At 63.0% G+C, this 56,817-nt stretch carries 52 protein-coding genes (2 of these 52 only partly in view); 28 read left to right on the plus strand and 24 right to left on the minus strand.

Annotated elements, in window-relative coordinates:
- The 7 genes from urtA to AAFN84_RS05675 form a co-directional block, all read left to right on the plus strand.
- On the plus strand, positions 1–338 hold the end of the coding sequence (gene urtA, locus AAFN84_RS05645) for an urea ABC transporter substrate-binding protein (RefSeq protein WP_347513514.1). Its footprint begins 955 nt before the window's first position; only the last 338 of its 1,293 coding nucleotides appear in the window; its start codon lies off the left edge, out of view; it ends in the stop codon at positions 336–338.
- Between the two features lie 66 nt (positions 339–404).
- The gene (urtB, locus tag AAFN84_RS05650; protein WP_347513515.1) at positions 405–2,036 is read left to right on the plus strand and encodes an urea ABC transporter permease subunit UrtB; all 1,632 of its coding nucleotides are present in this window, start codon (positions 405–407) and stop codon (positions 2,034–2,036) included.
- Complete coding sequence (gene urtC / locus AAFN84_RS05655) at positions 2,033–3,250, plus strand: urea ABC transporter permease subunit UrtC (RefSeq protein ID WP_347513516.1); 1,218 nt, start codon at positions 2,033–2,035, stop codon at positions 3,248–3,250. The genes urtB and urtC overlap by 4 nt, the downstream gene beginning before the upstream one ends.
- A gap of 4 nt (positions 3,251–3,254) precedes the next feature.
- Positions 3,255–4,001 (plus strand): urea ABC transporter ATP-binding protein UrtD, encoded by a 747-nt coding sequence (urtD, locus tag AAFN84_RS05660; RefSeq protein ID WP_347513517.1) that lies wholly within the window; start codon positions 3,255–3,257, stop codon positions 3,999–4,001.
- Positions 4,002–4,083: 82 nt separating this feature from the next.
- The gene (gene urtE, locus AAFN84_RS05665) at positions 4,084–4,779 is read left to right on the plus strand and encodes an urea ABC transporter ATP-binding subunit UrtE (protein ID WP_347513518.1); all 696 of its coding nucleotides are present in this window, start codon (positions 4,084–4,086) and stop codon (positions 4,777–4,779) included.
- A 109-nt stretch (positions 4,780–4,888) separates the two neighbouring features.
- Positions 4,889–5,191, plus strand: a complete 303-nt coding sequence (locus AAFN84_RS05670; RefSeq protein WP_347513519.1) for a hypothetical protein — start codon at positions 4,889–4,891, stop codon at positions 5,189–5,191.
- Positions 5,192–5,421: 230 nt separating this feature from the next.
- Complete coding sequence (locus tag AAFN84_RS05675) at positions 5,422–6,216, plus strand: L,D-transpeptidase (protein WP_347513520.1); 795 nt, start codon at positions 5,422–5,424, stop codon at positions 6,214–6,216.
- Positions 6,217–6,236: 20 nt separating this feature from the next.
- Here the strand turns inward: AAFN84_RS05675 and AAFN84_RS05680 are convergent, their stop codons facing one another.
- Positions 6,237–7,568 (minus strand): DNA polymerase IV, encoded by a 1,332-nt coding sequence (locus AAFN84_RS05680; RefSeq protein ID WP_347513521.1) that lies wholly within the window; start codon positions 7,566–7,568, stop codon positions 6,237–6,239.
- Positions 7,569–7,629: 61 nt separating this feature from the next.
- On the opposite strand from AAFN84_RS05680, the gene AAFN84_RS05685 reads away from it, so the two are divergent.
- Positions 7,630–8,235: a GNAT family N-acetyltransferase gene (locus AAFN84_RS05685; protein WP_347513522.1), complete on the plus strand. Its 606-nt coding sequence runs from the start codon at positions 7,630–7,632 to the stop codon at positions 8,233–8,235.
- A gap of 18 nt (positions 8,236–8,253) precedes the next feature.
- Here AAFN84_RS05685 and AAFN84_RS05690 read toward each other — a convergent pair whose 3' ends face one another.
- A complete protein-coding gene (locus AAFN84_RS05690) occupies positions 8,254–8,907 on the minus strand; it encodes a hypothetical protein (RefSeq protein ID WP_347513523.1) in 654 nt (217 codons plus the stop codon).
- Positions 8,904–9,212 (minus strand): DUF3572 domain-containing protein, encoded by a 309-nt coding sequence (locus AAFN84_RS05695; RefSeq protein ID WP_347513524.1) that lies wholly within the window; start codon positions 9,210–9,212, stop codon positions 8,904–8,906. Before AAFN84_RS05695 ends, AAFN84_RS05690 begins: the two co-directional genes overlap by 4 nt.
- 176 nt (positions 9,213–9,388) lie before the next feature.
- Here AAFN84_RS05695 and AAFN84_RS05700 point away from each other — a divergent pair, with 176 nt between their 5' ends.
- Complete coding sequence (locus tag AAFN84_RS05700) at positions 9,389–9,745, plus strand: response regulator (RefSeq protein ID WP_347513806.1); 357 nt, start codon at positions 9,389–9,391, stop codon at positions 9,743–9,745.
- 31 nt (positions 9,746–9,776) lie between these two features.
- Entirely contained in the window at positions 9,777–11,150 is a 1,374-nt protein-coding gene (locus AAFN84_RS05705; protein WP_347513525.1) for a PleD family two-component system response regulator, read from the plus strand.
- Positions 11,151–11,204: 54 nt separating this feature from the next.
- Here AAFN84_RS05705 and AAFN84_RS05710 read toward each other — a convergent pair whose 3' ends face one another.
- The 5 genes from AAFN84_RS05710 to AAFN84_RS05730 form a co-directional block, all read right to left on the minus strand.
- Positions 11,205–11,390, minus strand: a complete 186-nt coding sequence (locus AAFN84_RS05710) for a hypothetical protein (RefSeq protein WP_347513526.1) — start codon at positions 11,388–11,390, stop codon at positions 11,205–11,207.
- Positions 11,391–11,491: 101 nt separating this feature from the next.
- Entirely contained in the window at positions 11,492–12,247 is a 756-nt protein-coding gene (gene radC, locus AAFN84_RS05715) for a DNA repair protein RadC (protein WP_347513527.1), read from the minus strand.
- A gap of 46 nt (positions 12,248–12,293) precedes the next feature.
- Entirely contained in the window at positions 12,294–13,121 is an 828-nt protein-coding gene (map, locus tag AAFN84_RS05720; RefSeq protein ID WP_347513528.1) for a type I methionyl aminopeptidase, read from the minus strand.
- 59 nt (positions 13,122–13,180) lie between these two features.
- Entirely contained in the window at positions 13,181–14,233 is a 1,053-nt protein-coding gene (locus AAFN84_RS05725; RefSeq protein ID WP_347513529.1) for a fumarylacetoacetate hydrolase family protein, read from the minus strand.
- Positions 14,234–14,284: 51 nt separating this feature from the next.
- Positions 14,285–15,724 carry an aldehyde dehydrogenase family protein gene (locus AAFN84_RS05730; RefSeq protein ID WP_347513530.1) on the minus strand — a complete coding sequence of 480 codons (1,440 nt, stop codon included), beginning with the start codon at positions 15,722–15,724 and terminating at the stop codon, positions 14,285–14,287.
- Positions 15,725–16,094: 370 nt separating this feature from the next.
- Between AAFN84_RS05730 and AAFN84_RS05735 the strand changes: the two genes are divergently transcribed.
- Positions 16,095–16,472: a hypothetical protein gene (locus AAFN84_RS05735; protein ID WP_347513531.1), complete on the plus strand. Its 378-nt coding sequence runs from the start codon at positions 16,095–16,097 to the stop codon at positions 16,470–16,472.
- 18 nt (positions 16,473–16,490) lie between these two features.
- On the opposite strand, the gene AAFN84_RS05740 is transcribed toward AAFN84_RS05735, so the two are convergent.
- The gene (locus AAFN84_RS05740; protein ID WP_347513532.1) at positions 16,491–21,095 is read right to left on the minus strand and encodes a translocation/assembly module TamB domain-containing protein; all 4,605 of its coding nucleotides are present in this window, start codon (positions 21,093–21,095) and stop codon (positions 16,491–16,493) included.
- The gene (locus tag AAFN84_RS05745; RefSeq protein WP_347513533.1) at positions 21,095–22,990 is read right to left on the minus strand and encodes an autotransporter assembly complex family protein; all 1,896 of its coding nucleotides are present in this window, start codon (positions 22,988–22,990) and stop codon (positions 21,095–21,097) included. Before AAFN84_RS05745 ends, AAFN84_RS05740 begins: the two co-directional genes overlap by 1 nt.
- 274 nt (positions 22,991–23,264) lie before the next feature.
- On the opposite strand from AAFN84_RS05745, the gene AAFN84_RS05750 reads away from it, so the two are divergent.
- On the plus strand, positions 23,265–23,450 hold the full coding sequence (locus tag AAFN84_RS05750) for a DUF3008 family protein (RefSeq protein ID WP_347513534.1): 186 nt from the start codon (positions 23,265–23,267) through the stop codon (positions 23,448–23,450).
- Here AAFN84_RS05750 and AAFN84_RS05755 read toward each other — a convergent pair.
- The 5 genes from AAFN84_RS05755 to AAFN84_RS05775 are packed head-to-tail and all read right to left on the minus strand — an operon-like array spanning position 23,447 to position 27,619.
- Entirely contained in the window at positions 23,447–23,956 is a 510-nt protein-coding gene (locus AAFN84_RS05755) for a GAF domain-containing protein (protein ID WP_347513535.1), read from the minus strand. The two genes, AAFN84_RS05750 and AAFN84_RS05755, sit on opposite strands and share 4 nt — an antisense overlap.
- Before the next feature lie 12 nt (positions 23,957–23,968).
- A complete protein-coding gene (locus AAFN84_RS05760) occupies positions 23,969–24,709 on the minus strand; it encodes an ABC transporter ATP-binding protein (RefSeq protein ID WP_347513536.1) in 741 nt (246 codons plus the stop codon).
- Positions 24,706–25,542: an ABC transporter ATP-binding protein gene (locus tag AAFN84_RS05765; protein ID WP_347513537.1), complete on the minus strand. Its 837-nt coding sequence runs from the start codon at positions 25,540–25,542 to the stop codon at positions 24,706–24,708. The genes AAFN84_RS05760 and AAFN84_RS05765 overlap by 4 nt, the downstream gene beginning before the upstream one ends.
- Positions 25,539–26,441, minus strand: coding sequence for an ABC transporter permease (locus tag AAFN84_RS05770; protein WP_347513538.1), 903 nt, complete (start codon positions 26,439–26,441; stop codon positions 25,539–25,541). Before AAFN84_RS05770 ends, AAFN84_RS05765 begins: the two co-directional genes overlap by 4 nt.
- 11 nt (positions 26,442–26,452) lie before the next feature.
- Complete coding sequence (locus tag AAFN84_RS05775) at positions 26,453–27,619, minus strand: ABC transporter permease (protein WP_347513539.1); 1,167 nt, start codon at positions 27,617–27,619, stop codon at positions 26,453–26,455.
- Positions 27,620–27,661: 42 nt separating this feature from the next.
- On the opposite strand from AAFN84_RS05775, the gene AAFN84_RS05780 reads away from it, so the two are divergent.
- The 3 genes from AAFN84_RS05780 (at position 27,662) to AAFN84_RS05790 (ending at position 31,099) form a co-directional block, all read left to right on the plus strand.
- The gene (locus AAFN84_RS05780; RefSeq protein ID WP_347513540.1) at positions 27,662–28,333 is read left to right on the plus strand and encodes a cupin domain-containing protein; all 672 of its coding nucleotides are present in this window, start codon (positions 27,662–27,664) and stop codon (positions 28,331–28,333) included.
- Complete coding sequence (locus tag AAFN84_RS05785) at positions 28,330–29,922, plus strand: ABC transporter substrate-binding protein (protein ID WP_347513541.1); 1,593 nt, start codon at positions 28,330–28,332, stop codon at positions 29,920–29,922. Before AAFN84_RS05780 ends, AAFN84_RS05785 begins: the two co-directional genes overlap by 4 nt.
- Before the next feature lie 82 nt (positions 29,923–30,004).
- On the plus strand, positions 30,005–31,099 hold the full coding sequence (locus tag AAFN84_RS05790; RefSeq protein WP_347513542.1) for a Xaa-Pro peptidase family protein: 1,095 nt from the start codon (positions 30,005–30,007) through the stop codon (positions 31,097–31,099).
- Between the two features lie 10 nt (positions 31,100–31,109).
- Here the strand turns inward: AAFN84_RS05790 and AAFN84_RS05795 are convergent, their stop codons facing one another.
- On the minus strand, positions 31,110–32,276 hold the full coding sequence (locus AAFN84_RS05795) for a diphosphate--fructose-6-phosphate 1-phosphotransferase (protein ID WP_347513807.1): 1,167 nt from the start codon (positions 32,274–32,276) through the stop codon (positions 31,110–31,112).
- A 177-nt stretch (positions 32,277–32,453) separates the two neighbouring features.
- Here AAFN84_RS05795 and AAFN84_RS05800 point away from each other — a divergent pair, with 177 nt between their 5' ends.
- Positions 32,454–32,762, plus strand: coding sequence for a hypothetical protein (locus tag AAFN84_RS05800; protein WP_347513543.1), 309 nt, complete (start codon positions 32,454–32,456; stop codon positions 32,760–32,762).
- 21 nt (positions 32,763–32,783) lie between these two features.
- Here the strand turns inward: AAFN84_RS05800 and AAFN84_RS05805 are convergent, their stop codons facing one another.
- Positions 32,784–33,968 (minus strand): pyridoxal phosphate-dependent aminotransferase, encoded by a 1,185-nt coding sequence (locus AAFN84_RS05805; protein WP_347513544.1) that lies wholly within the window; start codon positions 33,966–33,968, stop codon positions 32,784–32,786.
- Between the two features lie 284 nt (positions 33,969–34,252).
- Between AAFN84_RS05805 and AAFN84_RS05810 the strand changes: the two genes are divergently transcribed.
- Entirely contained in the window at positions 34,253–34,963 is a 711-nt protein-coding gene (locus AAFN84_RS05810) for a nitroreductase (RefSeq protein ID WP_347513545.1), read from the plus strand.
- Between the two features lie 46 nt (positions 34,964–35,009).
- On the opposite strand, the gene soxG is transcribed toward AAFN84_RS05810, so the two are convergent.
- From soxG to AAFN84_RS05830, 4 genes are read right to left on the minus strand one after another with little or no spacing between them, the layout of a single operon-like run.
- Complete coding sequence (soxG, locus tag AAFN84_RS05815) at positions 35,010–35,597, minus strand: sarcosine oxidase subunit gamma family protein (RefSeq protein WP_347513546.1); 588 nt, start codon at positions 35,595–35,597, stop codon at positions 35,010–35,012.
- A complete protein-coding gene (locus tag AAFN84_RS05820) occupies positions 35,590–38,586 on the minus strand; it encodes a sarcosine oxidase subunit alpha family protein (protein WP_347513547.1) in 2,997 nt (998 codons plus the stop codon). Before AAFN84_RS05820 ends, soxG begins: the two co-directional genes overlap by 8 nt.
- Entirely contained in the window at positions 38,586–38,846 is a 261-nt protein-coding gene (locus tag AAFN84_RS05825) for a sarcosine oxidase subunit delta (RefSeq protein ID WP_347513548.1), read from the minus strand. Before AAFN84_RS05825 ends, AAFN84_RS05820 begins: the two co-directional genes overlap by 1 nt.
- Before the next feature lie 2 nt (positions 38,847–38,848).
- Positions 38,849–40,111 (minus strand): sarcosine oxidase subunit beta family protein, encoded by a 1,263-nt coding sequence (locus AAFN84_RS05830; RefSeq protein ID WP_347513549.1) that lies wholly within the window; start codon positions 40,109–40,111, stop codon positions 38,849–38,851.
- A gap of 165 nt (positions 40,112–40,276) precedes the next feature.
- Between AAFN84_RS05830 and AAFN84_RS05835 the strand changes: the two genes are divergently transcribed.
- The 4 genes from AAFN84_RS05835 (at position 40,277) to AAFN84_RS05850 (ending at position 47,334) form a co-directional block, all read left to right on the plus strand.
- Positions 40,277–42,742: a mechanosensitive ion channel family protein gene (locus AAFN84_RS05835; protein WP_347513550.1), complete on the plus strand. Its 2,466-nt coding sequence runs from the start codon at positions 40,277–40,279 to the stop codon at positions 42,740–42,742.
- A gap of 109 nt (positions 42,743–42,851) precedes the next feature.
- Positions 42,852–45,413 (plus strand): FAD-dependent oxidoreductase, encoded by a 2,562-nt coding sequence (locus tag AAFN84_RS05840; protein WP_347513551.1) that lies wholly within the window; start codon positions 42,852–42,854, stop codon positions 45,411–45,413.
- Positions 45,414–45,505: 92 nt separating this feature from the next.
- Complete coding sequence (locus AAFN84_RS05845) at positions 45,506–46,345, plus strand: DUF1194 domain-containing protein (protein ID WP_347513552.1); 840 nt, start codon at positions 45,506–45,508, stop codon at positions 46,343–46,345.
- Positions 46,346–46,503: 158 nt separating this feature from the next.
- The gene (locus AAFN84_RS05850; protein ID WP_347513553.1) at positions 46,504–47,334 is read left to right on the plus strand and encodes a hypothetical protein; all 831 of its coding nucleotides are present in this window, start codon (positions 46,504–46,506) and stop codon (positions 47,332–47,334) included.
- A gap of 5 nt (positions 47,335–47,339) precedes the next feature.
- Here the strand turns inward: AAFN84_RS05850 and AAFN84_RS05855 are convergent, their stop codons facing one another.
- Positions 47,340–48,278 carry a GlxA family transcriptional regulator gene (locus AAFN84_RS05855; RefSeq protein ID WP_347513808.1) on the minus strand — a complete coding sequence of 313 codons (939 nt, stop codon included), beginning with the start codon at positions 48,276–48,278 and terminating at the stop codon, positions 47,340–47,342.
- Positions 48,279–48,586: 308 nt separating this feature from the next.
- Here AAFN84_RS05855 and AAFN84_RS05860 point away from each other — a divergent pair, with 308 nt between their 5' ends.
- From AAFN84_RS05860 to AAFN84_RS05885, 6 genes are read left to right on the plus strand one after another with little or no spacing between them, the layout of a single operon-like run.
- Complete coding sequence (locus tag AAFN84_RS05860; protein WP_347513554.1) at positions 48,587–50,056, plus strand: DegQ family serine endoprotease; 1,470 nt, start codon at positions 48,587–48,589, stop codon at positions 50,054–50,056.
- 8 nt (positions 50,057–50,064) lie between these two features.
- Positions 50,065–51,378, plus strand: a complete 1,314-nt coding sequence (locus tag AAFN84_RS05865; protein ID WP_347513555.1) for a replication-associated recombination protein A — start codon at positions 50,065–50,067, stop codon at positions 51,376–51,378.
- A gap of 2 nt (positions 51,379–51,380) precedes the next feature.
- Positions 51,381–51,758, plus strand: a complete 378-nt coding sequence (gene crcB / locus AAFN84_RS05870) for a fluoride efflux transporter CrcB (RefSeq protein WP_347513556.1) — start codon at positions 51,381–51,383, stop codon at positions 51,756–51,758.
- Positions 51,759–51,794: 36 nt separating this feature from the next.
- Positions 51,795–52,781: an RluA family pseudouridine synthase gene (locus AAFN84_RS05875; RefSeq protein ID WP_347513557.1), complete on the plus strand. Its 987-nt coding sequence runs from the start codon at positions 51,795–51,797 to the stop codon at positions 52,779–52,781.
- The gene (locus tag AAFN84_RS05880) at positions 52,778–53,698 is read left to right on the plus strand and encodes a DMT family transporter (protein ID WP_347513558.1); all 921 of its coding nucleotides are present in this window, start codon (positions 52,778–52,780) and stop codon (positions 53,696–53,698) included. The genes AAFN84_RS05875 and AAFN84_RS05880 overlap by 4 nt, the downstream gene beginning before the upstream one ends.
- 29 nt (positions 53,699–53,727) lie before the next feature.
- Positions 53,728–54,525 carry an ATP12 family protein gene (locus AAFN84_RS05885; RefSeq protein ID WP_347513559.1) on the plus strand — a complete coding sequence of 266 codons (798 nt, stop codon included), beginning with the start codon at positions 53,728–53,730 and terminating at the stop codon, positions 54,523–54,525.
- A 99-nt stretch (positions 54,526–54,624) separates the two neighbouring features.
- Here the strand turns inward: AAFN84_RS05885 and glnA are convergent, their stop codons facing one another.
- Together glnA and AAFN84_RS05895 are read right to left on the minus strand one after the other, a co-directional pair.
- The gene (gene glnA / locus AAFN84_RS05890) at positions 54,625–56,034 is read right to left on the minus strand and encodes a type I glutamate--ammonia ligase (protein ID WP_347513560.1); all 1,410 of its coding nucleotides are present in this window, start codon (positions 56,032–56,034) and stop codon (positions 54,625–54,627) included.
- 56 nt (positions 56,035–56,090) lie between these two features.
- Positions 56,091–56,429, minus strand: a complete 339-nt coding sequence (locus tag AAFN84_RS05895; RefSeq protein ID WP_347513561.1) for a P-II family nitrogen regulator — start codon at positions 56,427–56,429, stop codon at positions 56,091–56,093.
- Positions 56,430–56,645: 216 nt separating this feature from the next.
- On the opposite strand from AAFN84_RS05895, the gene AAFN84_RS05900 reads away from it, so the two are divergent.
- Positions 56,646–56,817 carry the 5' end (the start) of an NAD(P)H-hydrate dehydratase gene (locus tag AAFN84_RS05900; RefSeq protein ID WP_347513562.1) on the plus strand. Its footprint extends 1,346 nt past the window's final position, so 172 of the gene's 1,518 nt are visible here — the first part of the coding sequence; its start codon is at positions 56,646–56,648; its stop codon lies beyond the right edge, outside the window.

A 56,817-nucleotide genomic window follows, 5' to 3' on the forward strand; every position in this document is an offset into this window, starting at 1 on the left:
CGCACTATATCGGCTTCAACATGTGGGTTGCCGCTGTCGAGAAGGCAGAGAGCACCGAGCCTGACGCCGTCATCGACGCCATTGTCGGTGTCGAAGTGCCCAACCTGACGGGCGGGACTGCCGTGATGCTGCCGAACCACCACGTCACCAAGCCGGTGCTTATCGGTGAAATCCAGGACGACGGACAGTTCGATGTCGTGTGGGAGACCGAGGACCTCGTCGCTGGCGATGCCTGGTCCGATTTCCTGCCGGAGTCGGCAGTGCTCGAAGCCGATTGGACCGATCCGGTCAATTGCGGCAACTACAATACCGACACCAAGTCCTGCGGCGGTTCCTGATACCGCCCACGATCTCGCGAAGGCGGCTCTGCCGCCTTCGCATCCACCAATCCTGACTGGTGAGAAATGCCAATTCTCCTGGATACCTTGTTTCGGTGCCTCGCGCGCTTCTCCGTCTGCCTCGTCGCGATGCTCGTGATGTTCGGGTCGGCGCGGGCGCAGTCCGTCGAGGAGCTGATGCGCCAGCTTCCCGACGGCAGCTATTCGGATCGCGGCGAAGTCGTAACGCAACTTGCGGCGACGGGTGATACGCGCGTCGTGCCGGTCTTGGAGGCTCTCGCCGCCGGCGACCTGAACGTCGTCGAGGAGACGGGCCAGATCGTGCTGATCGCGCCCGCAGGCGACAATGTGTCGATAACGGATGCGCTGACCGGCGCCGAGGCTGGGGAAGTCGGGAGACGCGACGTAGAGCGCATCCGCGTCAACAACAGCCTGCGCCGCGCGGTGCGAACCGCCATCGGCCAGCTTACCCTGATGAGTCCGAATGCTTCCGTGCGCCTCTCCGCCGCGCAATCCATGTTCCAGGCCGCCGATCCGGACAACATCGAGCTTCTCGACGAAGCATTAGCCCAGGAGGACGATGCCAGCGTTCGCCGGGTTATGGAGGAGGCGCGCGCGGTCGCGATCCTTCGCGCCGATTCGTCCGTGGAGGAGACGACCGCGGCTATCGACGTGATTGCAGCACGCGGGGACCGCAATGCCCTCGGCATCCTCAACAGCGTGCTTGCTGATGCATCGGAAGAAGACCGGCCCGCCATCGAAGCCGGCATCGCATCGATCGAGCGCAAGCTTGCGCTCCTCGATGTCGGCCAGAACGTCTGGTACGGCATTTCTCTCGGTTCCGTGCTGCTGCTGGCAGCCATCGGCCTTGCGATCACCTTCGGCGTCATGGGCGTCATCAACATGGCGCATGGCGAAATGGTGATGATCGGGGCCTACACGACCTATGTCGTGCAGAATCTCATACGCACATCGGCGCCCGGCCTCTTCGATTGGTCGCTGGCCATTGCCTTGCCTGCGGCCTTCGTCGTCACGGGCCTGATCGGCATCGCGATCGAACGCGGTGTCATTCGCTGGCTCTACGGCCGGCCGCTGGAGACACTCCTGGCAACCTGGGGTCTCTCGCTGATCATCCAGCAGGCAGTACGCACGACGTTCGGCGCGTCCAATCGCGAGGTCAGCAACCCCTCGTGGATGTCGGGATCATTCGACTTCTATGGCATTGCGATGACCTGGAACCGATTCTGGATTGTGCTGTTCGCGCTTGCGGTGTTCGCGATCCTGCTGATCGTGATGAAGCGTACCGCGCTTGGCCTGCAGATGCGGGCAGTGACGCAGAACCGCCGCATGGCATCATCGATGGGCATTCGCACGCCATGGGTGGATGCGCTGACCTTCGGCCTGGGCTCCGGCATCGCGGGCCTCGCCGGCGTCGCGCTCAGCCAGATCGACAACGTTTCGCCCAATCTCGGACAGGGCTACATCATCGACTCGTTCATGGTCGTGGTGTTCGGGGGCGTCGGCAATTTATGGGGCACGCTTGTCGGTGCGCTGACGCTGGGCGTGGTCAACAAATTCCTCGAGCCCTATGCCGGCGCGGTGCTGGCGAAAATCCTGGTGCTCGTCATCATCATCCTGTTCATCCAGAAGCGCCCGCGCGGTCTGTTCGCGCTCAAGGGCCGGGCAGTCGACGCATGATCAGCAATCGTCTCCTCAGCGCGCTGGGCCCGAAGATCTGGCTGGTCGCCGCGATCATCCTGGCGGCAGCGATCCTCGTTCCAGCATCGAACCTGCTTCTGCCGGTCGGCCACCCGCTGCGCGTGCCGAACTACATGGTGTCGCTGCTCGGCAAGTACCTCACCTACGCAATGCTTGCTCTCGCGCTGGACCTCGTGTGGGGTTATGTCGGCATTCTGTCGCTCGGCCATGGCGCGTTCTTCGCGCTCGGTGGCTATGCGATGGGCATGTACCTGATGCGCCAGATCGGCGACCGGGGCGTCTATGCAAATCCGCTGCTGCCGGACTTCATGGTTTTCCTGAACTGGTCGGAACTGCCCTGGTACTGGTACGGCTTCGATCAGTTCTGGTTCGCGATCCTGATGGTCATGGTCGTGCCCGGCCTGCTCGCCTTCATATTCGGCTGGTTCGCTTTCCGGTCGCGGGTCACGGGCGTCTACCTTTCGATCATCACGCAAGCGATGACCTTTGCCCTCATGCTCGCCTTCTTCCGCAACGACATGGGTTTCGGCGGCAATAACGGACTGACGGATTTCAAGGACATACTCGGCTTTTCGATCCAGGATGCCGGCACGCGCGCGGTGCTCTTCGCCGCGACCGCGATCGCGCTGATGCTTTCGTTTCTCGTGTGCGCCGCGATCACCACCTCGAAGCTCGGCAAGGTGATGGTGGCCGTGCGCGACGCGGAGAGCCGCACCCGTTTCATCGGTTACCGGCCCGAATATGTGAAGCTCTTCGCCTTCGTCGTGTCGGCTGTCATCGCCGGCATTGCCGGTGCCCTCTACGTGCCGCAGGTCGGCATCATCAATCCGGGCGAATTCGACCCCGCGAATTCGATCGAGGTTGTGATCTGGACTGCAATCGGCGGGCGCGGCACGCTGTTCGGCCCGATCATCGGCGCCGTTTTGGTCAACTATGCCAAGAGCTGGTTCACGGCCGCCTATCCCGATCTCTGGCTGTTCGCGCTCGGCGCACTCTTCGTTGCCGTTACCCTGTTCCTGCCGAAAGGCATTGTGGGAACGCTGTCCGACTGGAACGCGCGGCGGCGCGAACACAAGGCCGCACGGGACGAAGCCGGACCGCCGTCATCCGGGGAAGTCGGCAAGGTAGTGCGTGCCAGGACGAGCGAAAATGGCACGCACGACGACGGCGCGGCGCCGCAGCCGGCGGAGTGAGATGATGTCGAAGAGCAATACGATCCTCTATCTCGACGGCGTTTCGGTTTCTTTCGACGGGTTCAGGGCCATCAACAAGCTGTCCCTGGTGCTCGACAAGGGAGAGATGCGCGCCATCATCGGCCCGAACGGCGCCGGCAAGACGACCATGATGGACATCATCACCGGCAAGACGCGGCCCGACGAAGGCGAGGTGTTTTTCGACGGTACGATCGACCTGACGCAGCATGACGAAGCCGACATCGCCATGATGGGCATCGGACGCAAGTTCCAGAAGCCGACAGTGTTTGAAAGCCATTCCGTCGAGGACAACCTCTTGCTGTCGCTGCAGGGGCCGAGATCCATCTTTCCGACGCTGTTTCACCGCCGCTCCAGCGCGGAGATGCGGCGGATCGACGACATCCTCGCGACGATCCGACTTGAGGCACGCCGCGACGACCTGGCAGCCAATCTGTCGCACGGCCAGAAGCAGTGGCTCGAGATCGGCATGCTGCTTGCGCAGGATCCAAAGTTGCTGCTCGTCGACGAACCGGTCGCCGGCATGACCGACGCGGAGACCGAAGAAACGGCACGGCTGCTCAAGGACATCGCCAAGACGCATTCGGTGGTCGTGGTTGAACACGACATGCACTTCGTCCGCGAACTCGGCGTCAAGGTTACGTGCCTGCATGAAGGGTCGGTGCTTTCGGAGGGGTCGCTCGACTTCGTCTCGGCCGACGATCGTGTCGTTGAAGTCTATTTGGGGAGGTGAAGATGATGTGGCGGTTCAGTCTGGACTTTCCCGGGTTCACCATTGTTTCGCGGTGGCGCGTGCCGGGCAGGAGACGGCGGCCATGCTGAATGTCACCGACGCGACGCTGCACTACGGAGCAGCGCAGGCATTGCGCGGCGTGTCGATCTCGGCAGCGCCGGCAAAGATCACCTGCGTGCTGGGCCGAAACGGCGTCGGCAAGACGAGCCTGATGCGTGCGATCGTCGGCCATCACAAATTGACCACAGGAGAGATAGCCTTCGAGGGGAAGGCGCTCGACCGGAGCGCGGCGTATGATCGCGCCCGGTCGGGCATCGCATTCGTGCCGCAGGGGCGGGAAATCTTCCCGCTGCTGTCGGTGCGCGAGAATCTGGAGACCGGCTATGCGCCATTAAAGCGGTCGGAGCGCTTCGTGCCGGACCACGTCTTTGAGCTATTTCCCGTCCTCAAGGAAATGTTGTCGCGGCGGGGCGGAGACCTTTCCGGCGGACAGCAGCAGCAATTGGCGATCGGCCGCGCCCTGACGATGCGGCCGAAGCTGCTGGTGCTCGACGAGCCGACTGAGGGAATCCAGCCATCCATCATCAAGGATATCGGCCGCGCAATCCGTTATCTGCGCGATTCGGCCGGAATCGGCATTCTGCTGGTCGAGCAATATCTCGATTTCTGCCGCGAGCTCGCCGATGAGGTCTACATTATGGATCGTGGCCAGATCGTACATTCCGGGCCCGCAGAGGATCTGGATTCACCGGACGTTCGCAAGTTTCTGACGGTCTGATCGGCATGCGACGCAATTGAATCGAATGCGGGGGCTTGCCTCAACGTAACCTCCATCGCTCGCTGCTAGACCGGCCGGATTGAGGGCGTTTCTGCATTGAAGGTTTGACATGATCGTTGGTGGTTTTCCTCTCGCGGCCGCGCCATCGCGTTCCGCGGGTTCTTCCCTGTCGATGCAGTCGGTACGGACGACGTCGGCACCAGCTTCGGCTGAGGAGCCCGGCATTGCGCCCGCTCATTTTCGAACCATCTCGACAATAGGCTACGGTTCGCTCGCCTCCGCTTACCAGGTGATGAAGGCGCAGGAGACCACGTCCGCGCGTCCCGCTGCCACCCAGCCGGCAGCGATCCTTTCGGGCGCGGGCATCCCAACCGCGATGAGCGCCTATGAGGAAGTGAAGGCACTCGACTGAAGTTGAGGCTGTTGCCACGGCGCAACACAGGCGGTGTCGTCATGTTTCCGCCGCATCAAGCCCGCGTCGTGGCCATGATTGACGCCCAGTGATGGGAACCGCAGCGCGGATCGCGCGTTCGCTTTCGCGTTACAACGACAAGCATTCTCAGGTTCCAACTCATGTGTGTCAAAGCCGATCATCCAGAGACAGCGCCAGGACGTCTTTCGCGCCGTCTTTTCCTTCTCTCCATGCCCGTTTTCGTCGCAGGCTGCACCAGCACCAGCGATGCACTCCAGTCGGCCGTGCCGGCGGGGCCCGACCCCTACTATGTCGCCATGTACGGGGCGAAGCCGGGCGAACAGTTTCCCCTGCCTGCGACAGACATCAGGAAGGTCGACGACCGGTTCTTCCGCCAGCAGGTCGACTACCACCGCAGCGAGCCCCCTGGCACGCTTGTCGTGGATACGCGCAACCGCTTCCTCTATCTCGTCCAGGAGAACGGCAAGGCGATGCGCTACGGCATCGGCGTGGGCAAGGCCGGGCTCGAATTCGAGGGCAGGGCACGTGTCGCGCGCAAGGCCGAATGGCCACGCTGGACGCCCACGCCCAGCATGATCGAGCGCGAGCCGGATCGCTATGCCCAGTATGCCAACGGCATGGAGCCCGGTTTGAACAACCCGCTCGGGCCGCGCGCGCTCTATCTCTTCCAGGGCAACCAGGACACGCTTTATCGCATTCATGGCACGTCCGAGCCGTGGTCGATCGGGCTGGCGGTTTCGTCGGGCTGCATCCGGCTCTTCAACCAGGACATTATCGATCTCTACAATCGCGTGCCGACCGATACGGAAGTGGTGGTCCTGCAGAACGAGCCGCTGATGTATCCCCAGCGTGAAGTGCCGGAATGGGTGGCGCGCCAGATCGGCAGTGGCCAGCAGGCTCAAGGTCAGGCAATGGCCGCACCGGTTCAACAGGCATCGGACGGCTCTCTCCCACCGCTTGCCAACGACATGGTCCAGCCTCGTCGTCCGGCAATGGGGATCTGAGGCAGGCTGACGCGCGGCGGCTAACCCTGGCCGTCGCTCTGCGGCCTTTTGGGTCGCTGCCGGCCGAACGTGTAGCCTGTTTCAACCACGGTAGTGCCGCCAAAACGGTCGCGAAGCCGGTCGATGGCGCCCTCGGCCAATGCCCGCTTCCGGGCCTGGATATCGACGAGGTCGGGTGGATCGGCTCGTTCGTCGTCGCTGAGATCGGATACGCCGATACCGATGAGCCGATAGCGGGTGCCATCTGCCTCCTTGCGCAGCAGTTCCATCCCTGTCGCAAAGATGCGGTCGGCAAGCCTCGTGGCGTCCGAAAGCCGGCGATTGCGGGTCCGGATCCTGAAGTCCGCGCTCTTTAGCTTCAGCACCACGGTATGGCCGGCGATACCCGCCTTCTTCAGCCGCCGCGACACCTTTTCCGCCAGTGCACGGAGGATTGGCACGAGGTCCTCATACGTCGCGAGGTCGGCGTCGAAGGTCGTCTCCGCCGAAACGCTCTTGGCGTCGTGGTCGGGCTGGACGCGGCGGTCGTCCTCGCCTCGCGAGAGCCGGTAGAGGCGGTCGCCCATGGTGCCGTAGCTGCGCATCAGGTCGCCTCGATCCATCGTCTGCAACTGGCCGATGGTTCGTATGCCGTTCGCCTCGAGCGTCGTTGCGAATGCCTTTCCGACGCCCCAGATCATCGAGACCGGCTTGTCGGCCAGGAAGCCGACCGCTTCCGCCTGCCCGATGACCGAGAAGCCGCGGGGTTTGGCGAGGTCGGAGGCGATCTTCGCCAGGAATTTGCAATAGGAGAGCCCGACGGAGGCCGTGATACCGATCTCCTTTTCCACCCGTCGCTCGAATTCGGCGAGAACCAGCGCCGGCGGTTTTCCGTGCAGCCTTTCCGTACCCGACAGGTCGAGAAATGCCTCATCGATCGACAGCGGTTCCACCAGCGGCGTCAATGACTGCATCATTGCGCGAACCTCGCGTCCCACGCTGGCATATTTTTCCATGTCCGGCTTGATCACCACAGCATCGGGACAGGCATCGAGCGCCTTGAACATCGGCATTGCGGAGCGCACACCGCGGATGCGGGCGATATAGCACGCGGTCGACACCACCCCCCGTTTTCCACCGCCGATGATCACCGGACGGTCGCGCAGTTCAGGACGGTCCCGCTTCTCTACCGCGGCGTAGAACGCATCGCAGTCGATGTGCGCAATGTGGAGCGAATAGAGCTCAATATGGCGTACCACGCGCGGACTGCCACATGAATCGCAGCGTGCGCGTGCGCTCTTCTGCGGCGCCAGGCAGTCGCGGCAGAAACCATGATCGGGAGCGTTGACAGCGGTTGCCATTGATGTGAACATACCAGGAACAAATGCAATCTTAATTCATCGAGTGTGTGCCAACAAGCATGGAACGTTCCGCATGGAGCATGATTTGGGCGATACCGCCGACTCAATCGAGGTATTGCCGCTGACGCCGGATCGATGGCCTCTGTTCGAAGATCTCTTCGGCAAGCAGGGCGCTTGCTATGGCTGTTGGTGCACGCATTTCCGGCTTCGGCCAGCGGTGCGGCGCGAAAACGACCGTGAGCGCAACAAGGACGTGATTCGAAATCGCGTAGAAACAGGACCGCCACCCGGCCTGCTTGCCATCTCGGGCGGTCAGGCTATCGGATGGATGCAGCTCGGCCCGCGCGCCGACATACCGGAATGGAACAACGCCGGGAGGGTTTCTGCTCCGCTGTTGCAGGAAGATGCCGGCGATCCGCGCATATGGGCGATATCGTGCTTCTTCATCCGCGCCAGGTCGCGAGGCAAGGGCCTTTCCCATGTGCTGGTTGCCGGCGGCGTCGCTGCCGCGCGCGAGGCAGGCGCCAGATATCTTGAGGCGTGCCCGATGGACCAGTCGAAGGATTCCCGATCGATCGGGTTGTTCGTCGGGTCCACGCGAGTGTTCGAAAAGGCCGGTTTCAAGACGGTCGCGACCCGGAAGATCGGGCGGCCACTTATGCGGCTGGTTCTCGATTGAGGATGGGGGACAGGAAGGTCACAGCCCAAGCGCTGCTGCGATGCGTGGCTGCGCCTCACGCCAGTTGTCGACGACGATCACGCCGGTCGAGGGTGCGGGCAGGAGCGCGCGTAGCGTGTTGTCGGCCATGAGGTGGAACAGATGCGCGTCGGGAACGAATTCCCGTGCGGATGTCAGGTTGTGCGGCATGTCGTCGACAAAGGCGACCGGCCTCTCGGTTTCTCCACGCAGTCGACGGATGGCCGGGCCCTTTGCCATCTCAGTGGTCAGCAGGGGGTAACGCAGCCCCAATTCATCGAGATGTTTTCTACGAATATCGCGGTGGCGATGCGGCATGGCGGTCAGCAGAACCACCTCCGCGTCGCGGGCGATCGTCTCGATCGCTTCCGCCGCGCCATCCGTGATCGTCTGCCAGGTGGACTGGCTGTCGAAGAACTGCGCGAGAAGTTCGCGCACGTGGTCGCGTTCGGCCGCCGCGCCGCTCTCGAGATGGAACACGTTGCCGTGAAGGCGGAAGTCGCCGAGCGTCAGCCGATAGCCCTGCTGCTCAAGGTATCGCGGGAAGGGGCGGATGAATTCGAGGATGACGTCATCGACATCAAGGACCAGCAGGGGCCGGTCGTCATGCGACAGTTCCTCGATCTGGCGCAACGTTTCGGGATCGATGCTCACGTCGACGCCTCGAAATTGTCCTCGCCGAAGGGCAGGGCGCGCAACGCGGCCGAGACGTGCGCAGGCCTGGTGTCGGTGGCTTCGCAGAAGGCCGTCAATGTCGGCTCATGGGCGAGAATGAACTGCAGCACGCCGGCGAGAAAGCCGGGCTCGCCGGCGGCTTCTCGGATGCGGCTGGCCTCGATGCCGCTCATCGCAAGGAAACGTGGCATCAGCACCGGATCGGATGCGACGTAGGTCAGTCCGGTGATGCCGAGGTCTTCGGCTTCGGTGCGGCTCAGCTTGTCTGGATGGTTTGCAGGCATGACGGGTGACGTAGCCCAGTCTGGCAGTGTGAAGCAAGTAATCGGAGAGGGTTTGCCTTTCGTCAATCAAATTGCGTTACCCTGCAGGGAAGACTCACTGAACAGGTGGGTCTGGTATGCGGGAGGCGAAGCCCGCGAGGGGCGGAACCGGACGGGGTGAGATGGCGAAGAAGGTGATGATCGTCGAGGACAATGAGCTCAACATGAAGCTCTTTCGCGACCTGATCGAAGCTTCGGGCTACGAAACCGTGCGCACGCGCAACGGCCTCGAAGCGCTCGACCTTGCGCGCACGCATCGGCCCGACCTGATCCTGATGGACATCCAATTGCCGGAGGTCTCGGGGCTCGAAGTCACGAAATGGCTGAAGGAAGATGATGAGCTTCACACGATCCCCGTGATCGCCGTCACGGCATTCGCCATGAAGGGCGACGAGGAGCGCATTCGCCAGGGCGGCTGCGAGGCCTATATCTCCAAGCCAATCTCGGTCGGCAAGTTCATCGAGACGATCAAGTCCTATCTGGGCGACGCGTGATGTGCGCGCCGACCCTGTATCCAGGTGACTCATGACTGCGCGCATTCTTGTCGTCGACGACGTACCTGCCAATGTGAAGCTTCTGGAAGCCCGGCTGCTTGCCGAGTATTTCGAGGTGATCACCGCGAATTCCGGCGCCGATGCGCTGGAGGCCTGTGAAAACGGCAAGATCGACGTCGTGCTGCTCGACGTCATGATGCCGGAGATGGACGGCTTCGAAGTGTGCAGCCGCCTCAAGGCCGATCCGGCCACGCAGCACATTCCCGTGGTTATGGTCACCGCACTCGACCAGATCAGCGATCGCGTGCGCGGCCTGGAGGCCGGTGCGGACGATTTCCTGACCAAGCCCGTCAACGACCTGCAATTGATGACGCGCGTCAAGAGCCTTGTGCGGCTCAAGATGCTGACCGATGAGCTTCGCCTGCGTGCCTCGACGACCCGCAACATCGGGATCGAAGAGCTTTTGAGCCGTCGCGGCTCGATGCCGGAGGCTGTCCCGCAGGTGTTGTTGGTGGACGATCGCCCGACCTCGGCGGAACGATTTGCGAAGATGGTGCGTGGCCGTTGCGAACTGACGCTCAACCCCGATCCACAGGCAGCGTTCTTCCAGGCTGCGGAAGGCGGGTTTGACTGTGTCATCCTCTCGACCGGGCTCAAGGACTACGATCCGCTGCGCCTTTGCTCGCAACTGCGTACGCTGGATCGCACGCGCTTCGTGCCGATCATGCTGATCGCGGGTGAAGGCGAGGAAGAAAGGCTCGTGCGCGGGCTCGAACTCGGCGTCAACGACTATCTCGTGCGCCCCGTCGACCAGCATGAGCTCGTGGCGCGCCTGGCGACGCAGATCAGGCGAAAGCGCTACAATGACCATTTGCGCGCCAGCCTTGCACAGACCATCGAAATGGCGGTGACGGATGGCCTGACCGGCCTGCACAACCGGCGCTATCTCGATAGCCATCTCGCCACGCTGTTTGAGCGGGCCAGAAGCCGCAACAGGCCGCTGTCGCTGATGATCACCGACATTGACCGGTTCAAGGCGATCAACGACGGTTGGGGACACGACGTCGGCGACGAGGTGCTGCGCGAGTTTGCCAGCCGATTGCGCAAGAACGTGCGCGGCATCGATCTGGCCTGCCGCATGGGCGGTGAAGAGTTCGTCGTCGTCATGCCGGATACCGAGCCCGCGATCGCCGAGAAGGTCGCCGAGCGGATCCGCATGCAGATCGCGCAGACGCCGTTTCCAACCGGCACCGCCGGCGAGGCCATCGAGGTCACGGTTAGCGTCGGCGTTGCCGGCATTGGACCCGGTGTCGATACGGTGGAGACGCTGATGAAGCGGGCCGACATTGCTCTCTACGAAGCCAAGAATGGCGGCCGCAACCGGGTTGTCGCCGCGGCTGCCTGAAACTTGCCGATTCAAGTGTACCCGGTGCCTTGGCTGTCCCGAAATGACAGAAATTTACCCTATTCTGTGAGAATCCGGGTCGATAGTTAAGAAACTGTTGATTTCTTTCCGGTCCTGCGCGAAGGTCACCTTGGGTAACGCGGCGGGCACTTCGGTGAACGCCGTTTTCGGATACCCCATGATGCTCAGGTCCGCCGCATCTCCTGGGTCCGTGGGGTTGGCCGGTTGGCGCTGGCGCATAGTGGCCTCCTCGTACCGCTGTCAGATTGCCGACCGGCCCCCTTTACCCGCTCCCGATGAACATTCCCGTTCCACGGCGCCTCAAGGGGGCCGGCAGCGCGCTAGATCAACCGCATGCCCTTCAGGCTCGAATGGCCATTTCGCCCGACGATGATGTGGTCGTGAACGGTTATGCCCAGCGGCCGCGCCGTTTCGATGATCGTTTTCGTCATGTCGATGTCAGCGCGCGACGGGCTGGGGTCCCCCGAGGGATGGTTGTGCACCAGAATGATCGCCGTAGCCGAGAGTTCAAGACCACGGCGCACGACTTCGCGTGGATAGACCGGCGTGTGGTCGACCGTGCCGGACTGCTGCACTTCGTCGGCAATCAGCACGTTCTTCTTGTCGAGGAACAGGATACGAAACTGCTCGCGGGGCTCGAACGCCATCGCCGCGCGGCAGTAGTCGATGACCTGTTGCCATGAGCCGAGCACAGGGCGCCGGGCGATCTCTCCCTTGGCCATGCGCGCGGCGGCGGCGGCGACGACCTTGATGTCGATGGCAACTGCGTCTCCGATCCCATTGACCTCGCGCAGGAGATGTTCGGGTGCGCCGAGCACTTCCGCGAAGGAACCGAACCGGTTCAGCAGAGCCTTGGCCAATGACTTGGTGTCGGCGCGCGGAATGGAGCGGAAAAGCAGCAGTTCCAGCAGTTCGTAGTCGGCCAGCGCCGCCGCGCCGCCCTCGCGAAACCGTGCGCGCAGTCGGTCTCGATGGCCGTGAAAATGCGGTTTCGCCTTGCCTTTCTTTTCAGCAGTGGGAGGCGCTAGGTGACGTTCGGAGAAGAACCCGCGTTCGTCGCTGTCGTCGCCGTGCATTGCTCGCCCTCGCTGCCATTAACCGCGCAAGGATAGGCGATGCATTTCATACGGCAAGACCAGGCGTGTCCAGGCCGCCCGGCGAGCGGGTGAAGACTTCGCAGCCGTCCGAAGTGACGCCAACCGTGTGCTCGTATTGGGCCGACAGGGAGCGGTCGCGCGTTACAGCGGTCCAGCCATCCGACAGGACTTTCACATGCGGGCGTCCGAGATTGATCATCGGCTCGATCGTGAAGATCATGCCTTCGCGCATTTCCACGCCCTCATTGACGCTGCCGTAGTGAAGGATGTTCGGCGCGTCGTGAAACAGCCTGCCGACGCCGTGGCCGCAGAAGTCGCGGACCACGGAGCAACGCTCGGCTTCCGCGAAGGACTGGATGGCCGCGCCGATCGCGCCCGTGCGTGCACCAGGCCTGACGGCGGCGATGCCGCGCACGAGGCATTCGTGGGTGACTTCCATCAGCCGCTCAGCCGCACGCTTGATCTGCCCCACAGGATACATGCGACTCGAATCGCCATGCCAGCCATCCAGGATATAGGTGACATCGATGTTGACGATGTCGCCTTCGCGCAGGGGCTTGGCGTCGGGAATCCCGTGGCAGACCACGTGGTTGATCGATGTACAGGACGATTTGGTGTAGCCGCGATAATTCAGCGTCGCCGGCAGAGCGCCGTGGTCCATGCCGAATTCGAACACGAAACGGTCGATCGTCTCTGTCGGCACGCCCGGTTCGACGATGCCAGCCAGTGCGTCGAGGCAGCGCGCCGTCAACTGGCATGCCTTGCGCATACCCTCGAACGCTTCGGGTCCGTAGAGCCTGATCTGTCCGGTGTTGCGCAGCGGCGCAGTGTCCGCATCAAGATAGGTGACCATGAGAGCCGCTGACCTTGCTTTCGTTCAAGGCCTTCATTTCGCACCGAAGGCCGTCCGGTTCAAGGGGCGAGGCTGTTCTTCCAGGATTGGGAGAGTGCACTCGTCCTGCTGTCGATCGTCTGCCGCGCCTCAGCCAGGTCGGCGGGATTACGATAGAGCAGCTTCGACAGCGCCGATTCGGCCTCGGATCCGTCCGCGACCGCGTGCTCGAAGGCCTCCGGGCTCTCGCAACTGTCGGGGTTCTCGAGGTGGAACCGCCCCTGCGCCGCCCGCTCCACCAGACGCGCAATGGTCTGTTCCCCGCCGGTAACGCGCATGCGCATGCCGGGCAGGGCCAGGCCTTCCACGCGCGTCGACCATGTCTGGCCAGGCGAAATCGGCAAGGCGCGGGTGACCGTGCCGGTGCTGATGATGTCGCCGGCGTTGATGCCGCGCACCATGGGGCGCGCTTCAAGCCCGGCCAGGAGATGGCGAAGAGCCGACAGGGGACTGCCGAGCACGTTCGCAGCATCGCCTCTGTCCATCTCGGCGCCATCGCACATCAGCACGATCTGGAAGCGGGACAGGTCTGCGATCAACTGGTCGGCTGCAGCGTGATCGATCGGAGTGACCGGGCCGACAATGAGGGCTCCATGCATCGCGGCGGCAGCCACCGTATCCGCCGGCGAAAACCGCCAGTCCGCGTAGACCGACTGGACGATCTCGAAGCCATGCGCGATGCCGTCCAAGCAGCCCAGCAGCGTGCGGTCGTCCATGTCGGAGCGTGGCACGTTGGCAATGCGGAACATGATCTCCGGCTCGAGGCGCGGTTCGACGAACGCCTCAGCATCGAGATCGGTGGGCTGGCCGTCTTCCCCTGCGGATCGCACGGTACGGTCGTAGACCGGGGCCCAGATGGGCGCATGCACGCCGTATTCTTCCCAGATTGTCCGGTTGGTAAAGCCGATCTTCCAGCCGACCGGAACCATGCCACGCGCCATGCGCGCGGTGATAATGCGATCCGAAACGCCGTAGGCTGCTTCGAGGTCGAAGGAAGGGTGGCGATGGCTGATCGGAGCGATCTGCCGTCTGTCGTCATAAGCCTGAAGAATTGTTTCCGCGATGTCGGCCATTTTTCGTCCCCTGCACGGATAGTCCACGCAGGGGACGAAATGTCCAGTCGGTTATGTCGGCCAGCCGGATACGGCCTTGATTTCCAGGAAGTCCTCGATGCCGAATTTGCCGCCCTCGCGACCGAGGCCAGACTGCTTGTAGCCGCCAAACGGGCTGCCGGGTGCGCGGCTGGCGCCGTTGACCTGGACCATGCCGGCCTGCAACTGGCGCGATACGCGCCTTGCACGTTCCGGGTCGCCCGTCTGCACATAGCTGGCGAGGCCGTACGGCGTGTCATTGGCGATGCGGATCGCCTCTTCCTCGGTCTCGAAGGGGATCATCGCGAGCACCGGGCCGAATATCTCCTCTCGCGCGATCGTCATCTCGCTGGTCACGTCGGCGAACACGGTGGGGCGCACATAGTAGCCACGGTTGAACCCCTCGGGACGGCCTGGCCCCCCTGCCAGAAGCCGCGCGCCTTCCTTGATGCCGATCTCGATGAGGCCCTGAACCTTGTCGAACTGAGCCTGCGAGACGAGCGGGCCGATATGGCCACCATCTTCCGCTGGATTTCCTACCTTGGCTGCCTTCGCATGGCGCTCTGCGATCTCTACCGCGCGATCATAGACGGGCCGTTCCACAAGCATCCGTGTCGGCGCGTTGCACGACTGCCCCGTGTTCTCGAAGCAGTGATCGAGCCCGCGCATGACGGCATCCTCGAGATCCGCATCGGCGAAGACGAGGTTCGGCGATTTTCCGCCCAGTTCCAGCGTGACGCGCTTGACGGTATCGGCAGAGCCTTTCGTGACCGCCACGCCGGCCCGCGTGGAGCCGGTGAACGACATCATGTCGATGTCTGGATGGCGCGACATTGCTTCCCCGACGCCCAGCCCGTCGCCATTGACGAGGTTGAAGACGCCCGCCGGAAAGCCTGCCTCGTCCATGAACTCGGCAAAGAGCAGCGACGACATCGGCGCGATCTCGGAAGGCTTGAGCACCACGGTGCAACCCACTCCGACGGCCGGCACCACCTTGAGAGCGACCTGGTTCATCGGCCAGTTCCACGGCGTGATGAGGCCGCAAACGCCGATCGGCTCCCGGATGATGCGTTCCTGCGGGTAGCGCTCGTCGAGAGCGTGATCGAACGCGAACGCCTTCAGCGTCCTGATGAAGTTCTTGATATGGTAGCTTCCGGCTGCTGCCTGTTCCTCGATCGCGAGCTTAAGGGGGGCGCCCATTTCGCTGCTGATCGCCTTGGCCATCTCGTCGGCACGGGCATTGTAGACGTCAAGCAGCTTTTCGAGCAGCCCAACACGTTGATCCAGGGGCGTTGCCGCCCACGGGCCAAAGGCCCTGCGGGCCGCTGCGACCGCCTTGTCGACGTCCGCCGCCGCGCCGAGCGATATGACGGCAAAAGGCTGCTCGTCAGCGGGATTGACCACCTCAAGCTCGCGTGGCGCGGTCGGCGCAACCCACTTGCCGTCGATGTAGAAATCGGTCCTGCGAAGCATGAATGTCTCCTCGAAGCGCATCGTTGTGCTGGGTGTCTTAGCGAAAACGCCGTTCGAACGATACCACTGAGGCGACGTGCGCACGGGAACGGCAGACGCAAAAAGAAAAGGCCCGCTGCGGGAGGAGGTGCAGCGGGCCCGATCTGATATGCGACGAGGGAGGAGGTTCGTCGCATCCGATACTGACAATCTGGGAGGAGGTAGATCGTCAGTAACACTGACCTATCTCGTTGCCGCTGGTTTGTGCAACCATTATTTCTGCATGGCAGTTGTGCAATCTCGGAATACCGGGTCGCAAGGCGCAGAAATCGGGCAGCGCAGACCGGAGCAAAAAACCGGTTGTCGCGTTGTAGATCAAAGGAGACTGATCATGACCGAGACATTATGGCTCTTTGCCGTCATTGGCGGCCCACTCATCATCGGTGCCGCGATCGCGTACGCACTGCTGACGAGACGTACGCGCTCGACGGGCGAGGCTGTCGCCCAGCGCCAGGCAACGCGCCGTCTTTACGAGGAAGAGGAAAAACAGCCCGCTCCGGAACCCATCCGTAGGGCTCTCGAACCCGATACGGCGACGGAACACTCCAAGGAGACGGCCGCAACGCGTTCGCTTCACGCTGAGCAGCGTGCTCAGGCCAACGGCGAAGGCGAGCTTGAGGAAGGGTTGGAAGATACCTTTCCGGCCAGCGACCCTGTGTCGGCAACGTCCAACACGACGACCGGTGGACCGCGGAAGGAGCGGGCCTAAGTCGTGCAGGGTGTCAGCTCAGTAGTCGCGCTCGAAGAACACGCCGACTGAGCTGTCGCCGTCGCTTCCGACCGAGCCACGCGCCTTCAGGTCTTCGGTGATGTCGAGATTGATCGTGCCGCGTGTCGTGCCTTGCGCGCCAGCCTCAACGCCCAGGTAGATGTTGTCCTGGATATAGCGGCCCGCGCGCACGGCAGCGTTGCCTTCGCTGTCGGTGACGATGTCGAGATCGTCGAGCCCGGCGGCATTGCGCAGACTTCCCAGAAGCGACGTGTTGCCTCCGCCGGCGAGTTCGGCGGCGGCAGCAGCAAGCTGGGCGATCTGGAAGGCTGAGAGTTCGCTCATGCTTCGATTGAAGATCAACTGAGCGAGGACCTCGTCTTCGGGCAGTTCCGGCTGCGAAGAGAACGAGATGTCCAGTTCGGAAACGCGCCCGCTCACCGTGATGAACACCGTGACGTCACCGCTGCCGGAGCGAGCAACGAAGTTGAGGAATGGATCGAGGTCTCCCACCAGGGTCACCGTGCCTTCTTCGAAGGTGATGCGCTGGCCGAGGATCGACAGGCGTCCCCGGATCATCTCGAAGCCACCCACGGGCTGGATGTCTGTGACCGGCCCGGTCAGTTGGAGCCGACCGCCGAGTTCGGTGTCGAGCCCGCGTCCGCGCACGAAGATGCGCGCCGGGGCGTTGATGCCTACGTTCAATCTCAGCACGCTGGGGCGTGCGCTCGGCGTCGGGGTGCCGTCGTTTGCGCGAGCGCGGACGAGCGTCTGCCGGACGCCGGGAGGCGGATTTCGGTGAATGACATCGATCGCGGCCGCACTGCCGGAGAAGTTGTCCGGGACCGAGATTTCCGCGCGCTCCACGTTCAATTCGCCAGACAGCAGCGGGTCGCGCAACAGCGCGCCTGAGACGGCAAGATTGCCGCTAACGGTCGCGACCACCATGTCCCCATCGGCATAACGCGCACTGTCGAGACCAACCCGGATGTCGGCGGGAAAGCCTGCGGCAGCATTCGTCGATATGGTGCCGCTGGCGTTGATGGCACCGCCGGTTGCCAGCGCCGCATTGGCCGAACGGATCGTGACCGTTTCCCCATCGATCGAGGCCATCACGTTGATGTCGCGCAGGCGCACATTGCTGTCCGGGTCTACGACCTGCGCGCCGGTGGTCGAGGCCATGCCGCGGATCGCCGGTTGCTGGAGGCTTCCCGAAACCGTGCCGTTGAGTTCCACCGTACCGGAGAGCTGGGTACCACGGTCTGCGAGGAACTGGTTGGCAAGCGTCAATGGCGCAGAGCCGTTGAGATTGATCGAAAGGCCGCCGCCGGAAAGCGGAACAGTGCCGCTTGCATCAAGGCGGAGGCCTTGCGGCCCGGTGACGGACACAGACGAAAGCGTGACGGTCTGGTCGACGAAGCGCCCGATGGCTGTCGCTTCGAGAGACTGAATTCCTGCTGCGGCGAGTGGTGCTGCGCGAAGGCTGGCACCGCGAATGTCGAACGTCGCCTGCGGAGCTGCGATCGTTCCGCTGACACTTGCGGCGCCGGAGATCGTGCCGCCGAGATCCTGCCCCGGAACGGCGGTGTTCAAAGCCGCCAGAGGAAACGCGTCGAGGTCGACATCGAGCGCGATCTGCCCATCGTCGAGAGGTATGGCGCCCTGCGCCGAAGCGCGAAGGCCCTCCGGGCTCGTGACGGACGCGTCGATGTTGAGGCGCTGCCCGCTGGTGCTGCCGGTCGCTTCGACGTTGAGCGCGCTTTGTCCGGCTTGCCGCAGTGCTGCCGCCGTGATGGTCTGGCCGCGAAGGGTGAAGCGTGCGTCAGGCGCATCGCGGGTGCCGCCGATTTCGGCCTGCGCATCGATAGTGCCGCCAAGGTCGAGATCGGGGCGCACCAGATTGGCGATCGACAGCGGAAGCTGCGTTACGTCGACCGTCATCTCGATCGTGTTGGCGATCCGCCCATCGGCGGCAATACGGCCACCGGCCACGTCGACGACCAGTGCATCGATGTCGATCGCATCGCCGTCAACGAGAAGCGATGCCGGCTCGAGAAGGCGTGCCGCGACGACGCCTTGTCCGAATGAAGCCTCTTCGAGACTGACACGGTAGCCGTTGCCTTCCGGTGCGAGCGTTCCGACAGCACGTGCTTCGGCGCCGTTATCGAGCGTGGCGTCGGCTTCGAACTGTGTGGTTCCGCCCGAGCTCTGCGCCTCGGCGCTCAATGTGGCGACGTTCACGCCGCCGGCGACGACGCCCTGCGCGCGAACCGTACCGTCGATGGCGGGCACGTTGAACAGATCGACGACGGTCGCTTCAAGTTCGGCACTTTCGACGGCGGTCTGATCAAGGCGGAACGTCCGCACGGTGGCCTGCGCTTCAACGTTCTGGCGGCCTTCCTGTGTAGAGGAGAGGGTGACTCTCGCGTCTACAGCGCCGCTTGCCTCGACAAGCGCCAAGGCCGCGGCCGTCGAAATGTCCGGTGCGTCGACGAGCAGTTCGCCGTCGACGAGGCCGGTCGGACCGCGGGTGAGGGCGCCCGTCGCGCGTGCGCCGCCCGCGGTGAAATCCAGGTCGGTCAGCCGCTGCGAACCGTCGGCGATGCCGATGCCGGCGGCAAGCTGCACGCGGACGCCTTCGAGGAAGGCATCACCGCCCAGCGTTCCGTCAAGCGCCGAATCCTGCAGCGTGCCTTCGAATGTGACGCGCGCCTCCGACAGTTGCTTTCCCGCGAGACGTCCCTGCGGCACGGACGCCATCGTCGTCAATGTGATGACGCCGTCCGTTCCGGAGGCACGGCCGCTGGCTTCCAGGCGGCCCTCGGCCTGCTGGGTGACAAGTGCCAGGTCAGAAAGAGTCAGCGCATAGTCGAAATCCGCAGCCTCGGAAGCGAAAGTGCCGTCGGCCGTCAATTCGATTCGGTCATTGCCGATGCGCAGATCGTCGGCCACCAGCCCGGTTTCGCCACGCGCCACGCGGCCAGTAATGGTGGTGATACCGCCAAGCAGATTGTCAGCGGCCTCTATGCCGATCCGCAACTCGTCGGCCGTGCTGTCGATGGTGAGATCGAAGGCGCCGCTGACGGGCCTGACTTCGCCTCTGGCACGAAGCTCGATCGCCCCTTGGAGGTCGCGTCCGGCCATGCCAGAAAACGGCGCGATGCTCTCGGCTTCCACCGCGAGGTCGCCATTGAATGCCAGGTCGGCAATGTCTCCCTGCAAGGAAACGGACAGCCCATTGCCCGAGAGGATCGCATTGGCAAGCTCAATCGGCTCTCCGGCGTTCCATGATCCATCGACGTCGAGCGAAATCTCCTCGCCCAGCGCTTCGCCGATGTCCGCCCGTGTCGCGATGATCCCCGACATGAGCCCGTCGACGCCAAAAGTGACGCTACGCTCTGCCGCGATGTCGAGGTTCCGAGCCTGCCCGCCGAGATCAAAAGTTGCGCGGCTTGCGGTGAAGTCAGGCGTCGCCAGCTCCTCGATGGTGATAGCGCCCGACCACTCCTCGTCTGCGCTCTCGCCGAACGACAGTACGAGGTTGGCACCTTGGACGGTCGTCTGGCCACCGGGCACTGGCAGCAGGATCGGGTCGCCGGTCCCGTCATCAACGGAGGCGTCGAGGTTCAGGCGGCGCAGGAAGCCATCGGCGCTTGTCTCCGCGCTCGCAGCGAGTTCGAGAGCCGCGCTCTCCAGGCTGAGCGCGTCGAGACGCATGCCGCCCCCGTCCTTGACGAGGCCGCGCGCGTCCAGCGTTGTCTCAGCGCCGAAGAAGTCGCGAAACTGCGCCGGGATGAGCTGCGCGATAGGCCCCGAAAGCTGGGCTGCGTAGCCAAGTCCTCCGTCCTGCTGGCGAAGCTGCGTGGCGCCGGTCAATATCCGTTCTCCCGCAGCATCCAGCGTGAGCTCGACGTCGAGTGACGACAACGGACCGCTGCCGGCGACGCTGAGGTCGACGGGGGGGCGACCCTCGATGTTCAGCAGATTTGCCACGATGCCGTTTTCCGGCTCCGACAAAGTGAGGTCCAGTTCGAGTTGTTCGCTGGCGTTGGCGTAGGCGGCATCCAGGGAAAACTCGCCGCCGGGCCCATCGAGGCGCGTGATGTCGAGCGCAGTATCGAGCGAGCCGTCGGCCAGATTGATGCGGCCGGTCACGGACAGCTCCGATTCGAGGCCGAATACGTCGCGGCCGAAGCTGATCGACGGTGCCTGCAATTCATCGAGATTAACCGCGATCGGCAATTCGGGTACCGCGAACCCGCTCGATTCGGGGGATGGAAGGCTCTCGTCGGGGATCGGACGCCGCACGACCTCGATGCGGTCGGCAGACAGCGTGTCGATCTGCAGCCGCTGGCTGAATATCAGTGCCGAACGACTCCAGACGATCGATGCGTTCTCGATGCGTAGCCACACACCCTCGTCGTCGGCGACCGTAATGAGTTCCACCTGCGCATTCGACGATAGCGCACCTTGGATGTTCTGGATGCGGATCTGCCGATTTGGCGCAGAAAGGCGGTCCTCGACGAATGAGAGGAACAGGCCGCGCTCTTCTTCCGGTGTCTCATCCTGCGGGAAGGCAGGGAAAGCGAAGAGCAGCAGCAGAAGCGTAGAAAGAATGCGCATCAGAAGGCCTGTCCTATGCCGACATAGATCGCGACACTGGGATCGCCGGAGCGTCGGTCGAGGGGCATCGCAACATCGAGGCGGATCGGTCCGAGGCCGGTGAGATAGCGCAGGCCGGCACCGACGCCGATGCGTATGTCTTCGTCGAAGCCCGGAATGGACTCTTCGCCGACATAGCCGGCATCGACGAAGCCGACGAGCCCGATCGTCTCGGTGACGCGCACGCGCGCTTCGAGCGACGCTTCGATGAGCGACCTGCCGCCGACCACGTTGCCGGCCGCCGTCGGCACGCCGATGTTGCGGTAGGCGTAGCCTCGAACGGAACCGCCGCCGCCGGCAAAGAACAGCATGTCCGGCGGCAGTTCAGAAATCGGCGGGCCGACAAGCGCACCGAGCTTCAGCCGACCTGCCAGCACAAAGGGGCTGTCCTCGCCGAAACCGTAATAGGCGCGCGCCTCTGCCGTTGCACGAGCAGCAAAGTTCTCGTACTGGAATTCATAGAAGGGATCGAGAGACCCCTCCAGGAAGACGCCGCGCGTGGCGTCGGCCGGATCGTCGCGACTGTCATAGGCGAGACGACCTGACAGGCCGAGCGTGGTGAAATCGCGCTCGCCGAACTCGTCGTCCTCAAACCGGGCGTAGCCGCCATTGGCGAAGAGTTTACCGGACAGTTCCTCGGTGAAGAGGTGGCTGTAGCCGGCTGTCGCGGTCACGGCCGTGCGGGTGTAGGCGTCGAGCACCTCGCGGTCGCCGAACAGCGAGGCGGAGAAGTCCGTATCGGGCGTATAGACGCCCGGCTTCACGAAGCTCGCACCAACGCGGTAGGTGAATTCGTCTGGTTTGTAGGTCTCGCCGATGCCGGCGACCTTCGCCTCGACACGCAGGCGTTCGGCACGGCCGAACAGATTGCGGTGGAGCCAGAAGGTCTCAAGGCCAAGGCCATCGACCGTGGAATAGGTTCCGCCGACACCGAAGCGGCGTGCCTCACGCTCCTGCACGATATAGGTGATCGGCAGCATGCCGTTCTCGTCGATCACGTCGGCTTCCTGGAAACGGGCGGCTCGGAACACGTCGAGCCTCGCGATACGCGTGCCGGCACGCGTCAGGTCATCAGGATCATATTCCTGCCCCGGCTGCAGCCCGGTCATCCAGGCCAGCCATTCCGGGTCGATGCGTTCCGTACCTTGCACCACCACCGGCGCATACGTGGCCCTGCGTCCCGGATCAACGGTGACGCGCGCATCGATGACATCGGTGTCGTGCGCGGCTTCGACACGACGTTCGGCGATTTCTGCCTTTGCGTGGCCTTGCTGGCGCCAAGCTTCGACGGAGAGCCGCTCGGCGCGCAATATCGTGCCTGACCGGGCTATCTCGCCGGGCGCATAGCCATCCTCACGCGGATCGTCCACGACATCGTTCGCTTCCTGGGCCGGCGGCGCTTCATTGATGATTTCAGCCTGGCGAAAGGTGAACAGGGGACCGGGCTGAACACTGACGAGGATGCTGGCGGGCTCGGCCAGCGTTGCGTCCGGTGCAAGGTCCGAGGCCTCGCGGCCATCGATGAGGATCGAAATGGTCCCGCCGTAACGGCCTTCCGAATAAAGCGTGGCGAGAAGCCGACGATAGTCGCCGCGTGCCTTAGCGATCAAGCCGGCCGCGCCGGAGGCCGGCTCGTCCCGTTCGCCCCAAAGGTTCGAGGCAGATTGCAGCGTATCCTCAATGTCGGAATCGCCCGTTTCCTGGACGCTGAATTCGATCTCGTATGTCTGGGGATCGCCGATGACGAGGTCTTCTTCGGCAGGTTCCCGTTCGCCGAAAAGATGAATCCCGAATAGTTCGAATGCATGCGCCGGCAATGGTGCGGCGACGAACGCGGCGCAGACCAACGACGACAACAAGCGGCCTGCGTGCCGGAATGGCGATCTGCGCCTGATCAAACGGACACCTTACTTAACACGATGACGGCGCCGGGTACGATGGCTTCTGCCCGACGCCATTTTCGATGTCATAACATTAACATCCGCTTAGTGGGATGACGAACGGGCAATCTATCGGTGGGGGACCGCATTGTCCAACTGGCAGCGGTCACGGAATGTTACCGGGGAAGCGGGAACGCTGCTCCCTGACATCGCGTTTCCAATCACGCAATCGTGCGAGTGGAGTTTGATCATGCCTGCAAAATCGAAAGCACAGCAGAAGGCGGCCGGCGCCGCTCTGTCGGCCAAACGCGGAGACACCAAGAAGGCGGAACTGAAGGGCGCCTCGAAGGGAATGTACGAATCGATGAGCGAGGACCAGTTGGAGGACTTCGCCGAAACAAAGCGCAAGGGCCTACCCGACAAGAAGTCCGACTAATCGTCGCTGACCCTCTCGCGGGCTGCAAGAAACGCGGCGATCGCTGGAATCTGAAGGTGCTCGACCAAAGCGACGCGCTCGGGCGTGAAGTGGTTTTCTGCGTCGAGCATATTGACCGTGCCGAGCACCTTTCCACCGACGAAGACCGGCATGTTGACGCATGATCGACATCCGAGCGATCCGATCAGTTCCCAGTCGGGAAAATGGCCCGCGATCGCTTCCAGCGTGTTTGCGACGAACAGGTTCTTCCCGATCACGACCTGCTCGAACCATGGATCGATGGTAATCGGCTTGGTGCCGGAGACGGGGTAGGCGTCGGGCATGTTCGTGTAGAGGCGGCGCGCAAGCTCAGCCTCCATGTCGACGGTCGTCACCGTAAAAAGCCTCGCGCCGACAATGTGCTGAGCGAGTGTTTGCAGCGCCATCCACGGAGCGTCTTCTCCCGTTTCCTCGCCAAGCGCACGTCTGAATGCGTTCAACGCGGCGCTGACTGATCTCGATTTCATCGGGCTGTTTCCTCAGGTAAGGCGCGACGCGCTCTTTTCGACGAGTTCGCGCGAGTAGGGGTCTTTCATCGACCTGGTCTTCAATGCGGCAATGTCTGCAACCTCGACGATGCGTCCTTGCCGCATCACCGCCAAGCGATCACACAGGAAGGAGACCACGGCGAGGTCGTGCGTGACGAGAACGTAGGTGAGGCCCTGTTCCTTGCGCAAGCGCTTGAGCAGGTTGAGAATTTCTGCCTGCACCGAAACGTCGAGCGCTGATGTTGGTTCATCGAGCAGCAGCAATTTCGGTTTCAGCATCAGCGCCCGCGCAATGGCCACGCGCTGGCGCTGCCCACCGGAGAGCTGATGCGGCAGCCGGAACCTGAATCGCGGGTCGAGCCCGCATGCTTCCATCATTTTGGGCACGCGCCTGTCGGCATCGCCGATGCCATGGATTGCAAGCGGCTCGGAGAGCGTGGCGTCGACCGTCTGCCGGGGATGCAGGGACCCATACGGGTCCTGGAACACCATCTGGCAAAGGGCGGCGAAACGCTTGTCGATGGTTCTGCCTCGAGGGGTACCATACAGGCTGATTTCACCCGTCCATTCCGTCGCGAGCCCGGTGATCGCCCGCAGAACGGTCGACTTTCCCGATCCGGATTCACCGACGAGACCGAAGGATTCGCCTTCGGCAATCTCCAGGTCGATGCCTTCAACGACGCGCGTATCGCCATAGGCGATGTCGAGATCGCGCAACGAGATCGCGCTCATCTGGTCTCCCACTGGCTGCGATCCAGAACCGGCAGTTCCTCGCGCGTCTCGTCCAATCTCGGGACAGATGCGATCAGGCCGCGCGTGTAGGGATGAGAAGCATTGGCCAGTTCGCTCGCCTTGCATTCCTCGACGACCTCGCCCCGATACATCACCAGGATACGATCGCAAAACGCCGAAACGAGGTTGAGATCGTGGCTGATGAAGATCAGCCCCATGCCCTTGCTGGTGATGAGGTCGTCGATGATCTTGAGAATTTCGCCCTGGACAGAGACGTCGAGGGCCGAAGTCGGCTCGTCCGCAATCAGGATGGCGGGCTCCGGGATGAGCATCATGGCGATCATGATGCGCTGGCCCATGCCGCCGGACACTTCGTGCGGATAAAGCCCGAACACCCGTTCGGGATCACGGATCTGCACCGCTTCGAGCATCTCCACCACGCGCCGCCTGATCTGCCTGCGCGGAAGCCGTTCATGAACGGCCAGCGCCTCACCGATCTGGTCGCCGACGGTGATCACCGGATTGAGCGAGAATTTCGGGTCCTGCATCACCATCGAGATGCGGGCGCCGCGCACCTTGCGCATCTCGCGCTCCGAAATGTCCAGCAGATCGCTGTCTTCGAACCGCATCCTGTCGGCCGTGACAATGCCGGGTCGGCGAATGAGGCGCAGGATGGAGCGCCCGGTCATCGACTTGCCGGAGCCGGATTCTCCGACGATGCCCAGTCTCTCGCGGCCAAGCGCGAACGACACGCCCCGCACGACCTCGACGGGACCGGTCGCGGTCGGGAAGCGCACGCGCAGGTTCCGCACGTCGAGCAACGGCGCGCTCATTGCTTGCCTCCACCCTTCGGATCGAGCACGTCGCGCAGGCCGTCGCCGAGGAAGCAGAACCCGAGCGAGACGATGACGATGGCAAAACCCGGCATCGTCGCCACCCACCATTGGTCGAGGATGAAGACACGGCCCCGGCTGATCATCGCACCCCATTCCGGCAAGGGGGGCTGGGCTCCGAGCCCCAGGAAGCCAAGGCCTGCAGCGGTAAGGATGATGCCGGCCATGTCGAGTGTCACCCGTATGATCACCGACGAGGAACACAAAGGCAGAATGTGGCGCAGGATGACGCGTGCGGCGGACGCTCCCTGCAGCCTGATCGCGGCGATGAATTCGGCGTTGCGGAAGGTCAGTGTCTCGGCCCTGGCAATGCGTGCATAGGCTGGCCAGGATGTGATGGCGATCGCGATCACCGCGTTCTCGATGCCCGGTCCGAGCGCCGCGACGAAGGCGAGGGCGAGTATCAGCTTCGGCATGGACAGGAAGATGTCCGTGATGCCCATCAGGATTCGATCGGTCCAGCCGCCAAAATAGCCGGAGATCGCGCCGATGACGAGACCGAGCGGCGCTGCGATCGCTGCCACCAGCAATACGATTACGAGTGTGATGCGTGCGCCATAGACGATGCGCGACCAGATATCGCGCCCGAGTTCGTCGGTCCCGAGCCAGTATTCGGCGCTCGGGGGCAGGAGCCGCTCGGTGAGCTGTCCGCTATAGGGTGAGTGGGTTGCAAACCACGGCGCGAACAGCGCAAGGACGACCAGCGTCAGGATGATCAGCGCGCCGACAACGGCAAGCGGATTGTGCAGCAATGCCAGCATGACGCGATAGGAACGACCCAGCCGTGCCTGCATGCGCGAGGCAGGGGACTCGGTGAGAAGCCAATCCCGGGTGCTCATGCTCATTCCCGTCACCCCGCTCTCGGATCGAGGACGCGGTAGAGCACGTCGGAGATCTTGTTGATGGCGATGAAAACGGATCCGATGACGAGGGTGGCGCCCAGCACGGCGTTCATGTCGGCATTGAGCAGGGCGGAAGTGAGATAATTGCCGATCCCGGGCCACGAAAACACGGTCTCGATCATCACCGATCCTTCAAGCAGGCCGGCATAGGACAGGCCGATCACGGTGATCAACGGGACGCGGATGGGCCGGAAGGCGTGGCGCCAGATAACTTGTCGCTCAGGCACGCCCTTTACACGGGCGGTCACGACATATTCCTGGTTGAGCTGGTCGAGCATGAAGGACCGCGTCATGCGCGCGATATAGGCAAGGCTGAAGAAGCCGAGGATCGAGGCGGGCAGCACCAAATGGCTGACCGCGTTCCAGAACACTGTCCAGTCGCCGGCGATGATGCTGTCGACCAGCATCAGGCCGGTGACGGTCGGGATCAGGCCATCATAATAGATGTCGAGGCGCCCGGGGCCGCCGACCCATTGCAGGCGGGCGTAGAACAGCAGAAGCCCGATAAGGCCGAGCCAGAACGCCGGCACCGAATAGCCGAGCAGTCCGACGACGCGAATGACCTGGTCGGTGATCGATCCCTGCTTTGACGCTGCCCAAACACCCATCGGTACGCCAAGAGCCACGCCGATGATGATGCCCAGCGTCGCCATTTCGAGCGTCGCGGGAAACACCCGCACCAGGTCCTCGATGACGGGCCTGCCGGTGGTGACCGACTGGCCGAAATCGCCGGTGACGACCTCGCCGACATAGGAGAAGAACTGGACGACGAGCGGACGGTCGAGCCCCATCTCGACGCGGACGCGATCATAGACTTCCTGGGGAGCGCGATCGCCCACCACGGCAAGCACCGGATCAATCGGCACCACGCGGCCGATGAAGAAGGTGATGGCGAGCAGTCCGAGGAAGGTAAAGGCGATGGTCGCCACGAAGCCACCGAACGAGGCGGCAAAGCGTCGGCCTGCCTTCGAACGGGTCGCGCTCGGCCCCGCATACGGCTCGGTTGCTGGCTCGATCGACAATGGCCCGGCTTCCCTGATCATCACGTGACGGCGCAGATCCAGCCCGAGGAAAACGCACGCGTCCAGAAATTTCGACTTGGATAATACAAACATTTTTGCTTCTATCAAAAAAATTTTGATGGAGCGCCGGACGCTGTGAATATCCCTCAGGCGGACACCCAGACGTCAAGCCAGCCGCGCATGGGCGCGCTGATCCGCGCGCGTCGGCGGCAGCTCGATATGACGCTGCAGGCATTGGGTGACGCGGCCGGACTGTCTGTCGGCTTCCTCAGCCAGGTCGAGCGTGACCAGGCAACACCGTCGCTCGGGGCTCTCGCGGGGATAGCGCGGGGGCTAGGGGTCGATGTCGACTATTTCATTGCGACGCCCTCGATCGGCAGCGGCGTCACGCGCGCCGACGAACGCGCAACCTTTTCGCTGCCAGGTTCGTCGGTGATGTATGAGCGCCTGCATGCCGAGTTTCCCGGCAGGGGGCTGTCGTCCTTCATCATGATCGTGCCGCCCGGCCACCATTCGGAGATGGTGCACCATGAGGGCGACGAACTCCTCTATGTGCTGGAAGGCGATATCACGCAGACCGTCGACGGCGAGACGATCAGGCTTCGCGCCGGCGACAGCCTTCATTTTCGCGGCTCCAGCCACCATAGCTGGGCGAATGAAAGCAACGGCATCGCCCGCATCCTCTGGACGGGCACGATGTCGCTCCTGCGCCCAAGGCAGGAAGGCGACCGAGAGGCGAGGGCGGAAGACCGAGACGTGGTGACCGAACTCAACCATTCAACCTCAGATGGGAGAATAAGAACATGAAGATATTCAGACAAGCCGTTATGGCAGCAATGATTTCCTCGGCGATACCGCTCACTTCGATGTATGCGGCCACCCCGGCGGACGTGCTCGTCGTGGCGCAGAACATCGACGACATCGTCGCGATCGATCCGGCGCAGGCCTATGAATTCTCGTCCGGCGAACTCGTTACCAACCTCTACGACCGCCTCGTGCAGTACGAGCCGGAGGACCTTGAAACGCTTGCCGGCGGCCTTGCCTCGGAATGGTCCGTCGACGAAGCCGCCAAAACGATCACCTTCACCATGCGCGACGGCGTGACGTTCCACTCCGGCAATCCGGTGCGGCCGCAAGACGTGCTGTTTTCGTTCAAGCGTGTCGTCGTGCTGGAGAAGGCGCCGGCATTCATCCTCACGCAGCTCGGCTGGACGAAAGACAATATCGACGAGATGGTGACGCTCGGCGACAACACGGTCACCATCAAATACGAAGGCGACTTCTCGCCCAACTTCGTCCTCAACGTGCTCGCTTCCCGTCCGGCATCCGTCGTCGACGAGGTGACGGTGATGGAGCACGAGACTGACGGAGACCTTGGAAACGGCTGGCTGAACGCCAATACGGCGGGCAGCGGCCCATTCAAGCTTCGCGTCTACCGGCCGGCCGAGATCGCGACGCTGGACGCCAACCCCGACTATTTCAAGGGAGCGCCGGGGGTCAGCTCCGTCATCATCCGCCACGTCGCCGAAGCGGCAACCCAGCAGCTTCTGCTGGAATCAAGCGATGTCGACATGGCCAAAAACTTGACGCCTGACCAGATCGGCTCGCTAGAGGGCAGCGACGCGGTCAAGATCGAGACCTATCCGCAGGCGGCCGTTCACTGGATCTCGTTCAACCAGAAAGTCGACGCACTGACCAATGAGGCACTGTGGGAAGCCTCGCGGTACCTCGTGGATTACGAGGGAATGACGGAAACCTTCCTCAAGGGTCAGATGCAGGTTCATCAAGCCTTCTGGCCGTCTGGGTTTCCGGGCGCGCTCGAAGAGACGCCCTTCACCTATGACCCCGAAAAGGCAAAACAGATCCTCGCGGATGCCGGCGTAGAACTGCCGATCAGCGTGACGATGGACGTGATCAATTCGACACCTTTCACAGACATCGCGCAGTCGCTGCAGTCGACCTTCGCCGATGCGGGCATCAACTTCGAGATCCTGCCGGGCACCGGCGCGCAGGTGATCACCAAGTATCGGGCCCGTACCCATGAGGCGATGCTGCTCTACTGGGGCCCGGACTTCATGGACCCACACTCCAACGCCAAGGCGTTCGCCTACAATGCCGACAATTCGGACGACAAATATGCGTCGACGACAACGTGGCGCAACGCGTGGGCCGTTCCCGAGGAGATGAACCAGCAGACCCTCGCCGCTTTGGCCGAGCCTGACGCAGACAAGCGCAACGAGATGTATATCGACCTGCAAAAGCAGGTTCAGGAGACGTCGCCCTTCGTGATCATGTTCCAGGCGGTCAAGCAGGTGGGCATGGCGCCGCAGGTCGAGGGCTTCGTCAACGGCGCCACTTCCGACTTCGTCTTCTATCGTCTCGTCGACAAGAACTGACCCAGCGATAGGTGATGCGGGCCGCCTGGGGCCATGGGCGGCCCGCAAACCATTCTTGAATTGATTTGCCGGAGGTATCGTCGTGAGTAGTGTTTTCGCCGAGCGCATGGCACGGTTGCGCGCAGCCATGAAACAGACCGGCACCGGGCTGGTCGCTATTGGGCCTGGCTCTCACATGCAGTGGTTGGCTGGCTTTTATCCGCATCCGGACGAGCGCCCCTGCCTCCTGCTGGTGGGGCCCGAAAAGGCGGGATTCCTCATGCCTGCCTTGAATGCGGAAGCCGCCAGGCTCCACAGCGATCTGCCGATGTTCGAATGGGCGGACGCGACGGGTCCCGACGCTGCGCTCTCCGCCGCGATCGATGCCATCTTCCCGCAGCGCACGGGCCGCATCGTGATCGACGAGACGATGCGTGCCGATTTCGCGTTTCTGCTGGCCGACGCGTTGCCCGTGCTCCCGCGCGCATTCACGCAGGACACGCTGGGATTGCTGCGATCGATCAAGGACGAGGACGAGTATCGCCGCCTCAAGGCCTGCGCGCTGCTGAACGACGCCGCCATGAAGGCGGCACGGGCGGCGCTCAAGCCGGGCATGACGGAAAACGCGGTTGCCGAGGTGGTGCGCGGACATTTTTCGCAGAACGGCGGGCAGCCGCTGTTCTGGATCGTTGGCGCCAGCGAGAATGGAGCGCATCCCCATCATGCCACCGGCGATCGTGTCCTGAAGACAGGCGACGCGGTCGTGCTGGACATTGGCGGCCGTCTCGACGGATATCCCAGCGACATGACGCGCATGGCGATCATCGGTGAGGAACCCGAAGGCTACCGCGAGGTTCATGCGATCGTCGAACGGGCGGTCCAAGCGGCACTTGCCGCCGCAAAACCCGGCGCGAAGGCAAGCGACGTCGACCGGGCTGCACGCGATGTGATCGCCGATGCCGGCTATGGCGACTATTTCGTACACCGGACGGGGCACGGATTGGGTATCGACGCCCACGAACCGCCTTACATCACCGCGACGTCCGATGTGGTCCTGGAGGAGGGCATGGTGTTCTCGATCGAGCCAGGCATCTACCTGCCTGGCCGCTTCGGCATCCGGCTGGAGGACATCGTGATCCTGCGCGCCGACGGGCCTGAGATCTTCTCGGAACTGCCGCGCGACGCTTATGTCGCGTAGAGATTAGCCGTCAAACAAACGGCCGCCCCGGCTCGAACTTCCTCGGCAAAAGCCGATCCAGATAGTCATGGCCTTTATCCGAAAGCCGGTTTTCCTCCGAATCGAGAAAGTCGTCTGGCATGTGACGTGTCTTGCCGGCGACGTTTTCAAGCGGCACCTGGCGCATGACGGTGAGGCCATCTTCTTCTTGCAGGGCCACCGAGCCTCCACCGCGTGACACCACGTCGACGGCGAAGACGCCGGCATCGTAGGCCTCCTTTGCGTCGACGGGGCTGATCATGCCGATATTGCCGCGCGGCAGGTATCCGAATGTGTCGACGCGCGAGCGTATGCCTTTCAGGTCCTCGGAAAGGATGCGTTCGATCGCCTGGCCCAGATCGGTGCCTGACAAGCGGACATTGCCGTGGGCGTCGCGCTCCAGCATGTCGGGATGCACCAGTTCTTCGACCAGCGACTTTCCCGATGGCGCGGACACGCCCTCCGATATCGCGACGATGCAACGGCCGTGGCGGGCCATCGTCCGTTTGACGTCGTCAACGAATCGTTTGCGTTCGAATGCCCGTTCGGGAACGTAGACGAGGTGGGGTCCGGCATCGTCATCGATCCGCCAGGCCGCCGATGCTGCGGTAAGGAAGCCGGCATGTCGGCCCATCACGATGCCCGCATAGATTCCCGGAAGCGCGCGAAAGTCGAGATCGACGGAGAGAAACGCGCCGGCGACGAATTCGGCAGCCGAAATGTAGCCGGGTGTGTGGTCGTTCTCCATGAGGTCGTTGTCGATCGTCTTGGGGGCGTGCACGAAGCTCATGTCGCCGCCGGAAGCGTCGCGCAATATCGCCTGCGTGCCCGAGGTATCGTTGCCGCCGATATAAATGAATGCGTCGGCGCCGGCTTCGCGAAGCCCTTTCAGGATCATTTCGCAATAGGCCGCGTCCGGCTTGTCGCGGGTCGAGCCCAGCGCGGCACTCGGGGTCGCGGCGATGCGGCGGAGTTCTTCTTCCGAGCGCTGGGTCAGATCGACATAGTCTCCGTCGCGGATGCCGCGCACCCCGAAGCGCGCGCCGAGAACGCGGCAGCCGGGATGGCGGCGACGGGCTTCCAGGGCGGCGCCCACAAGCGTCTGGTTGATCACTGCGGTCGGTCCGCCGCCTTGCGCGATGACGAATGTCGGTCCCATGGCGGGCGCGTCTCCCTGATTGTTCATGCTTCTCAAAACGCTAGGGGACCATGCCACGATCAGGGGCGGTTCGAAAGCGGCGATCACGATTGCGCGCGTCGGCGTTCCGGCGACTGGGCGTCGCGGTCAGATGCGATAGATAGTGTCGGGAAGGGATGCCAGCCGAGGAGTATCGAGATGAAGAGAATTGGCTTGATCATTGCAGCGAGCCTGCTTGCCGCGACGGCGGCTCAGGCGCAGAATCGCCCCGACTCGCGCAGTCTGTCCTGTGGGCAGGTTCAGTCGCTGATCGAGGATCGCGGCGCGGTCGTCATGACGACCGGCCAGCACACCTATGATCGCTTCGTACGCAACAGATGGCAGTGCTTCTCGACTGCCGAAGTGGGCGTGCGGACCCATATCGCCTCGCAGGACACAGGTTCATGCCCGGTCTATCGATGCGAGGTCGTGGATCCGGTTGATCGGCGTTACGTCCTGACGCGATAGACATTGCAGGCGGCGTCCTTGTCACGCTGCCTTTCGCTCGTAACTGTCGAGAAACTGCGCCAGTCGTGTCGCTGCCTGGCGCAGAACATCGTCCGGCTGGCACAGGCTGATCCGGATGTGACCCTTGGCGGAATCGCCGAAACTGCCGCCCGGCATAACGGCGATCTTCTCCGAATTGAGCAATTGCCAGGCGAAGACCTCGCAGTCGGGTTCAATCGCTGAGATGTCCAGCATCACATACATGCCACCTTCCGAGCCTCGTACGGTGGCGTGGTTGCTGCCACGTATGGCGTCGAGAAACACCTGGCGGCGGGTGCCGTAGCGCTCGGCGATGTCGGCCACCCCATGACCGTTCTCCAGCGCGTCGATTGCAGCGCGCGAGACAAAATCCGGCAAGCCATAGGTCGAGACGAGATTGAGACTGATCAGCGTACCGATCACGTCCTCCGGCCCGGTAAGCCAACCAATGCGCCAGCCGGTCATGCCATGGCTCTTCGACATCGAGTTGACCACCAACGTACGCTCGGCCATGCCCGGCAAGGAACGTGGCGAAAGATGCTGCCGTCCGCCGGTAATCGTCCAGTAGACCTCGTCGGATATCAGCCACAGGTCGTGCTCGCGGCAGACCCGGGCGATGCCTTCGAGCGTTTCACGCGTATAGACGGCGCCGGTGGGATTGTTCGGCGTATTGATGAGGATCGCACGTGTGTTGGGCCGCACGGCCCGTTCGATATCGGCGTAATCCGGCTGGAAGCCTCGTTCTGCGTGGGCTTCGACGACGGAAAATTCCGCCCCGGCCGCGCGGAAGGTTGGCGGATAGGTCGCGTAGTATGGCGCGATGATGATCGCATGGTCGCCGGGGTCGACCGTTGCCAGCGTGGCGGCGAACAGCGCCGCCTGACCTCCGGGTGCGGCCAGAATCTGGTTCGCACTCGTATCGATGCCGGTGCAAGCGGTCGTGACGTTCGCCATCGCCGCGCGAAGCCGTGGCATGCCGGGCAGGTGGGTGTAGTGGTGATGGCCGGCGCGGACCTCCCGCACGCATGCTTCCACGGTCGCTTCCGGCGTGTGAAAGTCGTGGTCTCCCACAGAGAGCATGATGATCGGTTCGCCCGCCTGACGGCGCAACGACGCTTCGAAATGCACCTCCCAGCCATCCTTGCCGGATGGCGTGATGCCGGAAACGCGCGATGAAAGTCGTGGCATTGGTCTGCTCTTTGCGTTGGTTGCGGTTCGGGCCGCTGCATCCGCTGAACGGGACGGCTTGGGCCACGATGTTTGCCCAGCATGCAGAGTGCGTTTCGCTTGTCCAGCCGTGGGCGGCTGCCTGCTGACAGCGCCTCCCATATCTGCGACGAGCCGTGGAGGCACAGCCAACACTGGCGTTTGGGCCAAAGGATTTGCTTGCCGCGCAACATTGGCCTATGCGATGCGTCGTTTTCATACAGACCGCTACAGGTCGGCCCCCGCGGCATACCGAAAGGCTGGGCATGTTGGCTTCCGACGGCACGATCCCCGAAATTGGCGAAACAGACATCGTCGACGAGGCACTCACCTCGCGGCGCTCGGTGCGTGCGTTCCTGTCGAAGCCGGTGGAAGACGAGATGGTGCGCGACATCCTGACGGTTGCGGCGCGTGCTCCCTCGGGCACCAACATGCAGCCGTGGAAAGTCTACGTCGTCACCGGCGAAAAGAAGCAGGCCGTGTCCGATGCGATCCTGAACTCAGGGATTCGGGCGGAGAAGGCGGTCTGGGACGAATACCGTTACTATCCGGACCAGTTCTTCGAACCCTACCTGACGCGCCGCCGTGCCGTCGGCTTCGCGCTCTACAACCTACTCGACATCGGGCGGCGTGACGTCGAGCGCATGCGTGCGCAGCACGATCGCAACTTCGTCTTCTTCGACGCGCCCGTTGGCATGATCTTCACCATCGATCGCCGGCTCAACGTGGGTTCATGGCTCGACCACGGCATGTTCCTGCAGTCGATCATGATCGCCGCAAGGGGCAGGGGGCTGCACACCTGCCCGCAAGCCGCCTTCGCGCCGTATCACAAGCAGATCCGGCCGCTGCTCGAGATACCGCAGGAAGAGGTCGTCGTGTGCGGCATGGCCCTCGGCTACGAGGACGAGAGCAAGCCGGAGAATCAGCTCCGCAGCGAACGCGCGCCGCTCGAAGAGTTCGTCACTTTCGTCAAATAAAGTACAGCTTGGCGCCGGCGTCGTGCGAGACGCCAGGCATTGGGCGTCAGCGCACCTCGCAGCCGACCTCTTCGGCCCCGTGGCAAAGCGCAGTCCAGAACGAGCGCGCGAACGAGCGGAAGACGTAGAGGTCGAAGCGCTTGGCGCCGGTTCTCTGGATCTGCGCCAGAACATCATGATGGACCGTGGCGCGACCGGATTCGACCGGGAATGCGGCTGTCGAGAAATCGAGCGCGAAGAACTTCGCCAGAACCCACTCGACCTTCTCGCCCTCGATGCCAATTGCAGTGCGGCCATGCGACAGGTCGGTGACGGTGCCCAGGTCGATCGGAAGCGCGGAAAGCAATACCTGCCCGAGGCCCTCGGCCTGGTCGACCAGCAGGAAGCGGCCCGGCGCGACGCCGAAGCCCGACCTCTGGCCGCTCACAGCGCCTGAATTGGGCTCGGCCGAAAGCGCCAGTCCGGTCGCCTCGGTGATCGCTGCAACCAGTGCGTGTTCGCCGCCGCGCCAGGCCGACACCTCGATGATGGAACCCGGGCTCGTTTCAAAAATGGAAACGCCTACGCCTCGCGCGACATTGCCATGCGAGCCGGGACGATAGGCATCCGCCAGTGGTGAAATCGGCTCAGCCATGCATTCGGGTTCCTTCTGGATCGACCATATGGTGGCTGACAATCTCGACCGGGCCGAAGCGGCTGCGCAGCGGATCGGAGACCCAGGCCCGATTGCCGAGGCGCGATTTGCCGCCCTGGACCAGCGCCAGACCAACATATTTTCCCAGCGCAGGCGAGAAGCAGTTTGCCGTGACATGCCCGATCGAGCCATTCGGATCGTCCGGTGTCGGTTCCGTGCCGACGATATGCGCACCATTGGACACGGCACGGCCATCGAGCGACATGATCCCAACGAGCTGCAGCCGGTCCGGCGCGACAAGCCCTTCGCGGTCCATCATCGCCGAGCCGACGAAAGGCTTCTTCTTCGACAGCATCCAGTCGAGATGCAGATCGCGTGCGGTGGTGCGGCCGTCGATCTCGGAGCCGGTGACGTGGCCCTTCTCGATGCGCAGGGTGCCGAGTGCCTCGAGCCCGTAAGGCACGATATCGTGGGCCGCGCCGGCTGCCATCAGCGCGTCCCAGACATGCTGGCCATGACCCGCGCCGCAATACACTTCATAGGCAAGCTCGCCGGAGAACGACAGTCGGCAGATCATCACCGGCAAGCCGCCGATCTCGCCGCGCACGATGCCCATGAACGGCAGCGTGGCGTTGTCCACCGCGGTCCCCTCCACGCAGGCCGCGAGCACGTCGCGTGACTTCGGTCCGGCAACCGCCGCTCCGGCCCATTGATCGGTCACCGACGTGAGATGGACGCGCAGGTCGGGCCATGCGACATCCAGCAGATATTCGAGATGCTGCATCACCTTGCCGGCATTGGCGGTGGTGGTCGTCATGAGGAACTCGTGCTCCCCCAGCCGCCACGTGGTGCCGTCGTCCATGGCAAGGCCATCTTCACGCAACATCAGGCCGTAGCGCGCCTTGCCGACGGGAAGCGTGGAAAACATGCTGGTGTAGACGCGGTCGAGAAACGCCGCCGCATCCGGCCCCTGCACGGCGATCTTGCCGAGGGTGGAGACGTCGACGATCCCGACGCCGCTGCGCACGGCCGCCGCCTCGCGGATATAGGCCTGTTCGAGCGTCTCGCCCGGCTGCGCGTAAATCTGCGGGCGGAACCACAGGCCGGCGGCCAGCATGCGCGCACCGCGCTCGACATGCCAGTCGTGCATCGGCGTCAATCGTTCGGGCCGCAGATCGCCATGCCGCTCGGCTGCAAGAGATCCGAGCGAGACCGGGGTGAATGGCGGGCGGAAACGCGTCGTGCCTGTTTCAGGAATGGACTTGCCCGCCGCCGCCGCCATGATCGCGAGACCGGGCACGTTCGAGCCTTTGCCCTGGTCGGTTGCCATGCCCAGCGTGGTGTAGCGCTTGAGATGCTCGACCGACACGTAGCCTTCACGGTGAGCAAGACGCACGTCTTCGGCGGTCACGTCGTGCTGGAGGTCGACGAATGCCTTGCCCGGTGCGCGGATTTCGAACACGGGCGCGGGCGTCACGTCGAGATCTGCTGACTCGGCTTGCGGCGGTTTGCGGCGCGAGGCTTTCGCACCCGCCGCTGCAGCACCGGCAGCAGCACCCTCGATGATCGCCTCCTGCGTCGTGAAGGCCCCGGTGAATGCGCCTGCGCCGATCCAGCCTTGCATCGGCGAGGGCGGAAGAAACGCCTGGAGCCGTTCGTCCCACCGGGCGTGGCCTCCGGCCTGGCTTGCGAGATGGATCGCGGGCGACCAGCCGCCGGAAACGGCGAGGCAATCGACGTCGATCGTGCGCAACGGCCCCGAAACGTCACCGCTGCTGATCTCATACCGTCTTATGGAAATGCCCGACAGACGCTTGCCGCCGCTTGTGGAGACCACGGCGTGGCCGGGAATGTGCTCGGCGCGCATGTCCTTCACGAGCGCGAGTGCGGCAGACGATACCTCGCGCCGGACGTCGATGATCGCCGCCACGCGCTTTCCCGCCCGATGCAGTGCGGCCGCGGCCCGATAGGCACTGTCGTTGTTGGTGAAGATCGCGATGCGTTCACCCGGCGCAACGCCATATTCGTTGACATAGCGCTCGGCGGCGCCAGCGAGCATCACGCCGGGCCGGTCGTTTCCGGGAAATACGATCGGCCTTTCGAGCGCGCCGGTGGCGAGCACGACCTTCTGCGCGCGGATCACCCAATGCCGATGGCGCGGCTCGCCCGGCGCGCTGGACTGCTTGTGGTCCGACACGCGCTCGAGGGCGGCGAGCGTGTTAGAATCATAGTAGCCCCAGACGCCGGTGCGCGGCAGGATTTGCACTGTCTCCAGGGCGCTCAAGGCATCGACCGATAGCCGCGCCCATTCGGAGGCAGCGATGCCGTCGATGGTCTCGCCGCTCCACAAGGCGCTGCCGCCTGGAACCGGATCCTGTTCGGCGAGGATCACGCGCTTTCCGGCATCGGCGGCGGCCTTTGCGGCCGTCAGCCCCGCCGGACCCGATCCCACGACGAGCACGTCGCAAAACGCATTCATCTTCTCGTAGCGCTCTGGGTCCTTGCCGTGACCGGCGCGGCCAAGGCCCGCAGCGCGCCGGATGAACCATTCGCAGGCCATCCAGAATCGCGTGCCCTTCAGCGGCCCGAAGACCGGGCCCATGAAGGTCTTGTAGTAGAAGCCGGCCGACAAGATCCCGCCGGCGAGACCGTTCAACGCGCCGACGTCGAATTCGAGCGAGGGAAAGCGGTTCTGGCTCTCGGCAACCATCCCGTCGAAGATCTCGACCTGGGTTGCGGGCAGGTTGGGTTCGCGCACATCGCCGCGCAGGATCGTGACGAGCGCCGAGGGCTCATCGACGCCAGCGGAGAAAACGCCGCGCGGGCGATGATACTTGAACGATCGCGCAACGAGCGAGACGCCGTTGGCCAGCAGTGCCGATGCGAGTGTGTCGCCCGGATGGCCCACAAGCGACTTGCCGTCGAAGCTGAAGCGGATTGTGCGAGAACGGTCGATACGACCACCGGACGTCATGCGTTGCTGCGTCATCACATCGCCTCCCGTGCAAAGGCAACGGAGGAGATTTCGTGAGTCAGTGTGTCGCGCGTCACGACCAGATGCGATCGGCAGCCGCCGGCATGCTGCCAGTATTCGCGGTGGTTTCCGGCCGGATTGGCGCGGTCATACACATATGCTTCCCAGGCCGCGCTGTCGGTCGAGGCCGGATCCGGCCGTTTCCGGGTAGCGTCGCCCTGATAGGTGAACTCGGCCTGGTCGCGCGGGCCGCAATAGGGGCAGGCAATCAGCATTTTCAGTGCAGCCTCGGCGTCGCTCCGACGCCCTTTTCGTCAATCAGCATGCCGCGCTTGAACCGGTCGAGCGTGAAGGCGGCGTTGAGGGAGTGCGGTTCGTCGCGGGCGATCGTCCAGGCAAAGCACCAGCCTGACGCCGGTGTCGCCTTGAAGCCGCCGTAGCACCAGCCGCTGTTGAGATACATTCCCGGCAGCGGCCCGGTGGTGATGATGGGCGAGCCATCCATCGACATGTCCATGATGCCGCCCCACGAGCGCAACAGCCTCACGCGCGAAAAGCCGGGGAACATGGCAACGAACTCGCTGGCCACGTCCTCGACGATCGGCAGATTGCCGCGTTGCGCGTAGGAATTGTATCCGTCGATGTCGCCGCCGAACACGAGCCCGCCCTTGTCCGACTGCGAGGCATAGAGATGGCCCGCGCCGAACGTCACGACAGTGTGCAGAACCGGCTTCAGCGATTCCGAAACGAAGGCCTGCAGCACGTGGCTCTCGATCGGCAGGTCGTCGATGCCTGCGAGCTTCATCACGCGCCCGGTCGAGCCCGCGACGGCGACCGCGACCTTCTTCGCCCTGATCTCGCCACGGCTCGTGGTAACGCCGACGATCCTTTCGCCTTCGCGCAGGAAGCCGGTGACTTCGCAATTCTCGACAATGTCGACTCCGCGCCGGTCGGCGGCGCGCGCATAGCCCCAGGCGACAGCGTCGTGCCGGGCGGTGCCGGCACGGGGCTGCATTAGTCCTCCGACGATCGGGAAGCGAGCCGACGGCGAGACGTCGAGGCCGGGCACCAGCCTTGCGACGTTCTTTGCGCCGACGATCAGCTCCGCGTCGATGCCTTCATGGCGCATCGCATTGCCGCGCCGTGCGAAATCGTCGAGTTGCGAAGGCGTATGCGCTAGGTTGAGGATGCCGCGCTGGGAAAACATCACGTTGTAGTTGAGATCGTGGGAGAGATTCTCCCACAGCTTCATGGAATGCTCATAGAAGCGAGAGTTCTGCGGCAGCATGTAGTTCGAGCGCACGATCGTCGTGTTGCGGCCGATATTGCCGGAGCCGAGCCAGCCCTTCTCAAGCACCGCGACATTGCTGATCCCATGCTCGCGGGCGAGGTAGTAGGCCGTTGCAAGACCATGGCCGCCACCACCGACGACGATGACGTCGTATTCGGGCTTGGGGTCCGGCTTGCGCCATGCGGGCTTCCAGTCGCGGTTGCCGGACAATGCGTTCCGGAGGAGCGAAAAAGCGGAATATTCTGCCATGATTCCCAGCCGACTTTGCTGGTTGAGCCTATAGCCCAGCGCGCCCGCGAAACGCAAACGATCCGTCACGATCTGTCGTGGTTTCGTCGCACCACGCTCGACGCTTGCTGGAGCAGACGCGCTCGCCTAACAATGACCGCCCCGGCAACCGGACCATCGCCTCGCATGAAGCTGCAAGCCATCCTGTTCCTGCGCGTCATATTGCTTGTGCTTCTTGCCATGCCGGGCGTGGCGTTTTCGCAGGCCGGGCCAGATCATTCACCGATTTCGAGCGGCTCACCAGTTGGGCCGGAAGCTGTCGCCACGCTGCGCCAGAAGGTTGCGACGCTTGATCAACGCGCGGATCAATTGGACCGTGCGTTGCAGGGCAGTGGCGACGACGATGCCACGCTGGTCGAAATCATGACGTCGCTGGATCAGTTGAGGCACGAGGCGCGCGGGGTCGCCGCAGCATTACGGCCTCGGCTCGCATCCATCAATACGCGGCTCGACGAGATCGGGCCAGCCCGATCAGAGGGCGAACCGGCCGAGCCGATCGCGCTGGTGAGGGAACGTAACGACCTCAACAACGAGAAGGATCAGATCAACACGCTTCTGGGCGAAGCCGAGAACCTGGCATCGCGCGTCGAAGGCATGCTCGACGATGTCGTGCGGCAGCGACGCAGCCTGTTCTCGCAGACGCTGTATGAGCGCTACGACATATCGATGGCGCTGCGTGGCGAGGTGCTGGAAGATCTCGCCGCCGAGGCGCGCAAGCTCGGTATCGCGCTTTCGTCCTGGCTGACCTTCGTGGTCACCTACAAGTGGAGGGCGGTGTTGCTTGCGACGGCGTTCTCGTTGGCGGCGGCCGGCGTCTTGCTGGTCGGCGGCCGGCGGCTGTTCGCCAATCTCGTCTTTGCCGACCCGACACGGGAGAACCCGTCCTATCTCAGCCGGCTTTCCGTTGCCTTCTGGTCGACATTGCTGCCGTCTTTCTCGCTCGCAGTCTTCCTTGCCACGACCTATTTCTCCTACAGCCACTACGGGCTCCTGCGGCAGGACATCGCCGCGATGATGCTGACGCTCTTCAACGTCATCGCCATTGTCTATTTCGTCTATTCGCTGTCGAGTTCCGTGTTCTCGCCCGACCTGCCGAACTGGCGGCTCGTCCCTATTCGCTCAGGCGCCGCGCGGGTGCTGTTCTGGCTGACGATGCTGATGGCGATCGTCAACGGCCTCGACTTCGTCGCCAGCAAGATCAACCAGGTGATGGCTTCGCCGCTGTCGCTCACCGTCGCAAAGAGTCTCTGCGCCACGATCATCGTCGGCCTGCTCGTCGCGGCGATCGGGCTCGTGAAGCCCTATACGGATGAGGACGGCAGGCCGGTTGCCTGGAACCCGTTCCTGCGCGCAGCGCTCTACATTCTCGGTGGTGGCACGGTGGTCGTCGCATTGCTCGGCTATATCGGCCTGGCACGCTTCATCTCGCAGCAGATCGTCGTCACCGGCGCGATCCTCGTGACGATGTATCTGGGATTCCAGTCCGCCAGCGCAGTCTCCGAGATCGGCGCGTTCAAGAGAACCAAGCTCGGGCGCATTCTCGACGAACGGTTCAGTTTCGACGATGCGAGCGAAGACCAGATGGGTCTGGTGTTCAGCATCGGCATCAACCTCATCGTGCTTTGCATCGGCATCCCGCTGATCCTGTTGCAGTGGGGATTCCAATGGGGCGACATCGAGACCTGGATCTATGACGTCGCCACCGAGATCCGAATCGGATCGATCTCGATCTCGCTGGTCGGCATTCTCGTCGGCGTTGCGATCTTCCTGCTCGGCTTTTTCGGAACCCGCGTCTTCCAGCATTGGCTGGACAGCAAGGTCATGGCCCGCGGCCGCGTCGATGCCGGCCTGCGCAACTCCATCGGTACGGCGGTCGGCTACGCCGGCATCGCGCTTGCCGTGCTCGTCGGCATTTCGGCGGCGGGCATCGACCTTTCGAACCTCGCGCTCGTTGCCGGCGCACTCTCGCTCGGCATCGGTTTCGGACTGCAGAACATCGTCAACAACTTCGTTTCAGGTCTGATTTTGCTAGCGGAGCGGCCGTTCAAGGTCGGCGACTGGATCGTGGCGAGCGGCGTCGAGGGGACGGTGAAGAAGATCAGCGTCCGCGCGACGGAGGTGGAAACCTTCCGCCGCCAGACGGTCATCGTGCCCAACTCACTGCTGATCAATGCCTCTGTCGGCAACTGGACCCACCGCAACAAGCTCGGCCGCGTCGACATTGCGGTGGGTGTCGCCTACGACAACGACCCGAGACGGGTTCAGGAGATCCTCAGCGAAATCATCGCCGCGCAACCGGATGTGCTGAAGAATCCCGCGCCATGGGTGGCTTTCACCGGCTTTGGCAATTCGTCGCTCGACTTCGAGGCACGCGCCTTCCTCGCAGACGTGACCAACCAGCTCGGTTTCCAGAACGAGGTCCGTTTCCAGATCTACGAGCGCTTCAAGCTGGAGGGGATCGAGATCCCGTTCCCGCAGCAGGATCTCAACCTCAAATATGTTCCTTCAATCACGCTGGAGCGGGAACCGTCGCCGGAGGCGGCGCACGAAGCCGAGAGCAAGCCGCGACGACGCCGGGCGCCGGAGGCCTGATGCGTTTCAGGAAGTCGCGGCCCTTTTGGTCGATGTCGCAAACAAGCTTCGGTCCCGCCTTTGCCTCGCCCTATAGTCTGCCCGCAACATCATGTCGGAGTCGTGGGCAATGGCAGAATTTCCGGACAAGGCGAAGGTCGTCATCATTGGCCTTGGCGGCATCGTGGGCGCCTCGATCGCCCATCACCTGATCGAGCGCGGCTGGGACGACATCGTCGGCATCGACAAGTCCGGAATCCCGACAGACATCGGCTCGACCGCGCATGCGTCCGACTTCTGCTACACCACCAGCCATGACAACCTCTCGGTATGGACGACGCAGTACTCGATCGATTTCTACGAGAAGATGGGCCACTACGCCCGCATCGGTGGGCTGGAAGTCGCGCGCAAGGGCGACGAGACATGGATGGAGGAGATTCGGCGCAAGCTGACCTCGGCCAAGGCGTTTGGCACCCGCGCTCGCTATGTCGACGCCGCTGAAATCAAGCAGCTCTTCCCGCTGATCGAAGAAGACCAGGTCATGGGCGGAATGTTCGATCCCGATGCCGGCCTTGTCATTCCGCGCTCTCAGACCGTGGCCGGCAAACTCGTCGACCAAGGCGAAAAGACCGGCAAGCTGAGGGCCTTCGCCAACACCCCCGCTCAGTCGCTGATCGTCGAGAACGGCCACATCAAGGGCGTCGTAACGCATCGCGGGACGATCGAAGCCGAACACGTCATCGTCTGCGCCGGCCTCTGGGGGCGCCTGATTGCGGAGATGGTCGGAGAGGACCTGCCGGTGATGCCGGTCGACCATCCGCTGACGTTCTTCGGCCCCTATGACGAGTTCGCAGGGACCGGCAAGGAGATCGGCTACCCGCTTCTGCGCGACCAGGGCAATTCGGCCTACATGCGCGACACCGGCGATCCGAAGACAACCGAGGGCGGGCAGATCGAGTGGGGTTATTACGAGACCGACGAGCCACGGCTCTGCCATCCCCGCGAACTGCTCGAGAAGAATCAGGCGCGGCTGTCGCCTTCGCAGCGCGACCTCGACATGGAACAGATCATCGCTCCGCTCGAACGCGCGATCGAGCTGACGCCAATCCTCGGCGAACTCGGCTACAATGAAAGCCATTCCTTCAACGGCCTTCTGCAGGTGTCCGCGGCTGGCGGCCCGGCCTGCGGCGAAAGCCAGAAGGTGAGGGGGCTGTGGTATTGCGTCGCCATCTGGGTCAAGGACGGGCCGGGCTATGGCAAGCTGATCGCGGACTGGATGACCGACGGGCGCACTGGCATCGATCACGCCGGCATCGACTATGCGCGCTTCTACGCTCACCAACTCGAAGAAGGCTTCATCGAAGGGCGATGCCGCGAAGCAGCGCAGAAGATCTATTTCCCTGCGGTTCATCCACGCGAGCCCTACGCATCCGGGCGCAACGTCAAGCGCTCACCTTTCTATGAACGCGAGAAGGAGCTTGGTGGTCATTTCATGGAACTCGGCGGCTGGGAGCGCGCCCATGGCTATGCCGCCAACGATCATCTGCTGGAAAAATACGGCAATCGCATCCCGATGCGCGAGAACGAATGGGACAATCGCCATTTCTGGCGCGTGTCCAATGCCGAACATCTGGCGATGAGCGAAGATTGCGGCATCGTCAATCTGGGCCATTTCTACATGTTCGACGTCGAAGGTCCCGACCATGTGGCGCTGATGGAGTGGCTGTGTGCCGCGAAGATCGGCGGCGACGCCAATGTCGGCAAGGGCATCTACACGCATTTCCTCGATGACGAGGGCATGGTGCGCGCCGACCTGACGGTCATTCGCATGGCGGACCGCTGCCGCGTAATCGACGGCGCCGATGCCGGCCCTCGCGATTTCCACTACGTGAGGCGAGTGGCCGAGGACAAAGGCTTCGACGTCACCGTCACCGACGTTTCGGAAAGATTCGTCACGATAGGTATCTGGGGGCCGAATGCTCGTCAGACGTTGAAGAAGGTCGTCGCCGACCCCTCCGCGCTCGACCTGGAGAATTTCGCCTTCGCCGCCATCAAGCAGATCGAGATCGCCGGCAAGGCGGTCACTGCCTTTCGCATCTCCTATGTCGGCGAGCAGGGCTGGGAACTGCACATGCGCTACGAGGACGGGCTGGCAGTGTGGGACGCGCTGCGCGACACCGGCGTCATGGCGTTCGGCGTCGAGACCTATGCCAACTCGCGCCGGATGGAAAAGAGCCTGCGGCTCCAGAACGCGGACCTGCTGACCGACTACAACCTGCTCGAGGCCGATCTGGCACGTCCGAAGGTCAAGGAGGCCGATTTCCGAGGCAAGCAGAAACATCTCGAATACCGGGCGCGCGAGCATCAGCCGGCAATGTTGTGCACACTCGTGATGACCGACAATGTCGATGCCAAGGGCGTTGCCCGGTATCCAGTCGGCATGATGCCGGTCCTCGACCCGGAGACTGGCGAGACGCTCGTCGATGCGCTTGGCCGGCGCTCATACACGACATCCGTTGCCTATGGTCCGACACTCGGGCGCAACATCGCGCTCGCCTATCTTCCATGGAGCTACTGCCAGGAAGGACGCAAGTTGTCCGTGGAATATTTCGGAGACGTATTTCCGGTTGAAGTCGCCGCTGTTGGCTACAAGCCGTTGTACGATCCGGAAAGCTTGAAACCGCGCAGTTGAGCTTCAGCGCAGTCGCGGAAATGTGATGGGAAAGGCCCGGTATCGCCGGGCCTTCTTCTTTTCAACGCTTTGTCTTCACGTATCCTGCTTGCATGACACGTCGATGGCAACCTTACCTTGTGTTGCAGGCCTGCCTGATCCTCGCCCTGGCGAGCGGCGCGCCCCGGACGGCCAGCGCCGAAATCGTTGACGTGGAACTGATCCTCGCCGTGGATGTCTCGCTTTCGATGTCGCCGCAGGAACTGGCGACCCAGCGTGACGGCTACGCGGCGGCATTGAAGAGCGAGCCTGTCGTTCAGGCGATCCTTGACGGCGTCCATGGCAAGATCGCCATCGCCTATGTCGAATGGGCCGGCAGCGGGGTCCAGAAGGTCATCGTTCCTTGGACGATCATAGACAGTGCTACGGCGGCGCAGGCGGTCGCCGAGCAACTGACCCTCCATCCACCGAGCAGTGCCCGTCGCACATCGATCGCCGCAGCACTTACTTTCGCCGCAGACATGTTCGCGGAAAGCCCGCATCGCGGCATGAAGAGGGTGGTCGACGTGTCAGGCGACGGTCCCAACAATCAGGGTGGGCTCGTGATCCCGGCGCGAGACGTGCTGGTGGAGCAGGGCATCACCGTCAACGGATTGCCGTTGATGACGCAGGGCGGATATTCCAGCGTCTACGACCTGCCCGACCTCGACCGTTACTACCAGCATTGCGTGATTGGTGGCCCCGGCGCATTCATGATTCCCGTAAACGACTGGTCCCAGTTCCCCGAGGCGGTTCGGCGCAAACTCGTGCTTGAACTCGCCCGCAATCCCCGGCCGCAACACGCAGCGGAGCATGTCGTGCCGATTCAGTTCTCCCCGCCGGCCGCCGATACGGATTGTGAGATCGGCGAAAAGATGTGGCGCAATCGATCCTGGATGTGGGACAACCGCTAGGCTGGCTCGGCGTACTGGATTGGAATCTCGGTGAGGCCAAAAAAGCCTCTGCGTGACGACTGTTCGGACAGTTTTGGCGCAGCGCGGAGGGGGAAGTGCGACCAAAGCCACTGCTCAGGAATCTGCTTTACTATTGCATCCATAACCTGCGCGCGCTTTTGCTCTCGCCGCCGCGACTGTTCGCGTCGATCATCGGCCTCATCAGCCTTGCGCTGGTCGCCCATGATATAGCGAAGCGCGCTGGTTGGATGGTCGCGGCAGCGATCATCATCGTGATTGCCGCATTGTTCCTGATGTTGGTAGCGACCGCCTTTCGGCGTTCGCGGGCAACGATCAAGGATCATGAACTGTTCTACGAGGCCTACGCGCCGCCCACCCAGGCAGACCAGGCACAGATTGAAAAGGCCGCCGCCTTTTTCGGCTCCAACGCGATCAACCCTGCCGATGCAGCGGCCGCCAGTGAAAGCGATCCGTTTTCTACCGTCGTGCTGCGCGATGGAATGGGGCAGGCCGTTGGCTTCGCGGACTACTATTGCTTCGACCGCGATGTGTTTGATCGCTACTGTAACGGTCGCATCAGCGTCACGGACATGTTCGCTGACAACTTCCTGTCTCACCCTGCGGCGAGAACTGCCCCGGTCCTCTACGTATCGACCATTTTTCGGTACGACTTCATCTCCGACCAGTCGTTTCGTGGGCGCTGCGAAACTGCACTGCTCGCCTGGAGCCTGGCGCGCCTGATACGGGAGGTGCAGGAGGTGCCGCCCGAAGGCCTGACGATCTATTCCTATGGAGACAGCCCGGAAGGCAGCGCCACGCTGCGCCACTTCCGCTTCAACGATTCCGGCCGCACCGACCCAAAGGGCAACCCGCTGCTGGTTCTGGAAAATGTGCGACGAGAGCAGTTGGACACGATGTTGGCGAAATATGGCTTTCTGGGCAATCAGTGCAATTTCACCATCAGGAAGCCATATCGACTGCCGGGATAGCGGCGCTATGCCGCCATGGGCTGCTTGCGGTCGACGCGCTCCTGCTGCGGCGACCGCGCGTAAAGCTCGCGATAACATTTGGAGAAATGCGACGCGGACACGAAGCCGCAGGCGACGGCGACCTCGACGACGGGCAATGTCGACTGGATCAACAGGTGTCGGGCGCGATCGAGCCTGATCTCGAGGTAATAGCGTGCCGGCGACCGTCCCATCTCCTGGCGGAAAAGCCGTTCTATCTGGCGACGCGAAAGGCCGACATGATCGGCGATCTCGATCAGCGACAGGGGCTCGGCGAGATGCGCTTCCATCAGTTCGATGATGGTGAGAACCTTTGAGTTCTGGACGCCCAGACGCGCACGCAGTGGCAGGCGCTGGCGATCTGTCGGGCTGCGGACCCGGTCGGTCAGTACCTGCTCGCAGACGCGGTTGACGATGTTGTCGTCGAAGTCGTCGCCGATGAGCTTCAGCATCATGTCGAGAGCCGCAGTGCCGCCGGCACACGTGTAGATGTTCGCGTCGACCTCGAAGAGATCGGCATAGACATTGGCCTTGGGAAAGGCCTCCGCGAAGCCGGGCAGGTTTTCCCAATGAATGGCACAGCGTCGACCCGACAGAAGCCCGGCCTGGGCGAGCACATGCGCGCCGGTGCACAGGCCGCCGATCGCCACGCCGCGGTTGTACTCCTCCCGCAGCCAGGCGAAGACGGTCCTTTGGTTGTACTTCTCGATGTTGAGCCCCGAGCAGACGATCACCATCGACGGGCGATCGGGTCCCGCCATCTTGCGTCGTTCGTCTTCCAATGACGTGTCGACCGCGCATTCCACCCCGTTCGACCCACGCACGGGCCGGCCATCGGCGCTTGCCAGCCGCCAACGATAGGCATCGTAGCCGAGCATGCGATTTGCCGAGCGCAGCGGTTCGAGCGCGGTCGCAAAGGCGATCATCGTAAAGTCGGGAACGAGGAAGAAGACGATCGAGCGTTTGACGGGCTTTTGGGGGGTCACTTGTGCCTCCAGGGTATAAGCGGCCCGCAGACAGGTCATGTCGCGATCAGGAAACGCTCATCAGGAAAACGCATTGATGTCAACGGTATGTGCGAAAGAAATCTGACAAGTCACAGCGCCAAATCGCCGCCGGGCGATCGGCCGCACGTCCGGAGCCGGCACCACATTGCCGGCACGGTGAATGCGGCCATTTGTTTTGCACATTCGCGGTGAAAATGGCATCGCTATCATTCGGAACGGGAATCGTCATGCGCAGCCAAATATTGCAATCCGTCGCGGTCTGCCTGCTTCTTTTTTTCGGGCAAGCAGGTGCGGTTCAAGCTCAGGATGACGGCGGAGGGTTGGCTGAAGCGCTGAGCCAACTCCTGCGCGGTGGAAACGGATCCGGCGAGCCCGCAAGACGTGTTCCTTTCGGACAGGGAGAGATCCAGCTCTCGTTCGCGCCCCTGGTGAAGCAGACCGGTCCGGCCGTGGTCAATGTCTACGCTTCGCAGCAGGTTTCGAGCCGTTCACCGTTTTCGGGCGACCCGTTCTTCGAGCGCTTTTTCGGCCGGCAGCAGATGTCGCCGCGCGTGCGTTCCTCGCTTGGATCGGGCGTCATCGTCGATCCTTCGGGCTACGTGGTCACCAACTACCACGTGATCCGCGATGCCGACGAAGTGCGTGTGGCAACGCAGGACGGTCGCGAATACACGAGCGAAATACTACTCAAGGATGAGTCGCTCGATCTGGCGGTTTTGCGTATCGAAGGTCCCGAGCCCTTCCCGAGCGCCCAGCTCGGAGATTCTGACGCGCTCGAGGTCGGCGATCTCGTGCTCGCGATCGGCAACCCGTTCGGGGTCGGCCAGACGACCACCAGCGGCATCATCTCGGCGCTGGCGCGCACCCATGTCGGCGTCAATGATTTCGGTTTCTTCATCCAGACCGATGCGGCCATCAATCCGGGCAACTCAGGCGGCGCGCTGATCAACATGGTCGGCGAGGTCATCGGCATCAACACCGCCATATTCAGCCAGAGCGGCGGCTCCATCGGCATCGGTTTCGCAATCCCGTCCAACATCGTGCGCGCCGTCGTCGAGGCCGCGAAAAGTGGTCTCGACTTCTTCGAGCGTCCCTTCGTCGGCGCGACATTCGAGAATGTCACGGCGCAGATGGCCGAGGCGCTCGGCATGGACCGTCCCGCAGGTGCCTTGATCCAGTCCGTCGTGCCGGAGGGGCCTGCCGCCAATGCCGGCCTGCGGCCCGGCGATGTCGTGCTCGCAATGAACGGCTCCCTGATCGAACATCCCGATGCGCTCGGCTATCGACTGGCGACCCAGACCATCGGCAGCGTCTCCACGCTGACCGTGCTTAGTCAGGGCCGCGAGCGCGAGATCGAGATAGAACTGGTGCGCGCGCCCGAGGGGGAATCGACGGCAGAGGTCACCATAGACGGACGGAGCCCGTTTGCCGGCGCCAAGGTAGCCGCACTGTCGCCGCGCCTCGCGCAGCAACTCGGCATGCGCGCCGAAACCGGTGGTGTCGCTGTGCTCGATGTGGCGCGCAATTCGCCGGCGGCAGGCTTCGGCTTGCGCCCGAACGACATCGTGCGCGAGGTCAATGGCGAAGAAATCGACACGCCGGAAAAGTTGCGCGACGTAGCGATGTCCAATTCGCGCTGGTGGCGTTTCACCGTCGAGCGCGATGGCCGTCTCATGAACCAGATCCTGCGGTACTGACGGTCGCGATGGCTGATCTGTTCCAGCCCGAGTCATCGCCGGCCGAGCAGCCCGGACGGCCGCTTGCCGACCGTCTGCGCCCGACGACGCTCGGGCAGGTGGTCGGGCAGGAACATTTGACCGGAGACGACGGCGTCCTGACACGCATGATCCGTTCCGGCTCGCTTGGTTCGATGATCTTCTGGGGACCGCCCGGCACGGGCAAAACCACGGTCGCCAGGCTTCTTGCTGGCGAAACTGGCCTGGCATTCGAGCAAATCTCGGCGATTTTCTCAGGCGTTGCCGATCTCAAGAAGGTATTCGAGACCGCACGGATGCGCCGCGCGAACGCCCGCCAGACGCTGCTTTTCGTAGACGAGATCCATCGCTTCAATCGCGCGCAGCAGGATTCCTTCCTTCCGGTGATGGAGGACGGCACGGTCATTCTCGTCGGGGCGACCACGGAAAATCCATCGTTCGAACTGAACGCGGCGCTTCTTTCGCGTGCCCGCGTCTTGACGTTTCGTTCCCTGGAACCCGAAAGCGTCGCGGCATTGTTGGAACGCGCCGAGACAGAGGAAGGCAAGGATCTGCCCCTCGACGACGAAGCGCGTGCCGTTCTGGTTCGCATGGCCGATGGCGATGGGCGTGCGGCCCTGACGCTGGCGGAAGAAGCATGGCGTGCAGCGGGGCCGGGCGAGGTTTTCGATGCCGAGGCGATCCAGCGCATCGTCCAGCGCCGCGCGCCGATATACGACAAGAGCCAGGACGGTCACTACAATCTGATCTCGGCCTTGCACAAGGCGGTTCGCGGATCCGACCCCGATGCCGCGCTCTACTATCTGGCGCGCATGTTCGATGCCGGCGAGGACCCGCTCTATCTGGGACGCCGGCTCGTGCGCATGGCGGTCGAAGACATCGGGCTCGCGGATCCGCAAGCGCTGGTCATCACCAATGCAGCCAAGGACGCGTACGACTACCTCGGCTCGCCCGAGGGGGAACTGGCGCTGGCGCAGGCATGCGTCTATCTGGCGACTGCGCCGAAGTCGAACGCCGTCTACACCGCGTTCAAGGCGGCGATGCGCACGGCAAAGGAGCACGGCTCGCTGGCTCCGCCGCGGCATATCCTGAACGCGCCCACCAAGCTGATGAAGCAGGAGGGGTACGGATCGGGCTATCGCTATGACCACGACGAGCCCGACGCGTTCTCCGGCCAGGACTATTTCCCCGAGGCCCTCGGCAGGCAGAAATTCTATGATCCGCCGGATCGCGGTTTCGAACGCGAGATCAGGAAGCGGCTCGATTGGTGGGCGAAGCTGAGGCGCGAGAGGGAAGGGGGCTAGCCATGTATCATCTCTTGCTCGTGGCCGCGGGTGGCGCGATCGGAGCGAGCCTTCGGCATCTTGCCGGCATGGCCGCCTTCCGGCTGCTGGGACCCGGCTTTCCCTGGGCGACTGTCTTCGTCAACGTCGTGGGCTCGTTTGCCATGGGACTGTTCATCGAGATCCTGTCACGCCGCTTCGACGGCTCCAACGAGTTGCGGCTCTTCATTGCGACCGGGCTGCTTGGCGGGTTCACCACCTTTTCCGCGTTCTCACTCGATTTCGCCGTGCTTTACGAGCGCGGCGCCCTTGGGCAGGCCTTCGGCTATGCGGCCGGCAGTGTCGTGGTGTCGATTGCCGCGTTGTTCGTCGGATTGTGGGTCGCAAGAAGCATTGCCTGATGCTATCTGGCTGCGGCGAGAGAAAGTACATCAAGAATGTCAGGCGTCGAACAGATCAAGGTTGAACCAGGCGAGTCGGGCATGCGCCTCGATCGCTGGTTCAAGATTCACTATCCGGGATTGGGCTTCGGCCACCTGCAGAAGCTGCTTCGCTCGGGGCAGGTGCGGGTGGACGGCGGGCGCGCCAAGGCGGACACGCGCATCGAGCCCGGCCAGATGGTCCGGGTGCCGCCGCTTGGCGTCGACCGCAAGGGCGACCAGCCGCTGACGGCGCGCACGATCCGCAACCAGGGCGACGGCGACGTCCTGTCGAAGATGATCCTGTATGAAGATCCTGCGGTCTTCGTCTTCAACAAGCCTTCTGGACTCGCCGTGCAGGGCGGGTCGGGCGTCTCTCGCCATGTCGACGACATGCTGGAAGCATTCCGCAACAAGAAGGGCGAGAAGCCGCGCCTCGTCCACCGCCTCGACCGCGACACCTCCGGTGCGCTCGTTGTCGCCCGCAGCAGGCTGGCCGCGATGAAGCTTGCGGAGTCTTTTCGCGGGCGTGACGCGCGCAAGACCTACTGGGCACTCGTCAAGGGCGTTCCGAAGAAGCATGAGGATCGAATTTCCACCTGGCTGGTGAAGGAACAGACGTTCGATGGCGACCGCATGCGCGTTGCCAAGCATGGCGAGGACGGCGCCGACCATGCCATTTCCCACTATCGCGTGGTCGAGCAGGCGGGCCAAAGGATGTCGTGGCTGGAGATGGAGCCACATACAGGCCGAACGCACCAGCTTCGCGTGCACGCCGCCCATATCGGCTGCCCTATCATCGGCGATCCGAAATATTTCGAGGCTGACCAGAACTGGGATTTTCCCGGCGGGCTCCAGAACCGGCTTCACCTGCACGCCAGACGTATCGTGATCCCCAATCCCAATGGCGGAATGATCGACGTGACCGCGCCACTGCCTCCGCACATGCGGCAGAGCTGGAACCTGCTGGGCTTCGACGAGCAGAGCGCGGAAGAAGACAAGTGACAGCGTCGACGGGCATGGTGCAGGCGCGGCCGGCGATCGACGCCTTCGCGGCCGCCCTAATGGTCCTGCTGACACTGTCATGGGGCCTCAACCAGGTGGCGGTGAAGCTCGCGAATGTCGGCTACAACCCGGTCTTTTCCGTGCTGCTGCGCTCCGCCGTGGGCGGTGTCCTCGTCTGGATCTGGTGCCGCTACCGCGGCATCGCATTGTTCGAGCGCGACGGAACCCTTTTGCCGGGCATCGCGGCGGGCGTTCTGTTCGGGATCGAATTCGCGCTGATCTTCGTCGGGCTCGACTACACGACCGCGGCGCGCGGCACGCTGATGGTCAACACGATGCCGTTCTGGGTGCTGTTGGGCGCGCACTTCACGCTCGGGGAACGGATTTCGTTGCGAAAATTCTGGGGACTGGCACTCGCGTTCGGTGGTGTGGTTCTGGTGTTTTCCGACGAACTCAGCCTGCCTGGCCCCGACGCTCTGCTGGGTGACGTCATGTGCCTGATCGCCGGCATTCTCTGGGCGTTGACGACGTTGATCATCAAGGGCTCGCGCCTGTCTTCGGCCAGCGCCGAGAAGACGCTGCTCTACCAGCTCGGCGTATCGGCGCTGTTCCTTGTGCCATTCGTGCCGTTGGCCGGACCCGTGTTGCGCGACGTCAATGCAATGGCGACGTGGTCGCTCGTCTTCCAGTCGGTCTACATCGTCGCGGTGACCTATGTGCTATGGTTCTGGCTGATGCGCCGCTATCCGGCTGCCGGCTTGTCCAGTTTTGCCTTTCTGACGCCTGCTTTCGGTGTTCTCAGTGGCGGCCTGCTGTTGAACGAGCCGCTATCAATGCGCATCTTCGTGGCGCTGGCCCTCATCGCTATCGGGCTGGCGGTGGTCAACAGGCCCGTACGGCGCACATTGCCGGGCTGACCGGAATACGACAAACCCAGGACCAGACGATGCGCGACCTCCTCAACGATCTCGAAGCGGGCCACTTCCTATCCGATCCGGATCCCGTTCGCAGGGCGCAGATCCAGATGCGCCAGCCACTCCCGAAGCGCTTCTACAAGGCCGCAACGGTGGCCGAGACACCCGAGGGCCACTCCGTGCAACTGGACGGCAAGCCGATACGCACGCCGGGCAGGGCACAGCTCCTGCTGCCGACAGGCGCTGCGGCAGCGCTCGTCGCAGGCGAATTCGAAGCCCAGAAAGACACGATCGATCCGGTCACGATGCCCGTCCTTCGACTGGCCAACACCGCCATCGACGGCGTTGCGAGCGATATGCAGGCCGTACTCGAAGACGTGATGCGGTTTTCGTCGTCGGACATGCTCTGCTATCGCGCGGATTCGCCGGATGCCCTCGTCTCGCGTCAGGCAGAAGCGTGGGACCCGGTGCTCGACTGGGCGCACGCGACGCTCGGCGCGCGATTCTTCCTTGCCGAAGGCGTCATGCATGTCGAGCAGCCGCGCGAGGCGATCGCGGCCGTCGGCCTCTGGCTGCGGCAGCGGGAAGAACCGTTCCGCCTGTCTGCCATCCATCTCATGACGACGCTGACGGGGTCGGCGTTGATCGCATTGGCGACGGAAGCGCGGGCAATCGATCCCGATACCGCGTGGACGGCCGCCCATGTCGATGAGGACTGGACGATCGAGCACTGGGGCGAAGACGCCGAAGCAAGCCTGCGCCGCGCGTTGCGGCGGCGAGACTTCGACGCCGCGGTGGCACTCGCCCGTTCAGTGGACGCAACGGCCTGAGGCCTAATAGAATAGACCTCACGCACTGAGTGAAACCAGCAAAGAAGGGCCGGCGCGTTTCCGCGCCGGCCCTATTTCATTTCGATCGTCTCGGAAGGATCAGACCGAATAGTACATGTCGTACTCGACCGGGTGCGGCGTCATTTCGAAGCGCATCACCTCAGCCATCTTCAGCTCGATGTAGGCGTCGATCTGGTCGTCGTCGAACACGCCACCAGCCTTGAGGAAGCCGCGGTCCTTGTCGAGGCTCTGCAGGGCTTCGCGCAGCGAGCCGCAGACGGTCGGGATCTTCTTCAGTTCCTTTGCCGGCAGGTCGTAGAGATCCTTGTCCATGGCCTGGCCCGGATGGATCTTGTTCTTGATGCCGTCGAGACCGGCCATCAGCATCGCGGCAAAGCCGAGATACGGGTTTGCCGTCGGGTCGGGGAAGCGAACCTCGACGCGCTTGGCCTTCGGGTTGGAGCCGAAGGGAATGCGGCACGACGCCGAGCGGTTGCGGGCCGAGTAGGCCAGCAGCACGGGGGCTTCGTAGCCCGGCACGAGGCGCTTGTACGAGTTGGTCGACGGGTTGGTAAAGGCGTTCAGGGCCTTCGCATGCTTGATGATGCCGCCGATGTAGAACAGGCACGCTTCGGAAAGCCCTGCATATTCATTGCCTGCAAAGGTCGGCTTGCCGTCTTTCCAGATCGACTGGTGGACGTGCATGCCTGAGCCGTTGTCGCCGAAGATCGGCTTCGGCATGAAGGTTGCCGTCTTGCCATAGGCATTGGCGACCTGGTGCACGACATACTTGTAGATCTGCATCTTGTCGGCGTTGCGCACGAGCGTGTCGAACTTGATGCCGAGTTCGTGCTGAGCTGCAGCCACCTCGTGGTGGTGCTTTTCCACGACGACGCCCATCTCCGACAGGACCGTCAACATCTCCGAGCGCATGTCCTGGCAGGAATCGACCGGCGGAACCGGGAAGTAGCCGCCCTTGACGCGCGGACGATGGCCGAGGTTGCCGGTCTCGTAATCGGTGTCGTCGTTGGACGGCAGTTCGGTCGAATCGAGCTTGAAGCCGGTGTTGTATGGATCGGCCTTGTACTTGACGTCGTCGAAGACGAAGAATTCCGCCTCGGGACCGACGAAGATCGTATCGCCAATGCCTTCCGACTTCATATAGGCCTCGGCCTTCTTGGCCGTGCCGCGCGGATCGCGATTGTAGGACTCACCAGAGACCGGATCGAGAATGTCGCAGACGACGACCATCGTGGACTGCGCGAAAAACGGATCCATGTGAGCCGTCTCGGTGTCCGGCATCAGCACCATGTCGGACTCGTTGATCGCCTTCCAGCCGCCGATGGAGGAGCCATCGAACATGACGCCGTCAGCGAACATGTCCTCGTCGACGGCCACGACGTCCATCGTGACGTGCTGCAGCTTGCCCTTGGGGTCAGTGAAGCGCAGGTCGACGAACTTAACGTCGTTGTCCTTGATCTGCTTCATGATGTCGTTTGCTGTCGTCATTTGCTGTTTCCCTGTGATGACGTTTCAGAAAAGGGTTTTTGGACGGCGTGCGTCCCTCAGATGGCCTCGACGCCGGTTTCGCCCGTGCGGATGCGGACGACTTCTTCGACGCTCGAGACAAAGATCTTGCCGTCGCCGATGCGTCCGGTCTGGGCCGCCTTGCGGATCGCCTCGATGGCTGCTTCGACGCTTTCGTCGGCCAGCACCACCTCGATCTTCACTTTCGGGAGGAAATCCACGACATATTCGGCGCCGCGATAGAGTTCCGTATGGCCCTTCTGACGACCGAAACCTTTCGCCTCCGTGACGGTGATGCCTTGGAGCCCGACTTCCTGAAGGGCTTCCTTCACCTCGTCGAGCTTGAACGGTTTGATGATCGCCTCGATCTTTTTCATGCGATGGTGGCCTCCGGTAGGATAAAGACGGGTAGAACGGTCCCGCTTCGCGAAAATGCAAGCATGAAGCGTGCCAAGTTCGTGCCACGACACCGTTTGCGGGGTCAAGCGAACATGACGCAGGGCAAATCGATGATTGTGCGCCTTGCCTCGGGTTATGCCGCCAAGGTCGTCTGCGACATCGGTTGCGGACATAGTGGAGGTTGATGAATTTTTATGCAACGTGCATATGATTGGGGCACACCGATCGAACTTTTGACGCCGGAGGAAATGGCGCGGGCCGACCTGCTTGCAATTGGCGGCGTGGACGGCGGCGGCTATCGGCTGATGTGCAACGCCGGCCTTGCGGTCGGGCGCGAACCTGTAACCCGCTATCCGCAAGCGACAG

The organism is Mesorhizobium sp. CAU 1741, assembly GCF_039839275.1.
Lineage (GTDB): Bacteria > Pseudomonadota > Alphaproteobacteria > Rhizobiales > Rhizobiaceae > Aerobium.

Bases quoted from the DNA above. Each gene is read 5' to 3' on its own strand.
- urtB (WP_347513515.1), top strand. From the start codon at position 405: ATGCCAATTCTCCTGGATACCTTGTTTCGGTGCCTCGCGCGCTTCTCC.
- urtC (WP_347513516.1), top strand. From the start codon at position 2,033: ATGATCAGCAATCGTCTCCTCAGCGCGCTGGGCCCGAAGATCTGGCTG.
- urtD (WP_347513517.1), top strand. From the start codon at position 3,255: ATGTCGAAGAGCAATACGATCCTCTATCTCGACGGCGTTTCGGTTTCT.
- urtE (WP_347513518.1), top strand. From the start codon at position 4,084: ATGCTGAATGTCACCGACGCGACGCTGCACTACGGAGCAGCGCAGGCA.
- AAFN84_RS05670 (WP_347513519.1), top strand. From the start codon at position 4,889: ATGATCGTTGGTGGTTTTCCTCTCGCGGCCGCGCCATCGCGTTCCGCG.
- AAFN84_RS05675 (WP_347513520.1), top strand. From the start codon at position 5,422: ATGCCCGTTTTCGTCGCAGGCTGCACCAGCACCAGCGATGCACTCCAG.
- AAFN84_RS05680 (WP_347513521.1), bottom strand. From the start codon at position 7,568: ATGTTCACATCAATGGCAACCGCTGTCAACGCTCCCGATCATGGTTTC.
- AAFN84_RS05685 (WP_347513522.1), top strand. From the start codon at position 7,630: ATGGAGCATGATTTGGGCGATACCGCCGACTCAATCGAGGTATTGCCG.
- AAFN84_RS05695 (WP_347513524.1), bottom strand. From the start codon at position 9,212: ATGCCTGCAAACCATCCAGACAAGCTGAGCCGCACCGAAGCCGAAGAC.
- AAFN84_RS05700 (WP_347513806.1), top strand. From the start codon at position 9,389: ATGATCGTCGAGGACAATGAGCTCAACATGAAGCTCTTTCGCGACCTG.
- AAFN84_RS05705 (WP_347513525.1), top strand. From the start codon at position 9,777: ATGACTGCGCGCATTCTTGTCGTCGACGACGTACCTGCCAATGTGAAG.
- AAFN84_RS05710 (WP_347513526.1), bottom strand. From the start codon at position 11,390: ATGCGCCAGCGCCAACCGGCCAACCCCACGGACCCAGGAGATGCGGCG.
- radC (WP_347513527.1), bottom strand. From the start codon at position 12,247: ATGCACGGCGACGACAGCGACGAACGCGGGTTCTTCTCCGAACGTCAC.
- map (WP_347513528.1), bottom strand. From the start codon at position 13,121: ATGGTCACCTATCTTGATGCGGACACTGCGCCGCTGCGCAACACCGGA.
- AAFN84_RS05725 (WP_347513529.1), bottom strand. From the start codon at position 14,233: ATGGCCGACATCGCGGAAACAATTCTTCAGGCTTATGACGACAGACGG.
- AAFN84_RS05730 (WP_347513530.1), bottom strand. From the start codon at position 15,724: ATGCTTCGCAGGACCGATTTCTACATCGACGGCAAGTGGGTTGCGCCG.
- AAFN84_RS05735 (WP_347513531.1), top strand. From the start codon at position 16,095: ATGACCGAGACATTATGGCTCTTTGCCGTCATTGGCGGCCCACTCATC.
- AAFN84_RS05740 (WP_347513532.1), bottom strand. From the start codon at position 21,095: ATGCGCATTCTTTCTACGCTTCTGCTGCTGCTCTTCGCTTTCCCTGCC.
- AAFN84_RS05750 (WP_347513534.1), top strand. From the start codon at position 23,265: ATGCCTGCAAAATCGAAAGCACAGCAGAAGGCGGCCGGCGCCGCTCTG.
- AAFN84_RS05755 (WP_347513535.1), bottom strand. From the start codon at position 23,956: ATGAAATCGAGATCAGTCAGCGCCGCGTTGAACGCATTCAGACGTGCG.
- AAFN84_RS05760 (WP_347513536.1), bottom strand. From the start codon at position 24,709: ATGAGCGCGATCTCGTTGCGCGATCTCGACATCGCCTATGGCGATACG.
- AAFN84_RS05765 (WP_347513537.1), bottom strand. From the start codon at position 25,542: ATGAGCGCGCCGTTGCTCGACGTGCGGAACCTGCGCGTGCGCTTCCCG.
- AAFN84_RS05770 (WP_347513538.1), bottom strand. From the start codon at position 26,441: ATGAGCACCCGGGATTGGCTTCTCACCGAGTCCCCTGCCTCGCGCATG.
- AAFN84_RS05775 (WP_347513539.1), bottom strand. From the start codon at position 27,619: ATGTTTGTATTATCCAAGTCGAAATTTCTGGACGCGTGCGTTTTCCTC.
- AAFN84_RS05785 (WP_347513541.1), top strand. From the start codon at position 28,330: ATGAAGATATTCAGACAAGCCGTTATGGCAGCAATGATTTCCTCGGCG.
- AAFN84_RS05795 (WP_347513807.1), bottom strand. From the start codon at position 32,276: ATGGGACCGACATTCGTCATCGCGCAAGGCGGCGGACCGACCGCAGTG.
- AAFN84_RS05800 (WP_347513543.1), top strand. From the start codon at position 32,454: ATGAAGAGAATTGGCTTGATCATTGCAGCGAGCCTGCTTGCCGCGACG.
- AAFN84_RS05805 (WP_347513544.1), bottom strand. From the start codon at position 33,968: ATGCCACGACTTTCATCGCGCGTTTCCGGCATCACGCCATCCGGCAAG.
- AAFN84_RS05810 (WP_347513545.1), top strand. From the start codon at position 34,253: ATGTTGGCTTCCGACGGCACGATCCCCGAAATTGGCGAAACAGACATC.
- soxG (WP_347513546.1), bottom strand. From the start codon at position 35,597: ATGGCTGAGCCGATTTCACCACTGGCGGATGCCTATCGTCCCGGCTCG.
- AAFN84_RS05820 (WP_347513547.1), bottom strand. From the start codon at position 38,586: ATGACGCAGCAACGCATGACGTCCGGTGGTCGTATCGACCGTTCTCGC.
- AAFN84_RS05825 (WP_347513548.1), bottom strand. From the start codon at position 38,846: ATGCTGATTGCCTGCCCCTATTGCGGCCCGCGCGACCAGGCCGAGTTC.
- AAFN84_RS05830 (WP_347513549.1), bottom strand. From the start codon at position 40,111: ATGGCAGAATATTCCGCTTTTTCGCTCCTCCGGAACGCATTGTCCGGC.
- AAFN84_RS05835 (WP_347513550.1), top strand. From the start codon at position 40,277: ATGAAGCTGCAAGCCATCCTGTTCCTGCGCGTCATATTGCTTGTGCTT.
- AAFN84_RS05840 (WP_347513551.1), top strand. From the start codon at position 42,852: ATGGCAGAATTTCCGGACAAGGCGAAGGTCGTCATCATTGGCCTTGGC.
- AAFN84_RS05845 (WP_347513552.1), top strand. From the start codon at position 45,506: ATGACACGTCGATGGCAACCTTACCTTGTGTTGCAGGCCTGCCTGATC.
- AAFN84_RS05855 (WP_347513808.1), bottom strand. From the start codon at position 48,278: ATGATCGCCTTTGCGACCGCGCTCGAACCGCTGCGCTCGGCAAATCGC.
- AAFN84_RS05860 (WP_347513554.1), top strand. From the start codon at position 48,587: ATGCGCAGCCAAATATTGCAATCCGTCGCGGTCTGCCTGCTTCTTTTT.
- AAFN84_RS05865 (WP_347513555.1), top strand. From the start codon at position 50,065: ATGGCTGATCTGTTCCAGCCCGAGTCATCGCCGGCCGAGCAGCCCGGA.
- crcB (WP_347513556.1), top strand. From the start codon at position 51,381: ATGTATCATCTCTTGCTCGTGGCCGCGGGTGGCGCGATCGGAGCGAGC.
- AAFN84_RS05875 (WP_347513557.1), top strand. From the start codon at position 51,795: ATGTCAGGCGTCGAACAGATCAAGGTTGAACCAGGCGAGTCGGGCATG.
- AAFN84_RS05885 (WP_347513559.1), top strand. From the start codon at position 53,728: ATGCGCGACCTCCTCAACGATCTCGAAGCGGGCCACTTCCTATCCGAT.
- glnA (WP_347513560.1), bottom strand. From the start codon at position 56,034: ATGACGACAGCAAACGACATCATGAAGCAGATCAAGGACAACGACGTT.
- AAFN84_RS05895 (WP_347513561.1), bottom strand. From the start codon at position 56,429: ATGAAAAAGATCGAGGCGATCATCAAACCGTTCAAGCTCGACGAGGTG.